The sequence below is a fragment of the Acutalibacter caecimuris genome (assembly GCF_034335085.1).
Classification (GTDB): Bacteria; Bacillota; Clostridia; order Oscillospirales; family Acutalibacteraceae; genus Acutalibacter; species Acutalibacter caecimuris.
Window position 1 is genome coordinate 1 of the sequence record NZ_JAWXXJ010000005.1, and the last position, 57,671, is coordinate 57,671.

General features: G+C 53.9%; 47 protein-coding genes, 1 tRNA gene and 1 pseudogene (1 of these 49 running past the window's edge). 33 read left to right on the forward strand and 16 right to left on the reverse strand.

The genetic code is table 11. From position 1 onward, the window contains the following. Positions 1-306: 306 nt before the first annotated feature. Positions 307-810, reverse strand: a complete 504-nt coding sequence (locus U8U01_RS04230; RefSeq protein WP_322170812.1) for a helix-turn-helix domain-containing protein — start codon at positions 808-810, stop codon at positions 307-309. A gap of 475 nt (positions 811-1,285) precedes the next feature. On the opposite strand from U8U01_RS04230, the gene U8U01_RS04235 reads away from it, so the two are divergent. Genes U8U01_RS04235 through U8U01_RS04260 form a run of 6 tightly spaced genes read left to right on the forward strand, consistent with a single transcriptional unit; the run spans position 1,286 to position 10,573 of the window. After that, a complete protein-coding gene (locus tag U8U01_RS04235; protein ID WP_322170815.1) occupies positions 1,286-1,495 on the forward strand; it encodes a type II toxin-antitoxin system Phd/YefM family antitoxin in 210 nt (69 codons plus the stop codon). 16 nt (positions 1,496-1,511) lie between these two features. Then, on the forward strand, positions 1,512-3,701 hold the full coding sequence (locus U8U01_RS04240) for a class I SAM-dependent DNA methyltransferase (RefSeq protein WP_322170818.1): 2,190 nt from the start codon (positions 1,512-1,514) through the stop codon (positions 3,699-3,701). Next, complete coding sequence (locus tag U8U01_RS04245; RefSeq protein ID WP_322170821.1) at positions 3,698-5,044, forward strand: restriction endonuclease subunit S; 1,347 nt, start codon at positions 3,698-3,700, stop codon at positions 5,042-5,044. The genes U8U01_RS04240 and U8U01_RS04245 overlap by 4 nt, the downstream gene beginning before the upstream one ends. Next, positions 5,034-8,027, forward strand: coding sequence for a type I restriction endonuclease subunit R (locus tag U8U01_RS04250; protein WP_322170824.1), 2,994 nt, complete (start codon positions 5,034-5,036; stop codon positions 8,025-8,027). The genes U8U01_RS04245 and U8U01_RS04250 overlap by 11 nt, the downstream gene beginning before the upstream one ends. A gap of 14 nt (positions 8,028-8,041) precedes the next feature. Continuing rightward, positions 8,042-9,544: an ImmA/IrrE family metallo-endopeptidase gene (locus U8U01_RS04255; protein ID WP_322170827.1), complete on the forward strand. Its 1,503-nt coding sequence runs from the start codon at positions 8,042-8,044 to the stop codon at positions 9,542-9,544. A gap of 42 nt (positions 9,545-9,586) precedes the next feature. Beyond that, positions 9,587-10,573, forward strand: a complete 987-nt coding sequence (locus U8U01_RS04260; protein ID WP_322170830.1) for a restriction endonuclease — start codon at positions 9,587-9,589, stop codon at positions 10,571-10,573. Positions 10,574-10,868: 295 nt separating this feature from the next. On the opposite strand, the gene U8U01_RS04265 is transcribed toward U8U01_RS04260, so the two are convergent. The 3 genes from U8U01_RS04265 to U8U01_RS04275 form a co-directional block, all read right to left on the reverse strand. Continuing rightward, positions 10,869-10,952 (reverse strand) — tRNA-Leu (locus U8U01_RS04265). Positions 10,953-11,041: 89 nt separating this feature from the next. Next, positions 11,042-11,692: a gamma-glutamyl-gamma-aminobutyrate hydrolase family protein gene (locus tag U8U01_RS04270; RefSeq protein ID WP_322170834.1), complete on the reverse strand. Its 651-nt coding sequence runs from the start codon at positions 11,690-11,692 to the stop codon at positions 11,042-11,044. Positions 11,693-12,012: 320 nt separating this feature from the next. Continuing rightward, positions 12,013-12,162 (reverse strand): hypothetical protein, encoded by a 150-nt coding sequence (locus U8U01_RS04275; protein WP_322170837.1) that lies wholly within the window; start codon positions 12,160-12,162, stop codon positions 12,013-12,015. A 62-nt stretch (positions 12,163-12,224) separates the two neighbouring features. On the opposite strand from U8U01_RS04275, the gene U8U01_RS04280 reads away from it, so the two are divergent. From U8U01_RS04280 to U8U01_RS04295, 4 genes and pseudogenes are all read left to right on the forward strand, one after another. Next, a complete protein-coding gene (locus tag U8U01_RS04280; protein WP_322170839.1) occupies positions 12,225-13,142 on the forward strand; it encodes a M15 family metallopeptidase in 918 nt (305 codons plus the stop codon). Between the two features lie 234 nt (positions 13,143-13,376). Then, positions 13,377-14,825: a glutamate--tRNA ligase gene (gene gltX, locus U8U01_RS04285; RefSeq protein WP_322170842.1), complete on the forward strand. Its 1,449-nt coding sequence runs from the start codon at positions 13,377-13,379 to the stop codon at positions 14,823-14,825. After that, positions 14,822-15,238: pseudogene (locus tag U8U01_RS04290) on the forward strand (GNAT family N-acetyltransferase); the annotation flags it as partial. The gene gltX and the pseudogene U8U01_RS04290, both read left to right, overlap by 4 nt. Before the next feature lie 111 nt (positions 15,239-15,349). Beyond that, complete coding sequence (locus U8U01_RS04295) at positions 15,350-17,044, forward strand: glutamine--tRNA ligase/YqeY domain fusion protein (RefSeq protein ID WP_322171223.1); 1,695 nt, start codon at positions 15,350-15,352, stop codon at positions 17,042-17,044. A 112-nt stretch (positions 17,045-17,156) separates the two neighbouring features. Here U8U01_RS04295 and U8U01_RS04300 read toward each other — a convergent pair whose 3' ends face one another. The 3 genes from U8U01_RS04300 to prmA form a co-directional block, all read right to left on the reverse strand. Next, the gene (locus U8U01_RS04300; RefSeq protein ID WP_322170845.1) at positions 17,157-18,215 is read right to left on the reverse strand and encodes a GNAT family N-acetyltransferase; all 1,059 of its coding nucleotides are present in this window, start codon (positions 18,213-18,215) and stop codon (positions 17,157-17,159) included. Next, the gene (locus U8U01_RS04305) at positions 18,212-18,598 is read right to left on the reverse strand and encodes a cupin domain-containing protein (RefSeq protein WP_322170848.1); all 387 of its coding nucleotides are present in this window, start codon (positions 18,596-18,598) and stop codon (positions 18,212-18,214) included. The genes U8U01_RS04300 and U8U01_RS04305 overlap by 4 nt, the downstream gene beginning before the upstream one ends. Positions 18,599-19,408: 810 nt before the next feature. Further along, complete coding sequence (gene prmA, locus U8U01_RS04310; RefSeq protein WP_322170850.1) at positions 19,409-20,338, reverse strand: 50S ribosomal protein L11 methyltransferase; 930 nt, start codon at positions 20,336-20,338, stop codon at positions 19,409-19,411. Between the two features lie 113 nt (positions 20,339-20,451). Here prmA and U8U01_RS04315 point away from each other — a divergent pair, with 113 nt between their 5' ends. The 6 genes from U8U01_RS04315 (at position 20,452) to dnaJ (ending at position 27,408) form a co-directional block, all read left to right on the forward strand. Continuing rightward, positions 20,452-21,960, forward strand: a complete 1,509-nt coding sequence (locus tag U8U01_RS04315; protein WP_322170852.1) for an oligosaccharide flippase family protein — start codon at positions 20,452-20,454, stop codon at positions 21,958-21,960. Positions 21,961-22,324: 364 nt separating this feature from the next. Beyond that, positions 22,325-23,368 carry a heat-inducible transcriptional repressor HrcA gene (gene hrcA, locus U8U01_RS04320; protein WP_322170854.1) on the forward strand — a complete coding sequence of 348 codons (1,044 nt, stop codon included), beginning with the start codon at positions 22,325-22,327 and terminating at the stop codon, positions 23,366-23,368. Between the two features lie 65 nt (positions 23,369-23,433). Beyond that, complete coding sequence (locus U8U01_RS04325) at positions 23,434-23,982, forward strand: nucleotide exchange factor GrpE (protein ID WP_322170857.1); 549 nt, start codon at positions 23,434-23,436, stop codon at positions 23,980-23,982. A gap of 14 nt (positions 23,983-23,996) precedes the next feature. After that, the gene (locus U8U01_RS04330) at positions 23,997-24,227 is read left to right on the forward strand and encodes a hypothetical protein (RefSeq protein WP_322170860.1); all 231 of its coding nucleotides are present in this window, start codon (positions 23,997-23,999) and stop codon (positions 24,225-24,227) included. A gap of 159 nt (positions 24,228-24,386) precedes the next feature. Next, a complete protein-coding gene (gene dnaK, locus U8U01_RS04335) occupies positions 24,387-26,225 on the forward strand; it encodes a molecular chaperone DnaK (RefSeq protein WP_322170863.1) in 1,839 nt (612 codons plus the stop codon). A 31-nt stretch (positions 26,226-26,256) separates the two neighbouring features. Next, complete coding sequence (gene dnaJ / locus U8U01_RS04340; protein ID WP_322170866.1) at positions 26,257-27,408, forward strand: molecular chaperone DnaJ; 1,152 nt, start codon at positions 26,257-26,259, stop codon at positions 27,406-27,408. 177 nt (positions 27,409-27,585) lie between these two features. Here dnaJ and U8U01_RS04345 read toward each other — a convergent pair whose 3' ends face one another. Then, a complete protein-coding gene (locus U8U01_RS04345) occupies positions 27,586-28,974 on the reverse strand; it encodes an MATE family efflux transporter (RefSeq protein WP_322170868.1) in 1,389 nt (462 codons plus the stop codon). A gap of 441 nt (positions 28,975-29,415) precedes the next feature. Here U8U01_RS04345 and U8U01_RS04350 point away from each other — a divergent pair, with 441 nt between their 5' ends. The 4 genes from U8U01_RS04350 (at position 29,416) to U8U01_RS04365 (ending at position 34,035) form a co-directional block, all read left to right on the forward strand. After that, on the forward strand, positions 29,416-29,655 hold the full coding sequence (locus U8U01_RS04350; RefSeq protein ID WP_322170870.1) for a (2Fe-2S) ferredoxin domain-containing protein: 240 nt from the start codon (positions 29,416-29,418) through the stop codon (positions 29,653-29,655). 35 nt (positions 29,656-29,690) lie between these two features. Further along, positions 29,691-31,361, forward strand: coding sequence for a [Fe-Fe] hydrogenase large subunit C-terminal domain-containing protein (locus U8U01_RS04355; protein ID WP_322170873.1), 1,671 nt, complete (start codon positions 29,691-29,693; stop codon positions 31,359-31,361). Continuing rightward, positions 31,354-32,526, forward strand: coding sequence for a SpoIIE family protein phosphatase (locus U8U01_RS04360; protein ID WP_322170876.1), 1,173 nt, complete (start codon positions 31,354-31,356; stop codon positions 32,524-32,526). The genes U8U01_RS04355 and U8U01_RS04360 overlap by 8 nt, the downstream gene beginning before the upstream one ends. A gap of 66 nt (positions 32,527-32,592) precedes the next feature. Then, positions 32,593-34,035, forward strand: a complete 1,443-nt coding sequence (locus U8U01_RS04365) for a 4Fe-4S dicluster domain-containing protein (protein ID WP_437124385.1) — start codon at positions 32,593-32,595, stop codon at positions 34,033-34,035. Positions 34,036-34,145: 110 nt separating this feature from the next. Here the strand turns inward: U8U01_RS04365 and U8U01_RS04370 are convergent, their stop codons facing one another. From U8U01_RS04370 to rpsB, 3 genes are all read right to left on the reverse strand, one after another. Next, complete coding sequence (locus tag U8U01_RS04370) at positions 34,146-34,982, reverse strand: GNAT family N-acetyltransferase (protein WP_322170880.1); 837 nt, start codon at positions 34,980-34,982, stop codon at positions 34,146-34,148. Between the two features lie 70 nt (positions 34,983-35,052). Further along, complete coding sequence (gene tsf / locus U8U01_RS04375; protein WP_322170883.1) at positions 35,053-35,967, reverse strand: translation elongation factor Ts; 915 nt, start codon at positions 35,965-35,967, stop codon at positions 35,053-35,055. Positions 35,968-36,219: 252 nt separating this feature from the next. Further along, positions 36,220-36,975, reverse strand: a complete 756-nt coding sequence (gene rpsB, locus U8U01_RS04380; RefSeq protein WP_322170886.1) for a 30S ribosomal protein S2 — start codon at positions 36,973-36,975, stop codon at positions 36,220-36,222. A 531-nt stretch (positions 36,976-37,506) separates the two neighbouring features. Between rpsB and U8U01_RS04385 the strand changes: the two genes are divergently transcribed. The 10 genes from U8U01_RS04385 (at position 37,507) to U8U01_RS04430 (ending at position 48,680) form a co-directional block, all read left to right on the forward strand. Further along, entirely contained in the window at positions 37,507-38,058 is a 552-nt protein-coding gene (locus U8U01_RS04385) for an SH3 domain-containing protein (protein WP_322170888.1), read from the forward strand. Between the two features lie 59 nt (positions 38,059-38,117). Then, positions 38,118-38,747 carry a potassium channel family protein gene (locus U8U01_RS04390; RefSeq protein ID WP_322170890.1) on the forward strand — a complete coding sequence of 210 codons (630 nt, stop codon included), beginning with the start codon at positions 38,118-38,120 and terminating at the stop codon, positions 38,745-38,747. A gap of 51 nt (positions 38,748-38,798) precedes the next feature. Then, positions 38,799-39,461 (forward strand): potassium channel family protein, encoded by a 663-nt coding sequence (locus tag U8U01_RS04395; protein ID WP_322170893.1) that lies wholly within the window; start codon positions 38,799-38,801, stop codon positions 39,459-39,461. A gap of 408 nt (positions 39,462-39,869) precedes the next feature. Then, positions 39,870-40,802: an ABC transporter permease gene (locus U8U01_RS04400; protein ID WP_322170896.1), complete on the forward strand. Its 933-nt coding sequence runs from the start codon at positions 39,870-39,872 to the stop codon at positions 40,800-40,802. A gap of 12 nt (positions 40,803-40,814) precedes the next feature. Continuing rightward, positions 40,815-41,708, forward strand: coding sequence for a carbohydrate ABC transporter permease (locus U8U01_RS04405; protein ID WP_322170899.1), 894 nt, complete (start codon positions 40,815-40,817; stop codon positions 41,706-41,708). A gap of 146 nt (positions 41,709-41,854) precedes the next feature. Beyond that, the gene (locus U8U01_RS04410) at positions 41,855-43,507 is read left to right on the forward strand and encodes an extracellular solute-binding protein (RefSeq protein WP_322170902.1); all 1,653 of its coding nucleotides are present in this window, start codon (positions 41,855-41,857) and stop codon (positions 43,505-43,507) included. A 56-nt stretch (positions 43,508-43,563) separates the two neighbouring features. Next, positions 43,564-45,702, forward strand: a complete 2,139-nt coding sequence (locus U8U01_RS04415) for a DUF6259 domain-containing protein (protein ID WP_322170905.1) — start codon at positions 43,564-43,566, stop codon at positions 45,700-45,702. A gap of 233 nt (positions 45,703-45,935) precedes the next feature. After that, positions 45,936-46,862, forward strand: a complete 927-nt coding sequence (murQ, locus tag U8U01_RS04420; protein ID WP_322170907.1) for an N-acetylmuramic acid 6-phosphate etherase — start codon at positions 45,936-45,938, stop codon at positions 46,860-46,862. A 20-nt stretch (positions 46,863-46,882) separates the two neighbouring features. Beyond that, complete coding sequence (locus tag U8U01_RS04425; RefSeq protein ID WP_322170910.1) at positions 46,883-47,812, forward strand: BadF/BadG/BcrA/BcrD ATPase family protein; 930 nt, start codon at positions 46,883-46,885, stop codon at positions 47,810-47,812. Between the two features lie 13 nt (positions 47,813-47,825). After that, on the forward strand, positions 47,826-48,680 hold the full coding sequence (locus U8U01_RS04430; protein WP_322170913.1) for a MurR/RpiR family transcriptional regulator: 855 nt from the start codon (positions 47,826-47,828) through the stop codon (positions 48,678-48,680). Between the two features lie 303 nt (positions 48,681-48,983). Here U8U01_RS04430 and U8U01_RS04435 read toward each other — a convergent pair whose 3' ends face one another. The 5 genes from U8U01_RS04435 to U8U01_RS04455 form a co-directional block, all read right to left on the reverse strand. Beyond that, on the reverse strand, positions 48,984-49,769 hold the full coding sequence (locus U8U01_RS04435) for an ABC transporter permease subunit (RefSeq protein ID WP_322170915.1): 786 nt from the start codon (positions 49,767-49,769) through the stop codon (positions 48,984-48,986). After that, complete coding sequence (locus U8U01_RS04440) at positions 49,766-50,647, reverse strand: ABC transporter ATP-binding protein (RefSeq protein WP_322170918.1); 882 nt, start codon at positions 50,645-50,647, stop codon at positions 49,766-49,768. Before U8U01_RS04440 ends, U8U01_RS04435 begins: the two co-directional genes overlap by 4 nt. Then, on the reverse strand, positions 50,586-51,263 hold the full coding sequence (locus U8U01_RS04445; protein WP_322170921.1) for a TetR/AcrR family transcriptional regulator: 678 nt from the start codon (positions 51,261-51,263) through the stop codon (positions 50,586-50,588). Before U8U01_RS04445 ends, U8U01_RS04440 begins: the two co-directional genes overlap by 62 nt. Positions 51,264-52,006: 743 nt before the next feature. Further along, positions 52,007-53,092, reverse strand: coding sequence for an ethanolamine utilization protein EutH (locus U8U01_RS04450; protein WP_322170924.1), 1,086 nt, complete (start codon positions 53,090-53,092; stop codon positions 52,007-52,009). Positions 53,093-53,113: 21 nt separating this feature from the next. Further along, the gene (locus U8U01_RS04455) at positions 53,114-54,373 is read right to left on the reverse strand and encodes an aminopeptidase P N-terminal domain-containing protein (protein ID WP_322170927.1); all 1,260 of its coding nucleotides are present in this window, start codon (positions 54,371-54,373) and stop codon (positions 53,114-53,116) included. An 880-nt stretch (positions 54,374-55,253) separates the two neighbouring features. On the opposite strand from U8U01_RS04455, the gene U8U01_RS04460 reads away from it, so the two are divergent. The 3 genes from U8U01_RS04460 to U8U01_RS04470 form a co-directional block, all read left to right on the forward strand. Beyond that, a complete protein-coding gene (locus tag U8U01_RS04460; RefSeq protein ID WP_322170929.1) occupies positions 55,254-56,216 on the forward strand; it encodes an ABC transporter permease in 963 nt (320 codons plus the stop codon). 15 nt (positions 56,217-56,231) lie between these two features. Beyond that, positions 56,232-57,137 carry a carbohydrate ABC transporter permease gene (locus U8U01_RS04465; RefSeq protein ID WP_322170932.1) on the forward strand — a complete coding sequence of 302 codons (906 nt, stop codon included), beginning with the start codon at positions 56,232-56,234 and terminating at the stop codon, positions 57,135-57,137. Positions 57,138-57,256: 119 nt separating this feature from the next. Next, positions 57,257-57,671 carry the beginning of an extracellular solute-binding protein gene (locus tag U8U01_RS04470; protein WP_322170935.1) on the forward strand. 1,307 nt of this gene lie beyond the right edge of the window, so only the first 415 of its 1,722 coding nucleotides appear in the window; its start codon is at positions 57,257-57,259; its stop codon lies off the right edge, out of view.

Sequence of the window (57,671 nt, forward strand, 5' to 3'; positions counted from 1 at the left end):
GTTCGATGTCCCCGCGGTAGGGGGAGCAGATAAAAACTTGCTGCATATCGGTTATCCTTTCGAGTCATTCGGGTGCATCCCGTGGTGTTGATGGTTGCTGCCGCCACCCGGTCGGGCGGGCGGTGGCTGTATGAGTGGCCACCTCATGGCCCTAATAATATCCGTCCAGACTCCGTTTGCCCCGGATGTTGAAAACCCGGAATCAAGCTGATTTTCAAGGCTTGGAGCGGAGTATAATTTTGAAAACCAGCCTATTTCAAGGGACAAGCAGCCGGACTTTGAAAACCCGGTCACTCGAAACCTTTTTTATTTCTCCTTTGCCAGCGGGAGAACTCCAGTGTTGCGGAGCAGTGCGTTGCAGTCGTAAATGCTGCTCCCTGTCATGGTGGAGAGGATCGTCAGATAGGCGATGTCGCTTGGTTCACCAGCAAAGGTGTGCCCGGCCTTATGTACCAAATCGAGGCTGAACGGCAGAGGAAGCTGAAGACCCACGCACAGCGCGACAACGGTCTGAAGGTTGGGTTTCGACTTATTGGAGCCGTTTCGATACTTGCGGATTGTGTCCTCGTTGATGAGGCACAGGTTGGCCAGGGCCTCGTTGGTCAGCCGGAGTTTGTCCATGTGGTAGGCCAGGGTCGCCCCGAACTTACCCGGCAGCTCGTCCATGATGGCGGCGGTCTCCTCCACGTAGGTCTTAAACTCAGGCGTGTGGGCAAGAACGTTGCTGACCGCCTTATTGAATGTGGTATCTTGGTAAGTGGCCTTGACTACCGGATTGGTCTTGGCGGTAGTTTTTCCTGATTTCTTCATTTTGGTGTCCTTTCCGCCTGGGTAGCAGGGCGGGGACACAAAAATGGCCGGAGCGTATCAGCCCCGGACCATGCACAACCAAAATGGGCGCACAGGATCAAGGGTGCTGATAACGCCTCTCCCGGTAGGGAGGGTCGGCGGTTATAGCATCCTCGCCCATGTGCGCACACAGGCTGCGATATTCTTTCGCAACGGTCGATATGTAATTGACCGTTGGCGGAGGAGTTGCACATTCCTCTCGAATAAGAATATCTGGAGGGGAATTTCTTGTCATATCAATGAAAGATACAAGTTTAGGTATGAAAAACGGGTGATTTTTCCTCTATTCATCCATATAGGATGAGGAACAATCGCCCGTTTTATATCTTTGAGAGATAGAAACTTTTTGAGAGTGTAATGAATTTTATCATTGAAATTGTAATTACTTTGTGGCATAATGTAAGAATGAATGTAGGACATGGAGGAGGATGTGCTGATGTCACAGCTTCAAAAGGGTAAGATCCCAATGAATCATTACAATATGTCTGATTTACTACGCGGACAAGCATCCAAAATTATCACAGCAATATCGGAAAACGACACAGCAGGATTTATATTGAAAAACGGAAAGCCATTAGCTGTGATTATTTCCAATGACCGATATGAACGGCTACTAAAAGCCGGTATTGATATCAATGAAATATAGACGGAGGACTACAGACATGGAAAAAACGAAAATTACTCAAGTCATGATGGATGATTCCACCCTGAATGTGAATAAAGAAGTTGACATGGTTTTTTCCATTGCCAACACCCTGCGTGGTCCCTATAAAGCGGACAAGTATAAAGACATCATCATTCCGATGATTATAATCAGACGTCTTGAGTGTGCTCTCGCCACAAAGGATACAAGCGGCAAAACCCGCAAGCAGAAAGTTACCGAAACGTATAAAAAAAACCCGAAAACGCCCCAGCAGGTCTTGGAACGTCTCGCTGGATATCCGTTTTACAACACATCAGACTTTGATCTTGCAGGATTGTTGAACGAAGCTCCTGCTATCGTAGAGAACTTTCATTTCTATCTGGAGTCCTTCTCTCCGAACATCAAGGATATGTTGATTACCCGGCTGAAGTTTAAGGAGAAGATTTCCGACCTTGATAAAAATAACCGTCTGCTCGGTGTGGTAAAGAAATTTTCTGAACTGGACTTGAATCCCGAAACGATTGATGGGCACAAGATGGGCTATATGTTTGAGGAAATCATACGCAGGTTTTCTGAAAATGCAGAGGCTGGCGATCACTATACGCCCCGCGAGGTCATTCGTGCTCTTTCGAGTATTCTTCTTGCCGAGGGATGCGATGATGTGTTCAGCGAAGGAAAGGAAATTACAGTACTGGATATGGCCTGCGGCACAGGCGGGATGCTTTCCACCACGCACGATTTCATTAAGCGCATGAATCCCGACGCCACTATTCGGCTATTCGGTCAGGAGAACAATCCCGAATCCTACGCCATCTGCCTTGCGGATATGCTCATTAAGGGACAGAAGGCCGACAATATTCGCTTTGCCGATACGATGAAGGAGGACTGCTTCGAAAAAGTTCCGATGCGGTTCGTCATTGCAAATCCGCCATTCGGTCTTTCCTGGGGAGGAAAGGACGCAGGTGATGGCGTAGAGAAAGCCGTCCGTGCCGAGGCTAAGAAAGGCAAGAACGGTCGATTCGGAGCTGGATTACCCGCTACAGGCGATATGCAGTTGCTGTTTATGCAACACGCCATTGCCAAGATGAATCGCAAGAATGGTCGCGCTGCCATCATTTCCAACGGCTCCCCGCTGTTTTCCGGTAATACCACGAGCGGGGAAAGTCAGATCAGGCGATTTATGCTGGAGAAAGATCTGATCGAGGCTATCATCGCGCTCCCGTCTCAGCTTTTCTATAACACGGACATCGGCATTTATGCCTTTATTCTATCGAAAAACAAGCGTAAGGAACGAAAAAACAAGATACAGCTTATCAACGCTGTGGATATGTGGGAGCCGCTGAAGCGATCTCTTGGAAAGAAACGCCGTGAAATCTCCAAGGATCAGATAGACCTGATTACCGAGGTGTATACCACATTTGCTCCCGGTGCGAAAACGCTGTACAGTGAGAAGCGGAAAACCGACTGCAAGATTGAGTGCCGCATCTTTAACCGGGATGAATTCCTTTATAAGGAATGGGCAGTATACCAGCCCCTTCAGCGACGCGGCGTCATCAATGCCGAGTCCATTGAGGCTTTACGTACCAGCGCATACTTCACCTCCAATTCCAATCTCTATAATGAGTCTGAACTTGCGGAGTTGGAGGAGACGAATCCTCGCGATGCTAAAGCAGAAAAGAAATATCAGAAATATAAGCGTGGCAAGGTCTTTATTGATGCCGTCCTCGCTGCCCTGGAAGCACATCAGTCGGACACGGTGTATACAGATTTTTCGCTGTTTCAAGCGGCCATCAAAGACATCATCAAAGATGTGGAGGGATACACCGATTCACGTCTGAACAGTATCGTTATGGAGATGAGCGTCATTGACAAGACTGCCGTGGTGCAAAAAGACCGCAAGGGTAACACACTCATTGACCCGACAACCAAAGACACAGAGATCATCCGTTTGAATCAGGATGTTCAGGAATACTTTGATGCGGAAGTCCTGCCCCATGTGCCTGACGCTATCTGGGTTTATGAGTTTGACCCCAAGAAGGCAGTCAATGCACAAAACCGAGAGCGACTTGGAGCGGAGTTTCCGTTTACACGCTACTTTTACGAATATAAAGCCCCAGAGGAAGCGGACTTGCTCTTAGAACAATTCATGAAATTGGAAGAAACGGTGTCTGCCCAAATAGCAGCTTTGAAGAAGGTGGGGAAAAATTGACGCTAAAAAAAAGTGCAATAAAAAATGTATTCATTCCGAATGATTGGGATGAAGTTAAATTTCGTCAGGTTTTTTGGTTTGGAAAAGGTTTAAGTATAACAAAAGATGACCTCGTAGAAGAAGGAATTCCCGTTGTTAGCTATGGTCAAATACACGCCAAAGCAAACTCTGGAACAGGGCTGACAGACGACCTGTATAGATATGTCCCCGAAAAATATCTACGAACTGGAAAGAACTGTATTGTCAAGAGGAATGACTTTGTTTTCGCTGACACCTCCGAGGATTATGCAGGTATTGGTAACTGCGTATTTATTGATAGAGATGACTTAATATTTGCTGGTTATCATTCGATAATTGCAAGACCGATTCGGCAGGATATCTATCCGAAGTATTTTGCATACCTGTTTTTGTCAAATTGCTGGAGGGATCAGATACGCGCAAATGTTATGGGAATCAAGGTCTTTAGCATTACACAAAAGTTGCTGCGTGATACTTATGTAATTATCCCCCCCTTAGATGAGCAACGGGCCATAGCTACTTTCTTAGATGCTGAGTGCGCCAAGATCGATAGCATTATTGATGACTTAGAGAAACAACTTGAGGTGCTGAAAAAACTCAAGAAATCCATAATTACACAAGCTGTCATAAAGGGGATAAATACTGCGGTTTCTATGAAAGATAGCGGCGTGGAATGGATTGGCCAAATACCGAGGCATTGGGCCATAAGTAGATTGAAATACTGTTGCAAAGTTAAAACAGGTCCCTTTGGCACACAACTGTCGGCAGATGAGTATACAGACGGCGGCACTCCAATCATCAATGTAAAAAACATTGGATATGGTACAGTAAACGAGGATGATTTAGACAGGATTCCGGACTCTGTAAAAATGCGGTTGTCTACGCACATTCTGCGTAAAGGAGATATTGTGTTTGGTAGGAAAGGAGCAGTTGATAAACACGCAATTATCGATAGCGAGCATGACGGTTGGGTACAAGGATCCGACTGCATACGAATCAGGGTTGAAAGGGAAATAGAATCAAGTTTTCTGAATTACTATTTTGAATCATCTGGATATGGTGACTACGTGGTAGTGAATTCAGTAGGATCAACGATGGCTTCTATCAACTCAGATATACTTAACAACTCTGTGGTAGTTTTCCCTGATATGCAAGAGCAGCTAAATATTGTGGAATATCTTAATGAAAGAACAAAATTAGTGAATAGTCTTATTGCTGGAAAAGAAAAGCAACTTGTTCAAATAAGAAATCACAGAAAAGCTCTGATTTACGAATATGTCACGGGAAAGAAACGAGTAATGGAGGTCACAAGTCATGCCAATTAGAGCAGACCAGTTGAGAGAAAAAGAGGATTACCAGAAATTAATTCTGGAGCATCTGCGTGATGATGACGGTTATCGCATCCGCCCTGCCGACAGCTTTTCTCGCGGTCTGGCGATGGACACTGAGATGCTGCTTGAATTCCTCGAAAGTACCCAAGCTGACACAATGGCCAGTCTCCGCGCTATCTACAAAGATCACACCGAGGAAACCATCATTAACTACATCAACGCTGAAATCAACAAACCGAGCCGTGGGCTGATTGATGTCATTAAGCACGGTGTGGAATTTGACAGTGGCTACGAATTGAAACTAATGTACCGCAAACCGGACAGTACAAAAAATCCCGTTGCAGTCGGAAACTACAACAGAAATATTTTCTCCGTCATGGAGGAGGTCTATCACAAAGAAGATGAGCGTATCGACCTTGTCCTGTTTTTAAACGGCCTTGCCATCTTTGCTGTGGAACTGAAGTGCAACACCTCCGGGCAAAACTACGAGGACGCCATCAAGCAGTACAAGAACGAGCGCGACTGCACAACTCGTCTCTTGAAAGAGAAGGTCGGCGTGTTTGCAGCGTTTGCTATGGATCTGAACGAGGCGTATTTCTGCACCAAATTGATTGGAAAGGACTCCTTCTTCAATCCTTTTAACATCGGATATGAGTTTGGAAAAGGAAATCCGCACAACAAACAGTCTGGCGTCAATGTATCCTATATGTGGGAGGACATCTGGACAAAGGACAAGATTCTGTTCCTCATTGAGCGGTTTATCTATATCAAGACAAAAGAAAGTAAGAACTCCGATACGGGCAAAGTGCGCCGGACGAAAGAACTTATTTTCCCTCGTTTTCATCAACTCCGTGCTGTAGAAAAGGTCATGAACGATGTCATTCTCAACCACTCATCCTGCAATTATCTGATTGAACATTCTGCAGGCAGTGGTAAGACTGAGACAATTTCATGGCTTGCCCATATTCTGTCCACGGTTCATGATGCGGAGAACAACAATGTATTTGATACTGTGTTGGTCATCACCGACCGTATCGTTGTCGACCGCCAACTGCAGGAAGCCATCATGGGCATGGAGCATAAGAGCGGACAAGTCAAGGTTATGGACGATAAGTGCGACTCGAACGACCTGGCGGATGCCCTGCGTGGAAATACGAAGATTGTCGTTACGACCATTCATAAATTTTATTACATCCTCGATAACAAGTTGCTCACCAATCTGAAGGATAAGACCTTTGCTGTTCTGATTGACGAGGCACACTCATCCACAGAAGGGACCTTTATGCAGTCCGTTACTACGGTACTCACCAACGATGATTCCGACGGGGAGAAAACCGAAGAAGATAAAATGCGAGAGGAAATCAAAAAAAGCGGCAAACAGCCGAATGTTTCTATGATTGCCTTTACTGCTACTCCCAAGCCGGATACCATCCAGCTTTTCGGAACTCTGAATTCTGAAGGACGGAAGGAGTCCTTTGACCTGTACTCCATGAAACAAGCCATCGAAGAAGGTTACATCCTCAACGTCCTTGACAACTATGTGACTTGGAAAACCTACTGCCACATCAACAAAGCTATCGAGGATGACCCGGAGCTGAAGACGATTGCAGCCAAGAGAAAGATGGCGCGCTTTATCGATCTGCACACCACAAACATTGCACAGAAAGTTGAAATTATCATCGAACACTTCCGAGCAAATGTTGCCCATCTGCTCGGAGGCACTGCGAAGGCAATGGTCGTTACTTCCTCCATTCAAGCGGCTGTTGAATATAAACAGGCTTTCGCGAAATATATCCATGACCACGGGTATACCGATATTAAGGCTCTTGTGGCGTTCTCCGGCAAGGTTAAAATCAAAGGTGTGGAATACTCCGAATACGGTATGAACCAGATCAAGGAAGAAGAACTGCGCTATGAGTTTGACCGTAGCTGCTATCAGGTACTGATTGTAGCGAATAAATACCAGACGGGATTTGACCAGCCGAAACTGGTGGCGATGTATGTGGACAAGAAGCTGAAAGGCGTGGCTGCTGTGCAGACGCTCTCTCGTTTGAACCGTATCTATCCGCCGTATGACAAAACCACCTTCGTACTGGACTTCAAGAACGATTATGAGGAGATCAAAAAAGCGTTTGCGCCCTATTATAAGGATACCATCCTTTTTGAGACTATCTCTCCGTCCGATATTCGCGATCTCGACCGTGAACTGGATGTATACGATTTCCTTGATGTGGACGATATTGATGAATTTAATGGGTATCTGTATCAGGCAAAGCGGACGGCACGGGATAAGGAGCGTATGTGGAATCTGCTTGATGTCGCTGTAAAGAAGGTTGAAAAGAAATCTGAGACCGATCAAGAAGCGATTGTCAAAACAATTCGCCGATTCCTCAAGGGTTACTGTTTCCTCATTCAAGCTACGGCATATGAAAACCTTGAACTGCACAAACGCTACAACTTCCTGAGTTATCTCATCAAGGAGATCAATGTCGGAGGCGGTGGAAACAATTTTGACATTGCAGACAAAATAACCGTCAGCGAATTCCGACAGGAGCAGACCGGCGAACATAAAAAGCCGGAAATCGAAGCACAGCCGGAAGTAAAGATCAAGAAGCCGAAACCGGCAAGCGTTGAAGAAGAACAGAAAAAGCGCCTTTCCCAGATCATTGACGAGGTGAATGCTCTTTATGATAAAAAGTACGGCACAGACTTCGCAACAAAATCCGCCATGCAGATAAGGGATCTGCTCTTGCAGAATCCCGAATTTAAGGAGCGGCTCACCAAGAGCGCAAAAAATAACTCCCTTGATGATTTTAAATTTACTTATGACGATTGCATCCAGGATGCCCTTGTTGAAGGCTATGACCAGAACGCAGATTTTTACACTCTGCTACTGAACAACGAAGAAATCCGTACAAGGATTGCAAGCGTATTCATGAGTGAGATTTATCGTATTCTGCGCGGAGAAGATAAGTAGGAGGAAAACTGCCCATGCAGAATAACAAAAATCCATTCATGCCTTTTGTTGAGGACTTCGAGGCGGAGGCAGAAACCTTTCTACGGAAATATTGCAAAGAAGTCCTCGACAGTCCGCAGGCAACACCCATAAGGGATATTGCACAAAAGCAAATGAATCTCGATATTGTGGATACCGAAAGTCTTTCTCCAGATGACAGCATACAGGGAGCGATTGCTTTTTCCGCAGGCATCATCGAGGTGTATGACTGGTCATCCGGGGAATACATTGGCTATGAGGTTTCACATCCTACAGTATTTCTTGATGCCGATATTATCAATCCTGGCCGCACCAACAACACACTTGCGCATGAATGCTATCATTGGTACAAGCACAGAGCATATTTCCGGTATCAGGGTACCCATAATCTCGGAGCAGAATTTGCCTTTCGATGTCTGACCGCTGGACAGCGTAGCCGTAACGAGCAGTGGTCAGATATCGAAAAGATGGAGTGGCAAGCACGAACCATTGCACCGAAAATTCTTATGCCACGTTGCACTGTGCGGATGCTTCTTTCTGAGCGGTTAGGTGTCGCACAAAGCAGCAATGTTAATGTCCCCGCACTGAAAGCCGTTATTGAGGAGATTGCGGAAACCTATAAAGTTTCAAGACAGTCTGCGGCAATCCGTGTGTCTGAACTGGGCTACCCGGAAGCTATCGAATTATATAATAATGAAACTGTTATTATCGACCGTCAACATCGCAGAAGTTCTACAGCAGCCAAATTCCATCAGCAGCCCATTGACGAGATTGCGGCATTCCGACTATATATAAGCAATGAGTTTCTAAAAGCCACACTCGACACAGGTGCCTTCTGCTATGCCGAAGGATACTTTGTCTTGCGGGATGAGAAATATGTGCTGCCGGGTGAGGATGCGCTGTTTTTGACAGAATATGCAAGGTCGCATCTATCGGAATGTACTCTTGATTTTTCCTATAAACTGGTTTGCAGCCAAACAAACATCCGTGATGCCCAGTATATGTTCCGTGCTGATACGGAATACAAAAAGTTGCCGTCCTATGATTCCAACACACAGAACATGGACGAGTACAACAAGGCTCTGGCTAAGGCTTTGGAGGATGCCAACTCTGAATTTCAAGAACAATTAAAGCGCAATCGCTTGGTTAAGGAGACTACCTCTCAACGTATGTGCAAATATATGGATGCAGCGCATTGGAACACAAGCATCTTTCAGAACAGGACGCACCTTGCGCCAATGGACTATACTCGCGTTTACCAAAACCATAAGTTCAAAGTGCCGTCTTACACTGCGATGGCGGTTGGCTTGGAACTAACTCTTCATGAGACAGAGGATGCTCTCCGTCTCTCTGGCTTGGGCTATGATAATAGTGATCCAGCGGACTGTGCTTATATGTACATACTATCCGCATTCCACGGCTGTTCGATTGATGAATGTAATACGGTGCTTGAAAAATTAAATGTAAGGTCGCTTGGCACTAAGTCGAAAAACAAATAGTGAATTTTCCAAGCACGAAATCTGAGAAAAGAGACGATGTTTATGGCAGAAATTGAGAGAAGGCTATGGGGCATCCATACACAGGATGATTCCCTGTTTTTGAAGGATAACACCATAGCCATTGGGTGGGGAGCTTTTGGAGACCTCACCAACATGGAAAATGACCGTGAGGCATTCAAGAAGAAGTACGTTGAAGTCTACCCACAGGACAAAAAAGGGGCCATCGCTTTGGCTGCCGGAATGCTATATCGCTTTCGGTATGAAGTGCAGATCGGGGATTATGTGGTTTTCCCATCAAAAAGCAACCGGGAAATCAATATCGGAATCGTGGATGGAGAATACCAATATGAGGGGTCGGCGCAGGAGTATGTCAATCGGCGCAAAGTAAAGTGGATGAAGCATTTACCCAGAACCGCCTTTTCGCAAGGCGCTTTATACGAATCCGGGTCGGCTATGTCTTTGTTTACGATTAAGAATTATGCTGATGAGTTTCTTGCGGCTCTGGATACCGGGTTTAAGAAATCGGCGATGGAGGACGAGGATGACAGCGTTGGCGCCACCGCCGAAGAGATAAAACAGAGTACCAAGGATTTTGTTCTCAAAGAACTCAGCCGGAATCTGAAAGGTTATGCTCTGGAAAGTTTCGTGGCTGATCTGCTGAATGCAATGGGGTACCGTACACAGCTTTCTCCACAGGGGGGCGACAGTGGCATAGACATAACCGCATATAAAGATGAACTGCCGCCTCGTATCCTGGTTCAGGTGAAAAGCCAGGATGGAGATATTCGGGAAACTACGATTCAATCACTGAAGGGTGCCATGCGGGAAGGCGATTATGGGCTGTTCATTTCACTGTCAGGCTACACCAAAAATGCGAGGAAGTATTTGGACAGCACACCCATCATCCGGGGCATTGATGGAGATGAGCTTGTAACGCTGGTTCTCAAATACTATGAGAACCTCAGTCCAAAGTACAAGAAAATTATCCCACTGGAAAGGGTGTATATTCCCGTTCCCGCAGATGAATGAGCGCTGCCGGAGCCGGTTGAGAACAATTCAACGCCTTGCTAAAGATTCAACGGGTTTTCTGCTTTGTCTTGTCTCCAACCTCAAAAGTTTAACACCTTACGCAAGATTTCAACGCATACAAGAGCCAAAAAGCCAGAGAAAAGAAAAAAAGCACCGCCGCTGACCGGGATTTTACCCCAGACAACAGCGGCGCTTGCTTTCAAAATGTGCGAAAAACTACCGCTTTTAACGGTTTTGAGCAAAAAGTAGGGACGGAGATTCTGATACCCATTGTATCAAAATCTCCGTCCCTACATGGTGCGCGAGACGGGACTTGAACCCGTACGCCAAAGGCACACGCACCTCAAACGTGCCTGTCTGCCAGTTCCAGCACTCGCGCAATTAACGTAGTTATTATACCACCGGCAGTAGCGGTTGTCAATTAGAAAATGAAATATTTCTGCTTTTTTTGCATACCGGCTGGAAGGCTTAAGAGATCAAGCCCACAAAAAACTGAAAAACAGGCAAACCGTCCACCGTGTCGTTCCGGGATAGGCGTAATGCCATACGCTCCGGGTGGAACTGCACAGCATAAATATACCTCTCCGGGCAGCACAGTGCCTCAATGGTACCGTCCTCAGCCCGGGCCGCAATCTGAAAGCCCGGTGCCACGCACCCAACCCCCTGGTGATGGGCGCTGTTGACCGGGAACCGCGCCCCGTACAGCCGGTAGAGGAAACTCTCCGGCGGGGCGGTGATGGGGTGCTGCTTGTCGCCGGTCGATTCCTCCCAGCAGTGGGCCCCGGCGGCAGGCAGATGCTGGAGCAGGTCGCCGCCAAAGGCCACATTCAGCACCTGCAGCCCCCGGCAGATGCCCAGAATAGGCTTTCCGCTGGCGGCAAATCCATGGGCCAAGGCCAGTTCCGTGTGATCCAGAGCCCGGTCGATGCCACGGCTGGCGGTGTTTTCCGCGCCATAAAAGGCCGGGTCCATGTCCGCGCCCCCGGGGAGCAGCAGGCCCCCGCAGCCGGCGCTGTCCTGGGGGGAGAGGGAAACCACCGCCTGTACGCCACAGGCCTCTAAGGCGGCTATGTAGTTAGCGCGCTTTTCCCGGTCTCCGTAAAGAAAGATTTTTTTCATCCTATCACACTCCTTATCGCAGTAGCCGACCTTGGGCAGGCAGGGCCCGCATTTTCCTGCCTTTGGCCATAAAAGCAGGGAACTACCGGCAAATTGTCGGAAACGGGCGATTTAGGGCGAGCGAAAAACCGGCGCTGGCAAAAAGTTTACAAGCGCCCGGTTGACTTCAAGGGCGTTCCCCTTTATAATAATATGGATGGCAAAATATAAATATTCTGTAAACAAAACGGAAACAGCCTTTCCTTCCGGGTGGCGCCGCCGTCTAATGGGCAAAGCGCGGCGCAGGGCTGTGTCTATTCTACTGCCTACAGCGTCCCCTGTCAAGAGAGGGGACGGCGGGGCCGCGCCCAACCGGCGGTGTTGTCCGCGTATTCTCCGGGCATAGCGGGGGCGTCTGCAAATTTCTTCAGGCGCTCCCCGGCGGGCAGGGGCAGAAACTTTACCTGCCCCTGTAGCCCCGCTTTTGCCAAAAGGCCGCGTGGGCCGCTTACACCGTACAGGTTCTTAATTTTTCCCGGAAAGGGTGAACGCGATGACAGGCGACAGGCAGAATTATGATGAACAAAGACGCTCCCGTGTCCGGCAGGCGCGGGAGCGGAGAACGGAAACAACGGCCAGGGAGCCCCGGCGCCGTTCCCAGCGGAATGACCGGCGAAGGAAAGAAAACGTGGCGGCCATGGCTGTTATCGCGGCCATGCTGGTGTGCCTGGCTGTGGTGGCCCTTGCTATATGGAATATGGGCAACCCGGTAGGGCCAAACGCGGTACAGGCCGACGGCGAGCCGGTGCCGCCGGAAGTAAACGGGGCCGGCATCCGGGCAGCCGCGGCCCAGGGGGAAGAGGGCACGTCCGGCGGAACAGGCGCGGGCCAGGGCTTTCAGCAACTTTCCGACCCTTTCCTGGTGCTGGTAAATAACGAAGTCCCCCTGCCGGACGGCTGGCAGGTAACGCCCAATTTTATTGGGGAAGAAACCGTGGATATGCGTATTTACAATGATTTGAACAATATGTTCCTGGCAGCCCAGGAGGACGGCATCACCCTGTGGGTGGCGTCGGGCTACCGTAGCGTGGAAGATCAGGAACGCATCCTGGACAGGGAGATCAAGGCCCATATGCGGGATGACGGCATGACCGAGGAAGAGGCCAGGGAGTACTCTCTGCGAACCATCAACCCGCCGGGCTACAGTGAGCACCATACGGGCTTTGTGGTAGATTTGAATGACGTTAGCGATGACTTTGAGGAAACGGAAGCCTACCGCTGGCTATGCGAACACGCGGCGGAATACGGGTTTGTGCAGCGGTACCGCTCGGATAAGGTGGAATATACCGGCATTGATAACGAAAGCTGGCACTACCGCTATGTGGGCCCGGAAAATGCCCAGCAAATGCAGCAGTTGGATATGTGCCTGGAAGAGTATGTGCAGTATTTAAAGGACCGGGGCATACGGTAAATGGTATAGCAAAAGGCCGTCTTGTGGGTGTGATCTCCTGGGGCGGCTGTTTTTGCCGGGCAACCGGGGCACACCCCGTGGAATCCTGTATCCAAAAAGGCCCGCCGTGCTATAATTTCCCTTGCCAAGTGCGCCGAAATGTAGTAATATATAGGGTAAGTCCTGTTTGCAGAGGGGGCCGCCCCTTTGCGTGCTATGTCGCGTATATTGAGCAGGAGGAAAGAGGGAACACGGATGAGTACAGTCAGAACACGATATGCCCCCAGCCCTACGGGGTTTATGCATGTGGGCAACCTGCGCACCGCGCTATATGAGTACCTGGTGGCCAAAAGCCAGGGGGGCACGTTTGTCCTCCGCCTGGAGGACACGGATCAGGAACGCTATGTAGAAGGCGCGGTGGATGTCATTTACCGCACGCTGGGGCAAGTGGGCCTTAAGCACGACGAGGGCCCGGACGTAGGCGGCGGGTACGGCCCCTACATCCAAAGCCAGCGGCTGGATACCTATAAGCCCTATGCAGAGCAGTTGGTGCGGGAGGGCAAGGCCTATTATTGTTTTTGCACCAAAGAACGGCTGGAAGGCCTGAAGGCGCAGGGCAGCTTTGGCGGGTACGACCGCCACTGCCGGGACTTGCCCGCCGAGGAGGTGCAGCGCCTGCTGGACGCGGGTACGCCCTACGTCATCCGGCAAAAAGTGCCCCTTTCCGGTTCTACCAGCTTTACGGACCAGGTCTTTGGGGAGATCACCATTGAGAATAAGGAGATCGAAGACCAGGTGCTCCTGAAGGCCGACGGATACCCCACCTATAACTTTGCCAACGTCATTGACGACCACCTGATGCACATCACCCATGTGGTGCGGGGCTGCGAGTACCTGACCTCTACCCCCAAGTACCAGCTTTTGTATGCGGCCTTGGGCTGGGAGCAGCCAACCTATATCCACCTACCCCTGATTATGGGCAAAAACGAGGACGGCTCTACCTCCAAGCTGTCCAAGCGCCACGGCTCCACCAGCTTTGAGGGCCTGGTGCAGGACGGCTACCTGCCGGAGGTCATCACCAACTATATCGCCCTGCTGGGCTGGGCCCCCAAGGATAACCAGGAGATTTTCAGCCTGCCGGAACTGGTGGAAAGTTTCTCCGTGGACCGCATCAGCAAATCCCCGGCAGTGTTTGACTACGACAAACTCAACTGGTTTAACGGGGAATATATCAAGGCCATGGGGGAGGATGACTTCCGTACCCACGCCATGCCATACTATCAGGAAGTGTTCGGCCAGGCGGACAAGCCTTGGCAGGTACTGGATGCCATCCTGCGGGCCAGGCTGACGAAGTTTAACGAGATCCCCGGCCTGCTGGCCTTCTTTAAGGAGCTGCCCGATTATCCGGCGGATTATTTCATCAATAAAAAGTCAAAAACCAATTTGGAGAATGCCCCCCAGATGCTACAGGCAGCCCTGGAGGTGCTGGAACAGTTGCCCGTCTGGGCGTTGGAGCCCATCCACGACGCCCTGATGGATCTGGCGCAACGTTTGGGGGTAAAGAACGGCACCCTGCTGTGGCCGGTGCGCATTGCCGCCGCCGGTACGCTGGTAACACCCGGCGGGGCCATGGAGATACTGGCCCTGTTGGGCCGGCAGGAGGCCCTGCGCCGCCTAAAGGCCGGGCTGGAGAAAACCCTATGAGGATCATCCGGACAAAGCGCCTGGAACTGCGGCCCCTGTCCGCCGCCGACCGGGACGCGGTGGTAGGAATTTTGCGGGACGGCACGGTAAAGCAAACCTATATGGTGCCGGACGACATCGGCGAGGAGATGGGGGACAGGCTCTTCCGGCGGCTACAGGAGTGCTGCGCGGCGGAGGGCCACTATGGTACGGGGGCCTTTTTCCAGGGCGAGCTGGCCGGATTTTTGCACGATGTGGAGATTGCCGGCGGCAGGGTGGAAATGGGCTACGCCTTCCATCCCCGCTGGTATGGGCGGGGGTTCGCCACAGAGGCGTTTGAGGCGGTGGTAAACGAGCTGCTGGCCCAAGGGGTGGAGGAGGTATTGGCGGGCGCGTTTGACACAAACCTGGCCAGCATCCGGGTGATGGAAAAATGCGGCATGGTCCGGCTGAACCAAGAAGAGGATATCGACTACCGGGGCAAGACGCACCGCTGCGTGTATTATGGCAAACGTGCGCGGCCGAAAGCAAGGGAGGCTTTTGCGATGAGTGAAGAAAACAAGCTGGACATCTCACAGGTAGCCAGCACCAATTTTATCGACGAGTTTGTAAAGGAGGACATGGCCCCCGGCGGCCGTACCGAGGGCCTACAGGTACACACCCGTTTCCCGCCGGAGCCCAACGGCTACCTGCATATTGGCCATGCCAAGGCCATTTATGTGGATTTTGGCACTGCCGAACGTTTCGGGGGTATCTGCAACCTGCGCATGGATGACACCAACCCCACCAAAGAGGACGTAGAGTATGTCAACGCCATCAAGGAGGATATCCACTGGTTGGGGTATGACTGGGGCGACCGTTTCTACTATGGCTCCGACTTTTTTGAGGAGATGTACCAGGGCGCTGAGGAGCTGATCTGCAAGGGCCTGGCCTATGTGTGCGAGCTCACCCAGGAGCAGATGCGGGAAATGCGGGGCGACCTGAGCACCCCCGCCAAAAGCCCTTACCGGGACCGCCCCATTGAGGAGAGCCTGGACCTGTTCCGCCGGATGCGGGCCGGGGAGTTCGAGGACGGCCGTATGACCCTGCGGGCGAAGATCGACCTGGCCAGCGGCAACTTCAATATGCGGGACCCGGTGATCTACCGCATCAACCACACCGCCCACCACCGCACCGGGGATAAGTGGTGTATTTACCCCATGTATGACTACGCCCATCCCTTTGAAGACGCCATGGAGCACATTACCCACTCCCTGTGCAGCCTGGAGTTTGAGGACCACCGGCCCTTCTATAACTGGGTGATCGAGAACGTGACCTTGCCCTCCAAACCCCGGCAGATCGAATTCGCCCGGCTGGGCATCGACCACACCGTGATGAGCAAACGCAAGCTGCGGGCCCTGGTAGAGGGCGGCTATGTGGACGGCTGGGATGACCCCCGTATGCCCACCCTCTGCGGCCTGCGCCGGCGGGGCTATACCCCCCAGGCCATCCGCAATTTCTCCATGCGCAACGGTGTGTCTAAGGCCGCCTCCACCGTGGAGTATGCCTTTTTGGAGTACTGCCTGCGGGAGGACCTGAACGAAACCGCCCGCCGTGCCATGGCCGTACTGCACCCGGTAAAACTGGTGATCACCAATTACCCCGCGGGCCAGTCTGAAAGCTTTATGGTAGAGAACAACCCCAACTGTCCCAAAGACGGGGAGCGGGCGGTCAGCTTTTCCAGGGAAATATGGGTGGAGGCCGAAGACTTCTTGCCGGAGGCCGCCCCCAAGTTCAAGCGCCTGTACCCCGGCGGGCCGGAGTGCCGGCTAAAGGGCGCCTACCTGATCAAGTGCACAGGCTATGAAACAGACGAAACGGGCCGTGTAACAGAGATTGCCGCCGAGTACGATCCGGACAGCCGGGGCGGCGACCCTGCCGACGGCCGGAAGGTCAAGGGGGCCACCCTCCACTGGGTAGACGCCAAAACAGCGGTAGATGCCCAGGTGCGCATCTATGACAACCTGTTCACCGTCGAAAACCCGGAGGAAGGCAACTTCCTGGATTATCTGGACCCCCACTCCCTGGAGGTGCTGGAGGGCTGCAAGGTAGAGGCAGCGCTGGCCGGCGCCCGGCCGGGGGAGAGCTGGCAGTTTATGCGCCAGGGCTACTTCTGCGCCGACAGCAAGGACAGCAAGCCCGGCAATTTGGTGTTCAACCGCTCGGTCAAGCTGAAGGATAGCTTTAAACCGGGGAAATAAGCACATTCCGCCATTGGAAAACAAAAAAGCCGGAGGCTCATTGCCCCCGGCTTTTTTATGCCCTTTTATTTTTTATGCCCTTTTATATTTTTATACTTTTATACTTTTATAGTTAAACCGTGATCCAGTATCGCCGCAGCCCGTCCACCACATTTTCCAGCCGGCCGCCACAATCCTCAATGGTATGGGCAGAGGCCAGGTTGGTTTCATCGCAGCAAACCAAAACCCTGTCGATCCCCTTATCCTTGGCTTTTTCTATGCCCAGGCCCAGCATATAGGGGGCAAAATGGTTCCCCCGCAGGCTGGGCCGTATGCCGTAGCCGATATGCCCCCCGCCGCTGCGCAGGCGTTCGGTCAGGTAGTGGCGCAAATCCAAAGCGCCTGCCGGGCCATTTTCGTTGGTAAGGATGTACAGGGTGGATTTGGCATAGGTAGGTGTTGGCACTACCGTGCGCCATGCCACGGTACGCTCCATCCAGCGCGCAAAGGGCATATCTTTGGGGTCTAGCCCAAAGGGGGTCACATCGCCCTTGTCCCCCTCCACAAATTCTTTCTGCATGGTTTCCAGCAGCGGCTGGTCCACATCCTCCGGCAAAGCCAGGGAGAACCCGGCCTCCTTGGCCCGCATGGCCCAGTATTCCCAGGCCCGCAGGGAGTAGCAACACAAGTCCCTTTCCTCGCCGTTATAGATGGCGCTGCCGGTACGCAGGGTGCCTTCGTATACAAAGCCCAGTTTCTCGATAACCCGCCGGGAGCGCTGGTTGATGGTATAGTGGGTAATGGTCAGCAGCCGCAGTTTCATGGTCTGAAAGGCGTAGTCTACCACAGACCGGGCGGCCTCGGTCATCAGGCCCTGGCCCCAGTAGTCCTTGCCCAGTACATAGCCCAGGCTTTTGCAGTTCTCAATCTTGGGCCGGTGGCCGTCGCTCATTATGCCAATGGAGCCGATTACCCGCCCGGTGGCCTTGTGTTCTATGGCAATCTCAAAGCCGTCCTCCTTGCCTGCAACCCAGCGGGTGAGGATCTCACGGGACTCCTCCAGGCTCTCATGGGGTTTCCAGCCGGCCCAGGGGCCCACGTCCGGGTTTTTGGCGTAGGCGTAAAAGTCCTCCAGGTCCTCCATGCGCCAGGGCCGCAGCCGCAGGCGTCCTGTGTCGATCATCATGTTCATAACTCTCTCCTCTTTTCTGTGGGCTGTTTGTCCTGATAAGCATATCCAAAGTGGATGGGTGGCGCGGTGACGGACAGGTACACAAAGGGTTCCCCGCCGTTTTGCAGCCCGTGCACGTCCCCTTCGGCAAACCGTACCACGTCCCCTGCGTCAAAGGCCCGTTCCTGCCCACCGGCCAAAAGCAGCCTGCCGCTGCCCTGTAGGGCATACCAGACCTGCTCCGAACCGGCGTGGCTGTGCCGGGGCTGGCAAGCGCCGGGCTCCAGATGGACTTCTGTCAGAGTGACCCGCTGGCTCTGGGCGTTATCCGGGGTCAGCAGTTGGCGGGAGGACACGCCGGGATTGGCAAAAGCAGTGATGCTGGATTTTGGGATAAATTCCATGTAGATACTCCTTTCGGCTTGGGCATTTTGGGTGATGGGTGGGGCGGGCTTGCCCGGCCGTGGTGTAAAACCAGCCCCTGCTGCCGGCGCCCCTCTCGCACAGCGAAAAGAGGCGATTCCCAAGTTAAAGCAAATAGCAGGACGTAAAAGGGCTGGCAGGGGAGGGGGGACATCCCCATCCCCACAACGGCCTAAAACCTCAAAGCGCCGCCTTTTCCACCTCAAACAGGCATCTTCTGTGTCAAATACTCCACTGCGTATAAGCCCTTCGCACAGCGAAAAGCCGCCCATTTCCTGCCGTGGTAGCGCGAACCCTTGACCAGAGCGGCAGCGCCCGCCGCCCCGCACCACAGCGGCTCAATGCCCGTTTTAAACCTCAAAACGCCACCTTGCCCGGCAACACCGGGTATCTGCCCCATAATATACACGCACAACCTACCGCCTTTTCCATGGCGTCGTCCCGCTTTGGGTCTGCTGGCAAACGCAAGTCCAAGAACAAAAAACGAAACTGCAAAATAAGGCCATCACAAATGGGGAACATCCTGTTGGCCCATATCCTTTGTGGGTTTTGCTGATGGTGCCCTGTATCGGAAACGTTGCCGACAGGCCCGCTTTTCGTCAAAAACCGCCTATACCCCTGGCCCCAAAACAGACCCATGGGGCCTGTGGCCACACCAAAACTTTTACAGGGCCCGCAGGCAGCGCTGCGGGCAAGGGGTCAGGCCTGGGCCTTCAGGGCCATTGCCACCCAGCCCCGTTCCTCCCGGCGCTCTATCACTGTGTACTGGCCGCAGCGCTGCGGGCAAGGGGTCAACCGGCTTGGGCCTTCAGGGCCATTGCCACCCAACCCCGTTCCTCCCGGCGCTCTATCACCGTGTACTGGCCGCTGATGGCTGCCAGCACGTCATCCTCCCGGCTGTCAATGATCCCGCTGATAATATACACCCCGTCCGGCGTCAGGAATTTGGGCACGCTCTTGGTCAATTCAATCACAACGTCCGCCACAATGTTGGCAACAACCACCTGATATCGCCCGCTAACCCGGTCAGAAAGGTTGCCACATATGCCGGTAAACCCCGCAGCAACCCCATTGAAACGGGCGTTTTCCACGGCCGTTTTCACAGCCAGAGGGTCAATATCTACCCCTACCGCCGTGCTACCCCCCAGCAGTAGTGCCGCCACAGAGAGGATGCCGCTACCGCAGCCCATGTCCAGCATATTACAGCCTGGGGTCAGGTATTTTTCTAGTAACTCTAGGCACAGCCGGGTGGTTTCATGGGTGCCGGTCCCAAAAGCCAGGCCCGGCTCCAGGCTCAGCACAACCCGGCCCTGCGGGTCAAAATCCTCCTCCCAAATAGGCCTTATCAGTAGCCTTTCGCCTACCGGGATAGGTTTAAAATACTTTTTCCAGTTATTTAACCAGTCGTCCATCTGGCAACCGGCCTGCTCAATGGCATATGGGATAGAACAGGCCCGCAGCCGTTCCTCCAAAAAGGAAACCGCCTCAGCGGGGTTGTCTTCGGGGCTGATGTATATGTGGATGACCGCGTGCTCCCGGTCTTTTTCCAGCAACTCCTGGTCGATCAGATCAATATGGGCAATTTCCATAGCCTCTTCTTCTAAATTGGAATAGTCCTCAATATAGATACCATGAGGGACAGTCATGTTGGCGATGTCCCCGGCGGTTTCTGCCTGTGCGGCAGGCACAGTTACTTTAATCTCAGTCCAGTTTTCGCTCATTGTTATTCTCCTGACGGGTGTTTTTAGCTATTATAACCCCGCGCAAGGTGTTTTGTCAATCTTTTCGCCCAAATCTCTGGTTTTTCCCTGATTACATAAAAAGGAGTTGCCCTATGACAAAGAAAAAGTTCTTCTTCCAGGGTGCGGTGCTGACGCTGGTTTCCCTGTTTCTGCGCATTACCAATATGGGGTACCGCTCGTACCTTTCCCAACAGATCGGCGCAGAGGGCATGGGGCTTTACCAACTAATTTTTTCCATCTTTATGCTCACCGTGACCCTCTCCACCTCAGGTATCAGCCTGGCAGTTACACGCTTGGTAACAGCAGCCATAGCCGGTGGCAGGCGGCAGACGGTACGCTCGGTGGTGGCCCGATGCTTTGGGTTCTGCCTTACCATCAGTCTGTGTATTGCGCTGTGCCTATTCTTGCTGGCTGATTTTGCTGCCGTTACCTTTCTGGGCGATCCCCAAGCGGCGCCCTGCTTGCGTATACTGGGGGTCGGCTTGCCCTTTATGGCCCTGTGCACCTGCATGAAGGGCTACTTCCTGGCTGTAGACGAGTCCCTTAGTACAGCCGCCTCAGACGCCCTGGAACAGGTCTTGACCATTGCCGCCACGGTGTGTTTCTTCTGGTATTTTGCCCCCCAGAGCATTCAAGCGGCCTGTCTTGCGGCTATGGCGGCGTCTACCTTGGGGGAGGCTGTTTCCTGCGCGGCCAGTTGGTGTGCCTACCGCAAAAGCCTAAAAAAGAATACTCCCGCTGAAAAGGAGAAAAGCCGGGGTGTGCTGCGCAGCCTGCGGCATATCGCCCTGCCCTGCACCCTTAGCAGCGCGGCCCGTAGCGCCTTAAATACAGGTGAAAACCTGCTTATTCCAAGGGAGTTACAGCGTTTTGGGTTAGGTTACTCCCAGTCACTCTCTCAGTACGGTTTGTTGCAGGGCATGGCCATGCCGATGCTGTACTTCCCTTCGTCTTTCCTTACCTCTTTTGCATCGCTGCTTATCCCTAAAATTGCCCGGGAGAGGGAGTTAAGCCACGAGAAGGCAGTGGCATACATCTCCGGCCGGGCCGTACAAGCGGCGTTATGTTTTGGTATGTTCTTTTCCGCTTTGTTTTTGGCTTTTGGAGATAGCTGGGGCCGGGCTTTCTACCATAGCGAAAGCGCTGGCGCTTACCTGCGGGTGCTGGCACCCTTAGTGCCATTGACCTACCTGGATGTAGTGGTAGATAGCCTGCTGAAGGGCTTGGACGAACAATTTAACTCCATGAAGTATAACTTTGCTGATTCCCTGATTCGGGTGATTTTGGTGCTTTGCCTCCTACAGTTTTTTGGCATGGAAAGTTATGTGGCAATTCTATTTTTTAGTACGATCTTCAATGCCTCCCTGAGTTTGCACCGGCTAATGAAGGTGAGCCACCTACATATCTCGTTACCGGAGCATATTTTATTGCCGATGGCTTGCGCGGCCGGGTCGGTGGGGGTGAGCAGGATGCTGTTGGATGGGTTGGCGGCTGGTGGTTTTCTTTTGGTGCTGATGCAGACTGCCCTGTCAGCGGCACTGTTTGCAGGGGGCTACCTTAGTATAATGAAATGGATGGGGAAGAAAACAGCCCGAACCTAATGGAGAACTTTGTACAGATGCCCAGAGGGCAATGACCCTTGACAGAATCTCCAACAGGCGAAGTGAAACTGTACGCAGACAGAACGGACGTAGGCCACAGCTATAGGTCTTTGCCAAACAGGACATCCAGCCCCGGCAACAGATAGGGGCTGGATGTCCTGTTTGGGTTTGTTCGTGCTTATCACCCGGGCGGCGGCCTGTGTACTGCCGGTCAGTTGGCTTGCCTGCAAGCGGGTTCATAAAGTTTTTACAAATAACTTATTGACTTTTTCTGACCATAGTGGTACATTATAGATACAGTTTAGCACTCAATGAACCTGAGTGCTAAAATAAGCCTGCCAGGGCGGAAAGGAAGGTCTCTCCCATGGAACTTACCATGCGGAAAGAGAAAATATTGGCCGCGGTAATCACTGGCTTTATCCGCAACGGAGAGCCCGTGGGCAGCAAGGCGATCGCGGAAGAGATCGGCGTATCTTCGGCCACGGTGCGCAACGAGATGGCCAGCCTTACCGAACTAGGGCTTTTAGAGCAGCCTTATACCTCAGCCGGGCGGGTGCCTTCTCAAAAAGGGTACCGGGAGTATGTGGACCGCTTGATGGAGGTGCCTGAGCTGGAACCCCAACAGCGCTGGTGGATTGACGCCCATCTGGCGCCAGGGATGGATGACCCGGAGCAGTTGCTATCCAGGGTGGTGCAGTTGGCGGCGGGAGTAGGGCAGTGCGCTGCGCTGGTTACTACCCCCGGTGGCCCAGGGGCCAGGGTAAAGGCTGTGCAGTTGGTGCAGACCAGCCGCCGTACGGCCATGCTCTTGCTTATCAGTTCTGCCGGTACTATGAAGAGCCGGGTGTTCCGTTGCGACTATGACTTGACCACAGATATCCTCCGGGTGTTCTTCCGGGTATTCAATGAGAGGGTAACGGGCCGCACGGTAGAGGAGATCACACCTGCTTTCCTGCAAAGCCTAGGGGCCTCGCTGGGGGAGATGTACGCACTGGCAGGGGCGCCTTTGCGGGCCCTATTAGAGGTGGCGGCGGATACAGCCCACACCGAAACCCTGCTGGGCGGGCAGATGAACCTGCTGCTCTACCCGGAATTAGGGGCACTGGGTGTGCGCCGGGTGTTGGACTTCCTGGAGCAGGAAGAAAAACTGCCGGAACTGTTGGGGCGCAGGCAAACAGGGCGCCCCAAGGCCGGGCAGGTCATGGTACGCATTGGCCGGGAGTGTGGTTGCCCGGAACTGGAAGAGGCCACCTTGTTGATGTCCCAGTATAGTGTGGATGCCCAGGAGGCGGGTACATTGGGGCTTATCGGCCCGGTACGGGTAGATTACCCCCGCCTGACCGCCCTGTTGCGCTACCTGGCCGAACAGGTAAGCAGCTACCTTACCACATTGGCCCGGGAGGAGTAGGTACGCAAGGCATTAAAGTGGAAAGACAGCTTTATTTATATAGTTAAGGAAAGGAGCCATAAGGGATGAAGAGCAAGGAAGAGAAAAAACCGAAAACTAGCGAGCCTCCGGAAACGGAAACGACCCATGAGGCAGCGGAACCCACCCAGCCCCCGCAGGAGCCGGACGTGGCCGCCCAGTTGGAAAAACTTCAGGCAGAGATGGAGGAGCAGCATCAGCAGCATCTGCGCGTATTGGCAGAGTATGACAATTTCCGTAAGCGCACGGCAGCGGAAAAGACGGCGATCTACAACAACGCTGTGTCCGACACTGTGCAGGCGATTTTGTCCATTGCCGACAATATTGGCCTGGCGCTGAGCCAGGAGAACGCCTCAGCGGAGGATATGCGAAAGGGCGTGGAGATGATTGAGGCACAGATCCGGGCGGCCTTTGAAAAGCTGGGTATTGCCGAATCGGGCCAGGTGGGGGAGGTATTTGACCCCAAGTTGCACAATGCGGTGGCCCACATTGAGGACGAAAGCCTGGGTGAAAACGTGATCTCCGCCGTGTTCCAAAAGGGCTACACCCTGAGCGGCCGGGTAGTCCGCCATGCGATGGTACAGGTGGCGAATTGAGGGGAGAAGGCTTCATGGGCAAAACGTTTGCCGAAATGCAGAATATGTATCGTGACATTGTACGCCGCTTTCGTGAGATCGAGGGAAAGCCGTGGCAGGCACAAGGCGCGATGATTGAACTGACGAAACAGGTAGGTGAACTGGCCAAGCAGGTTATGCTAAAAGAGAACGATTACGCCTGGGCCGGGGAAGAGGCAGAGGTGGATCGGCGGCTGGGCATTGAGATGGCTGGCGTGATTGCCTAAGTTATGTGGCTGGCAGATCATTACCAGATTGACTTGGGGCAGGCGTTTATTGAGGCCAGAGAGGATGAGGACGCCTATCTCAGATCCAGAGGCGTATAGACTGATTGTGTCAAGCAATAAAAAATTAAAATAAATAAAATACAAGAGAGGTAATTGAACATGGCAAAAACGATTGGTATCGATTTAGGTACTACAAATTCCTGTGTAGCGGTAATTGAGGGCGGCGAGCCCGTTGTTATCGCCAATGCCGAGGGCGCCCGTACGACCCCCTCTGTGGTTGCTTTCAGCAAAACCGGCGAGCGCATGGTGGGCCAGGTGGCTAAGCGTCAGGCTATCACCAACCCGGATCGTACGATTTCCTCTATTAAGCGGGAGATGGGCAGCGCCTACAAGGTCAGCATAGACAACAAGAGTTATACACCCCAGCAGATCAGTGCCATGATCCTGCAAAAGCTGAAGGCAGACGCCGAAGCCTACTTGGGTGAGCCCGTCACCAGCGCGGTAATCACTGTGCCCGCCTACTTTACCGATGCCCAGCGCCAGGCTACCAAAGACGCTGGCACCATTGCCGGGCTGGAGGTCAAGCGTATCATCAACGAGCCCACTGCCGCAGCCCTGTCCTACGGTGTGGATAAGGATAATGACCAGAAGGTCATGGTCTATGACCTGGGCGGCGGAACCTTTGACGTGTCCATTATTGAGATGGGTGACGGTGTGCAGGAGGTACTGGCCACGGCCGGTAACAACCGTCTGGGTGGCGACGACTTTGACCAGAGGGTGATTGATTGGATCGTAGGCAGCTTTAAGGTAGAGCAGGGCGTTGATCTGGCCGGGGACAAAATGGCGATGCAGCGCATTAAAGAGGCGGCTGAAAAGGCAAAGATTGAACTTTCCGGCGTTACGACTGCGGCTATCAACCTGCCCTTTATTTCCGCTGACGCCTCTGGCCCCAAGCACCTGGACATGACCTTGAGCCGGGCTAAGTTTAACGAGCTGACTGCCGATCTGGTGGAAAAAACTATGGGGCCTGTGCGCCAGGCCTTGCAGGATAGCGGCCTGTCCATTGGGGAGATTACAAAGGTATTGCTGGTAGGCGGTTCTTCCCGTATTCCGGCTGTGCAAGAGGCAGTAAAGAACTTTATTGGCAAGGATCCCTTTAAGGGGATCAACCCTGACGAGTGCGTGGCGATCGGCGCGGCTATCCAGGCGGGCGTACTGGGCGGCGAGGTACAGGGCCTGCTGCTGTTGGACGTAACCCCCCTGAGCCTGGGCGTAGAAACGATGGGCGGCGTTATGACCCGCATTATTGAGCGCAACACCACCATTCCTACCAAGAAGAGCCAGGTGTTTTCTACTGCGGCTGATGGCCAGACCCAGGTAGAGGTTCATGTGCTCCAGGGTGAGCGTGACTTTGCCAAAGATAACAAATCCCTGGGCGAGTTCCGGCTGGATGGTATCGCTCCTGCACCCCGGGGCATCCCTCAGATCGAAGTTACTTTTGACATTGACGCCAACGGTATCGTAAACGTTTCCGCCAAAGACCTGGGCACCGGTAAAGAGCAGCATATTACCATCACCTCCAGCTCCAATATGAGCAAGGATGATATTGACAAGGCTGTAAAAGAGGCCGAGCAGTTTGCCGAGGCAGACAAAAAGCGCAGGGAAGAGGTAGACACCAAAAACAATGCCGAGAACCTCTGCTATTCTGCGGAGAAGATGATTGCCGACAGCGGCGACAAGCTGCCTGAGGCGGAGAAGAACGAGGTAAACGTAAAGGTAGCCGCCCTGCGGGACAAACTGCAAACCGGTTCTGTGGAGGAACTGAAGGCCGGCATGGACGACCTGCAAAAGGCTATCTATGCTGCCAGTGAAAAACTCTACCAGCAGGCAGCGCCTCAGGGAGGCCAGGGTGGCCCCCAGGGCCCGGTAGGCGGGGATCCCAGCGCTCCCGGCAACGATGGTAATGTCTACGACGCGGACTTTAAAGACGTAAACTAAGGCCCGGCTGGGTGCGCAGGAGTTGATTTGAGTGGCAGAAAAAAGAGATTACTATGAGGTGCTGGGCATCCAGAAGTCAGCCTCGGAGGACGAAATAAAGAAAGCCTACCGCCAGCTTGCCAAAAAGTACCACCCGGATTTGAACCCCGGTGACAAAGGGGCCGAGGGGAAATTCAAGGAGGTCAACGAGGCCTACGAGGTGCTGTCAGACAGTGGCAAGCGGGCCCGGTACGACCAGTTTGGCCATGCAGGTGTTGACCCCAACTTCGGGGGCGGCGCAGGGGGCGGGAACCCCTTCCAAGGTGCGGGCTTTGACATCAGTGATATTTTTGATAGCTTTTTCGGCGGTGGTTTTGGCGGCGGAGGCCGGCGGGGTAATCCCAATGCTCCCCGCCAGGGTGGCGATGTGCAGGCCAACCTTGCTATCAGTTTTGAGGAGGCCGCCAAGGGCTGCAAAAAGAATGTAGAGTACCAGCAGATAGAGAATTGCGCGGACTGCCATGGAACCGGTGCAGCAGAGGGCACCAGCCCCAAGACCTGCCCCAACTGTAACGGTAGCGGCCAGGTGCGGGTAAGCCAGCGTACACCTTTTGGGGTAATGCAGTCCAGCCAGACTTGTGACCGCTGTCGGGGGACAGGGAAGATTATCGAAAAGCCCTGCCCCACCTGTGACGGCAAGGGTAAGGTGCGCCGCCGCAAAACGATAGAGGTTTCGGTGCCGGCCGGCATTGCTGACGAACAGATTTTAAATGTGAGCGGTAAGGGCAATGCAGGCAGCAATGGTGGCCCCAACGGCGACTTGCACGTGTATGTGTCGGTACGGCCCCATCCCATCTTTCAGCGCCGTGGTAATGATGTGTGGTGTGAGATGCCCATCACATTTACCCAGGCAGCCCTGGGGGCGGATGTAGAAGTGCCCACCCTGGACGGCAAAGTAAGTTACCACGTGCATGAGGGTACCCAGCCTGGCGATGTTTTCCGTTTGAAAGGGAAAGGCATCCAAAACTTGCACAATGCCCGGTTCCGAGGGGATCAATACGTGCAGGTAACGGTCGAAATCCCTAAAAACCTGAATAAGCGCCAGAAAGAAATTCTGGCTGAACTGGATAAGAATACGGACGACAAGAATTATCAGAAGAGAAAAAGTTTTTTCTCCAAGCTGAAGAGTATGTTTGAAGATTAAGCAAAAGCCCTGTTGGCAGGCTGTTAAAGCATCTGCTAACAGGGCTTTTTTGTGATAGGGAGTGCCCGCTGGCGGCCTAACCGCCCAAAGCCAGCGTTACACGGGTAATACCAAGAGGATCCAGAGATTTAATGTATCCTGCGGCTGAGAATTCTTTTGGGCCCTTGTGGGGCAAATTTACAGCTTGATTTTCGTCCAGTTTCCCTTCCTGAAACGGATAAACGTTAGCACAAACCGAAGTGCTTGGTCACAGAAGGTGCCAAGCCAGGCGCCGATCAGGCCAATCCCCAACGGGTAACATAGCAGCCAACTGATACCAGGCCGGATGCAAGTAACACTCACCAGCGAAACCAGTGCCGTAAACCGGGTATCCCCGGCTCCGCGCAAAGCCCCGAACAGTGTGACCTGCTCGATCTGGAAAATAAGCGTGATACTTAACAACCGCATGATCACTGTGCCATACTCTAAGATTGGTGCCTCTTGCGAGAAAAGCATGAAAATCTGTTTGCCACATACAAAGTAAAGTATCGATACCGCCGCGGCACACAGCAGCCCCAGCTTTTGACATACATTGCCGTAAATTTTCGCCATATCCGCCCGTCCCCGGCCCAGGCTCTGGCCAATCAATGTAACCGATGCCACCGAGAGCCCGTCACCAAAGGAGAAAGACATACTCATCAGGTTCATGCCAATCTGATGGGCGGCCATTTCCGTGGTACCCAGATGGGCTACTGTCATGGCAAACAGCAAAAAGCCTACCCGTAGGCAAAGCTGTTCTACCAGTGCGCTGGAGCCCACGTTCAGCAGCGAGTGGACGCTCACCCGATCGGCAATCCACCCCTTTACCGCGCGGAGGTTGATAAATCCATCTTTGCGCAGCACAGAGGCAATACTCAGCGTGCAGGCGCAAACCGTGCCGATTACCGTAGCCAAAGCGGCCCCCCGGATGCCCAATGCCGGAAAGCCAAACTTCCCCCCAATCAACAGGTAATTGAAGATAACGTTTACCGTGTTGGAAATGATGTTGGTCAGCATGGCGATGCGGGTGTTCCCGGCACCCCGCTGCGCAGCGTTCAGCATCAGCGAAATGGTGGAGAACCCCAGCCCTCCCATAATAATCTGTAAGTACTGTACGGCATATTCATGGGTGTCAGCCTGCGACCCCACCATCCGTACAATCGGGCTGGCAAACACCATAAAGAGCGCGCTGATTACGGCAGTGAGGGCAACTGTAATCAGCAGCGCCATGCGTACAATGCGGTTGGCGCTTTCCCGGTCGCCCGCTCCTTTGCGCCGGGCAACCAGCGCGGATACCGCCACGTTCAAGGACAGGAAGAAAGCCAGGCCCAAAAACTTGGGCTGGGTGGTCAAACCAACCGCTGCAATAGCATAGGAACCCAGCGAACCTACCATGATGGTGTCTACCATGCCTGCCAAACATACGAAAAAAGATTCCAGCACCGACGGCCAGGCCACGTCCAACGCGTCACGGATGATCCGCCGGTTAGGAGGGATTTCCCCTATATCCATGCCCTTACAGATTTTCTGGGCGTTAATCAGTTGCAATTTTCCCACACTCCCATAAAATAGTTGTTTATGCAATTATTATAAACCTTTCTTATGAGAATTGCAAGCCCTTACACTGTCCCCAACAGAGCGCCTTTCAAAGCCACATAATATCCTTGTGCACGGGCTGTTTTTAGACTTGGAAAAGTAATAAGTTATTTAGGAAATAAACAGACAAGTAAAAGCATAGAGATAAAGGGAAACAGGGATATAAAGGGAAGGTGGGAAAACCTGTTAAGGGTTAGGCGCTCTTTATTGAAGAGTGGTTTCTTTACAAAGGCTGTCTTAGTCAGAATAGACGATTTTCTTATTGAAATTATCGATAAATAGTTATCGATAACGATTGTGCGGATATATAAATTTTCCATTTGCAAATTTGGACGAAAAATGCTAGAATAATGACAGAGTTTCCACTATAAACACAATTTGGAGGTCAAGATCATGAAAGTAACTGTATGCATCGGCAGCTCCTGCCATATCAAAGGCTCCCGTCAGGTGGTAGAGCAGCTCCAGCAGCTTATTGCGGACAACGGCTTAAAGGACAAGGTGGACCTGGCCGGCACCTTCTGCATGGGCAAATGCCAGCAGGGCGTCTGCGTTACGGTAGATGACGAGTTCCACTCCGTGTCCCCCGAAACCGCCGAAACATTTTTTGAGACCCACATCAAGGCAAAGGTCTGAGCCCTGAAGGCAAATAACGAAAGGAGACTGGGACTATGCCGGACTGTTTGCGGCTGAAGAAATCGAACTGTAAGAATTGCTACAAGTGCATTCGCCACTGTCCCGTCAAGGCCATCCGTTTTTCGGGCAGCCAGGCACATATCATCAGCGACGAGTGCATCCTGTGTGGGCAATGTTTCGTGGTATGCCCGCAAAATGCCAAAGAGATCGTGGATGAAACCGAAAAGGCCAAAGTGCTGCTGCAAAGCGGCGAGCCGGTAATTGTCAGCCTTGCCCCTTCTTTTGTGGCCAATTATCCGGGGGTGGGCATTGGCTCTATGCGCAAGGCCCTTAAACAACTGGGCTTTTTCGATGCCGAAGAAACTGCCCTGGGTGCCACAATGGTCAAAACCGAGTATGAGCGGATGCTTAAAGAGGACAAGCGGGATGTGCTTATCAGTTCCTGCTGCCACTCAATCAACCTGCTCATCCAAAAGCACTTCCCGGCAGCGCTGGAGTTTTTGGCTGATATAGACTCCCCTATGATGGCCCACTGTAAGGATATCAAACGGCGCATCCCCCATGCAAAAACCGTATTTGTAGGCCCTTGCGTAGCCAAAAAGGATGAGGCTGGCCGTTATGAGGGCGTTGTAGACGCAGTACTTACCTTTGAGGAACTCTCCCAGTGGCTGGAGTCTGCCGGCGTAAAGCTGGAGAAGGAAATGGATGCCGAAGAGTGCAGCCGGGCCCGTTTCTTCCCCACCACCGGCGGTATCCTCAAGACTATGAAGCTGGATGCCCCTGGTTATGCGTACCTGGCCCTGGATGGGGCCGAGAACTGTATTGCTGCCCTACGGGACGTTGTAGACGGTAAGCTGCATAACTGCTTTATTGAGATGTCCATTTGTGCCGGCAGTTGTGTAGGTGGTCCGGTGATGGAAGACCGTTCTCCGGTGCGGGACTATGTGGCTGTTTCTAACTTTGCGGGGGAGAGGGATTTCGAGGTCAAGCAGCCTGAGCCCCGTTCCATGCGTAAGACTTTCCCCTATCTGGAAATGCAGAACCAGCAGCCCAGCGAGGTGGAGATCAACACCGTGCTGCGGCAGATGGGCAAGTTCAAGCCCTCCCAGGAGTTGAACTGTGGTTCTTGTGGCTACAATACCTGCCGGGAAAAGGCCATTGCCGTGTGCCAGGGCAAGGCAGAGATCAGTATGTGCCTGCCCTTCCTGAAGGATAAGGCCGAGAGTTTCTCCGACGCCATTGTCAACAACACCCCCAACGGCCTCATCGTGCTCAACGAGGAGTTGGAGGTACAGCAGATCAATAACACCGCCCGGAAGATCATGAACATCCGCGCGGCCTCCGATGTACTGGGTGAACCCGTGGTACGTATTCTGGATCCTACTGTGTTCCTGAATGTGTTGAATACCAAGCGGGATATCCACGACCAGCGGGTGTACTTGGCTGAGTATAAATGTTATGTAGAGCAGTCCGTGGTCTATGACCGGGACCTGCACATTCTAATTGGTGTCATGCGGGACATCACGGATGAGCAGTTGGAGCGCGAGAAGAAAGAGGATATCAGCCGCCAGACTGTGGAGGTGGCCGACAAGGTAGTGGATAAGCAGATGCGTATTGTCCAGGAGATCGCAAGCCTTCTGGGTGAAACTGCCGCTGAAACCAAAATTGCGCTGACCAAGCTGAAGGAGTCGATCACCGATGAATGATTTGTGTGCTGATATCGGATACAAAAGCATCAACCATTACGGCGAGCAACTCTGCGGTGACCATGTGGATGTGATCGAGCAGGGGGATTCCTCCACAGTGGTGGTGCTGGCCGACGGCCTGGGTAGCGGTGTAAAGGCAAGCATCCTCTCTACGCTGACCTCCAAAATCATCTCTACTATGATGGCCGAGGGGATGCCCCTGGAGGAGTGTGTTTCTGCCGTGGCTGCTACCCTGCCGGTAAGTTCCGAGCACGGGGTGGCCTACTCCACCTTTACCATCCTCCACTTACAGAATAACCAGGTAGCAGAGATCATCCAATACGACAACCCCCATGTGATTTTGCTGCGGGATGGCACCAATTATGACTACCCTAAGACCGAGATGAACATAGGCGGTAAGCAGATTTTTAAGTCCAGCATTCCTTTGCGGGAGAATGACGTGTTTATCGCTATGAGCGACGGCTGCCCGCACGCGGGTATTGGTATTGAGTACAACTTTGGCTGGGCCATTGAGGATATCACCAGCTTTATGGAAACCATTGTGCTGGCCGGTTATACGGCAAAAACCCTCTCTACCATGCTGGTTGACGAGTGTTATAAGCTGTATGGGGGAGAGCCGAAAGATGACGTGACCTCCTGCGTAGTGAAGATACGCAAGCGGGAGCCCATGAACCTGCTCTTCGGTCCCCCCTCCAACCGGGACGACTGCGACCGGATGATGAGCCTGTTCTTCTCCAAAGAGGGCAAGCATATTGTCTGTGGTGGTACTACTTCCACCATTGCCTCCAAGTTCTTGCGTAAGCCCCTAAAGCCCAGCTTGAACTTTGAAGGTTCTGACTTGCCGCCTACCGCAGAGTTGGAGGGCTGCGACCTGGTCACAGAAGGCGTTATCACCATTGCCAGGGTGTTGGAGTATGCCAAAGACTACTTAAAGGATAACGACCGCTACGAGGATTGGGGCATGAAACGGGATGGCGCTGCCATGATCAGCCGGTTCCTGTTCGAAGAGGCCACGGATATCAACTTCTATGTGGGCAGGGCAATTAACCCCGCCCACCAGAACCCGGATCTGCCCATCACCTTCAGCATTAAAATGAGCTTGGCCGAGGAGTTGGTGGACTGCCTGCGGCAGATGGGCAAGCGTGTAAAGGTGAGTTATTTCTAGTAAGGTAATGGGGAAGGGCGTGGGTCTTTCCCCAAAGCCTATGCTGCAATTTAAGGAGGGCGACAAGTGAGCCAAGTGAATCAACTAAGGCGCTTTGATACCAAAGTGCAGTATTTGAAATACAAGGTGCTGCGGGAAACCGCGCGCCTGGCCTGGCAGGATAAGCTGCTGGAGAATATGATGGACATCCCCAAGACCATTGTGCCGGGCAAGGAGCCGACTATGCGCTGCTGCGTGTACAAGGAGCGGGCAATTCTGGCCGAGCGGGTAAAAATGGCTATGGGCGGCCACGCTGACAACCCCAACATCATTGAGGTTATCGACATAGCCTGCGATGAGTGCCCAGCCGCAGGGTATGAGGTAACAGATTCCTGCCGGGGCTGCCTTGCCCACCGCTGCGAGGATGTGTGCCGCCGGGGGGCTATCTCTTTTGACCATAACCATGTGGCCCATATTGATAAGAGCAAGTGTGTGGAGTGCGGCCAGTGTGCAAAGGTGTGCCCTTACTCTGCCATTGTAGACCGCAAACGTCCCTGCCAGGTAGCCTGCAAGGTTAAGGCGATTACCATCAACGAGGATAAGGCTGCGGCTATTGACGACGGCAAGTGCACCCAGTGTGGGGCCTGTGTGTATATGTGCCCCTTCGGCGCGGTGACGGACAAGTCTTTTATGCTCAATGTCATCGATATGCTGAAAAAGAGCGAGGGAAACAAGAACTATAAGGTGTATGCGGTGGTGGCGCCGTCTATTTCCAGCCAGTTTACCTACGCCAACTTGGGGCAGGTGATCACGGGGCTGAAGGAGATGGGATTCTTCACCGTGATTGAAGCCGCCTTGGGTGCTGACATGGTGGCCATGAGCGAATCCCGTGAACTGGCGGAGAAGGGCTTTTTGACCAGCTCCTGCTGCCCGGCCTTTGTGTCCTATGTCAAGTCCGCTTTCCCTGAGTTAAAGGAGCATATCTCTCATAACCTGTCGCCTATGGCTGCCTTGGCAGAGTACTTGAAGAAGACAGATCCCACGGGCAAAGTGGTGTTTATCGGGCCCTGTACCGCCAAAAAGGCCGAAGCACGACAGGAGCGGGTACGCCCTCTTATTGACGCGGTATTGACCTTTGAGGAGCTGCAGGCCCTCTTTGACAGCCTGGATATGGATATTACCACCTTGCCGGAGGACGTGCTGGACAATGCCTCTTACTATGGGCGCATCTTCGCCCGCTCCGGCGGCGTGTCTGATGCCGTGGCCCAGGCTATGAAGGAGCAGGGTATTGAGTTCGACCTAAAGGCTGTACCCTGTGATGGCATCGAGGCCTGCCGCATGGCCTTGCTGAAAAAATCCAAGAACGCCTTGGCCGGCAACTTTATTGAGGGCATGGCCTGTGTGGGCGGCTGTATCGGTGGTGCCGGCTGCCTGACCCATGGAGAAAAGAATAAGGCTGAGGTAGATAAGTACGGCAAAGAGGCTATGGAGAAGTCCATCAATGATGCGATAGGTTTCCTGGATATGTAAGCGTTACGAGTGGTAAGTATCTAGATAGCTAAAGCCATATATGCATATGCATAACAAAAACGGTATGGGGGAGCCCCCCCATACCGTTTTACTATGCTGGTTTTAACCGGCTACGCAGTCAGGGATTTTTCGCCCATCCATTGCCGTGCGACGGTTTGAAAACCTAGTTTCTTGTACCAATTTTCCAGCCAAACGTACCGCAGTTCGATCAGGGTGCAACCCTGTTCCTTCAGCCACTGGATGCCCTGGGCGACCATGTCCATGCCAATGCCACGCTCGCGCATGGCGGGTACAACGCCCACACAACCTACGCAGCCTACCTGTTGGCCGGGCCGCAGGAACCGTCCGCCGTTTGAGGCGAGAACCTCGAACCCGGCAATTTTCCCGTCCAAAACCGCCAGAAAAATGGGATCCACACAGGTCTTAAAAATATCAGGCCAGTTGGGTTCTGCAGCCTCTACAGCAGCCAGTAACTCCGGCATATCGGCGGCGGTGGCCATGCGGTAGCTGAGCCTCTCCGGCGCGGGAGGGATGTTCAAAGCGCTGATGTCAAACTTATCCAGGTGGAGTTCCATATTGACGCTGGTCCAGCCGGCGGTGTAGCCCCGTTTCTCAAAGAAATAAACAGTATTACCTACATCCGGCACACCCTGCAACAGATAGTGGGGACCGCAGCCCAAAGTGATTTTTTCTTTCCCCAGGCAGCGGATGTACTCTTCCGATGCTGCAAGCAACCGGGAGCCGGTTCCTTGCCGGCGGTGTTCTTCCGCCACGCACAGTATCGGGATCGACCCACCATGGATCATGGCATACCCGGCCAATTCGCCCCGGGCGTACTCTGCAATAATATGGGCCTCTTCAGGCTTGAGTAGTTCGGCAAACAACTTCCGGGTGGTCTGGTATTCCGGGAAACAGCGGAGAAACAAAGCAAAAAGTTGATCTGTCATTGGCGACCCCTTTCAAAACAAAAAGGGAAATACCCATTGTTATCTCCCTAAAACCTACAGAATTGTAAGTTTATTTTACCATGCTGGCGATTTCTTCAGCAAAGTTGTCCTCCCGTTTCTCCAGACCTTCGCCTTTTTCAAAGCGGGTAAACGCGGCAATCTTAATGCTGCCGCCCAGTTCCTTGCCAACGCTGTCCACGTACTGCTGTACGCTCATGCTGCCATCCTGCACATAGGCCTGATCCACCAGGCAAATTTCCTTGAAGAATTTGCCCAATCGCCCGGTTACAATCTTCTCGGCGATGTTGGCAGGCTTACCCTCGTCCACGATTTGCTGAGTGAGGATTTCCTTCTCCTTCTCTACCCGCCCAGCAGGTACGCTGGCCTCGTCCAGGTATTCGGGGTTCAAGGCAGCAATCTGCATGGCCACATTGTGGGCGCAGGCTTTGAAAGCGTCTGTAGCGGCAATGGCATCGTCTACATCAAACTTTACGATTACGCCAATACGGCCCCCGGCGTGTACATAGGAGGTAACAGCCCCTTCAAATCGGGCAAAACGGCGCACCTTAATGTTCTCACCGATGGTCAAGATCTTGTCCTTCAGCAGGGCGTCTACAGTCATGTCGCTGCCGTGGGCCGTGCAGGCCAGCAGGGCGTCCACATCGGCAGGGTTTTCATAGATCACCGTGTCAGCACAGGTGTCGACAAAAACCTGGAACTCCGCGTTTTTCGCCACAAAGTCCGTTTCGGCATTTACTTCGATAGCTACGGCAACCTTGCCGCACTCGCTAGTTTTCGCCATAGCTACGCCCTCGGCGGCAATACGCCCGGCCTTTTTCACAGAGGCAGCCAGACCCTTTTCCCGCAGCAGGTCAACGGCCTTGTCCATATTGCCTTCAGCCTCGGTCAGGGCTTTCTTACAATCCATCATGCCACAGCCGGTCTTTTCACGAAGAGCGGCTACGTCTTTGGCAGTAAAATTCATGGGTACTTCATCCTTTCGCTTACCAGTATTTATAAATCCTCGTTATAGGATTAGGTTCATGATATAAAAATATAGAAAATTCTTCTGATGCAATCGGCACACCGCCCCTCTCCACGTGGTTAAGGCTATAAAGGGGTGAAAGCCTGTTGCCCAATAAGGTTGTCCATCTTGTTTTCCGGGCCGACGAGGACTAAAACGCCCAATGATGGCTGTGATGGAAAAACTTCCATATCAACCACCAGGCTAGGAGAATTATGCCTCGTTCTCCTCCGCCGGGGCCTCAGCCTCCTCAGCGGGTTCTGCATCGCGGGCGGCTGCGCCCATCTGGCCCTCACGGCCTTCGATGACCGCGTCGGCCATTGCGCTGGCAATCAGCTTAACAGCACGAATGGCGTCGTCGTTGCCGGGGATCACGTAGTCGATCTCATCGGGATCACAGTTGGTGTCCACAATAGCCACAATGGGGATGTGCAGCTTACGGGCCTCAGAAACGGCAATGCGCTCCTTGCGGGGATCCACAATAAACAGGGCGCCGGGGTAGGATTTCATATCTTTGATGCCGCCCAGGTATTTTTCCAGCTTTTCAATCTCCAGTTGCAGTTTCGTAACTTCCTTTTTGGGCAGCAACTCAAAGGTGCCGTCCTCTTCCATTTTGCGCAACTGGGCCAGGCGCTGAATGCGGGTGCGGATGGTGGAGAAGTTGGTGAGCATACCGCCCAGCCAACGGGCATTTACATAGTAAGCGCCGGCACGGACAGCCTCTTCCTTCACACTCTCCTGGGCCTGCTTTTTGGTGCCCACAAACAGGATATTCTTGCCCTGGGTGGCAAGGTCACGGACGAAGTTATACGCCTCTTCCAGCTTGCGCACGGTTTTCTGCAAGTCAATGATGTAGATACCGTTGCGCTCGGTGAAAATGTAGGGCGCCATTTTGGGGTTCCAGCGGCGGGTCTGGTGGCCAAAGTGCACACCAGCCTCTAAAAGCTGTTTCATAGATACTACTGCCATGTTGTATACCTCCTGGTTTTTTCCTCCGCCGAAGGCACTTTTGCGGGCCGACCAGGGTAGGCGGGTACCTTGGGGTACTTGCCCACCGGGGACCAGAGCCGCATCTCCGGCGTGTGTTTTGAAGTATGGCCTCTCTACAAGGCCATTTTGTATTATAGCATACGTTGGGGTGATAATCAAGCTTTTTTTACAGCTCTAGCCAAAAAATTGTGGTGTACGCTACCTGGTTAGGACATATGTGGGGGATAGGGCTTATGTGTGTATGGAATGGAAATATATTTTACGAAAATTTTGAAATACCAGTAGACTTTTCCGCGAATTATGTTAAAATAGTAAGTAGCTATAGTTGCGAACAAGGTGGGCGCCTGTCAAATTTTAAGCCGGTAAGGCCTATGGCCAGCTTACCTTGTGGGGCAAATGCCAGTCTAATTGGTAGTTAAGAAGGGCTTTGCCCCTTGTTGGCAGAATTTAAGTAAAAAAACATATGCTAAAATAAAAATTTGGGAGAATCCGGAAAGGCGGCAGACGACGATGAAAAAGAACGGCAGAAACTCTGGAAGAGAAAGCAGGCTCACCATAAAAACCGTGGGGAGGGGGCTGGCAGCGCTCATGGCCGGCTGCCTGCTGGCAGGTGCCCTGTCGGCCTGTGGCGGGGATAATAAAGATAACAGTTCTGGAACTGGCTCAGGGCTGGCATCTATTGCCCCCATTGCCACAGCAGCCCCCACCCCGGCAGCTACCGCCAAAGCGGCTAAAGTTACCGCTGATGTGCTCAATGTACGCGAAAGCCCTTCTACGGACGGCGAGTGGTTGGGCTCAGTGGAAGAGGGAGACCGGCTCGCTTTGCTTGCTGACAGCCCCCAGAACGGCTGGTATAACGTGCAGTTTGAAGGGGTACCCGCTTATGTTTCCGCTGAGTTTGTAGAGGTAGTAGAGATCACTGTTGAGCAGTACCAACAGTTGATGGCTACCCCTGCGCCTACAGCTACCCCTGCCCCAGAAACCGGCACATCCCCTGCTCCCGGTGATAGCCCTTCGCCTGCGGCTACCCCTATCCCCGGTAGTGAGGAAGACGGCGAATAAGTTTGCGGCAGACTGTTTTTCCTTTGCTTGAATGCCCATCCAACGCAATACAAGGAGGTGTGCCGTACATGAATGTGCTGATTATAGGTGGCGGCTTGCTGGGCCGCAAGACCGCCCAGACGCTGGACAAGCTGGGCCATGGGGTTATGTTGGTAGATGAAAGCGCCGAGAATTTGAGCCAACTCTCCCCTGAATTTGGCGGCGTGACCTTTGTAGGTTTTCCTATGGATTTAAATGTGCTGCGCCAGGCAGGTATTGAGAGTTGTGACGCGGTGGCAGTGACTACCAGCGACGATAACCTGAACATTGCCGTGGGGCAGATTGCCAAAAAGTATTTCAAAGTAGAACGGGTGGCAGCCCGAATCTCCGACCCGGCGCGGGAAGATATTTTTGACGGCGCAGGCCTGCTTACAGTCTGCCCGACCAATATGGCCGGAGAAAAGCTGGTGGCCGAGCTGGTCAGCCCCTTTGAGAGCCGCCAGGTGACATTTGGGACAGCTACGGTTGCTTTGGAGGTAATCCCCACGGATCGCCGCTATATAGGCCGTACCACCGGTGACATCGACCTACCTGGTTGTGGTATTTTTGGTGTGGTGCGGGCTGATGGTCGGTTTTTGCTGAAGGAAACCGCCGGCAATATCGCCCTTGCCGAGGGGGATTCACTGGTAATCAGCAGGCGGATCGACTGACGGAGGATCAACGGCCTTGCTAATTGAGATGAAGGAGGCGGCCATAGCCATATGCGCATGATTATTATAGGGGGCGGACAGACCGGCAAAAGCCTGGCCCGCCTGTTGCTGGAACGCCGGCATGAAGTCAGCCTGATAGAGAAAAGCCATGCCCGTTGTACATTGCTTGCCAACGAGTTGAATGCTGCTGTCTACCCTGGCGACGGCACCAATGTAGCGGTGCTGGAAAGCGCTGGTGCCAGAAAGGCCGGCTGTGTGATGGCAGTTACCGGGGTGGATCAGGATAACCTGGTGGCAGCCCAACTGGCGCAAGGGCATTTTGGGGCAAAAAAGGTAATAGCCCGGGTAAACGACCCCCGCAATGCCGAAACATTCCGGGCGCTTGGCATCCGCAATGTGGTCAGCAGTACAGACTTGGTGGTACAGCTTATTGAGCAGGAGGCCGACAGTGCCCATACCCACCTGATCGCCAGCCTAGAGGAGGGCAAAGGGGAGATTAGCTCGATGACACTGCCCTACGATACCGCTTGGGAGGGGATAGCCTTAAAGAATGTGGCTTTCCCAAAGGGCACGCTGGTCATTGCGTTGATCCGGGAGGGGGAGTTGACGATCCCCAATGGTTCTACAGTACTGCATACTGGTGATGAACTGGTGGCAGTGGCAGAGGAGCGCAGCCGTAAGGGTTTGCGTAAAACGCTTACAGCAACAAAATAGATGCGGATACCCGATTGAGGGGGCCGGAGTGGATAACCACTCCGGCTTTTTTGATGGTGAAATCCGGCATGGCGATTGTTTTAGTGGAAGTTATGGATGTAGATTTTATATGTATCCATATTTTGCAAATTGGAATTTCATTTCAAGAAATAAAAAGGGGATAGTACCTTCTAGTTCTCATTAATTGGCGGTATTCACTGCATATTCTGAGGGATTAAAGAGAGATAATGAACAATATATCTCAAGCGCTACGAGTAACCAGAAAATTTTTTTAGAAAAGTATCGAAAAAGGTTGACTTTTTATTCCGTAAGTATTATAATACACATGAAATAAAGTTCCGAAACGGGGGTTTCGGCGCGGTATATGCCGTGAACCATGAGGATGAAAAAGGGAAAGGTGGTAGCTTGGTGAAAGAAAAAGCGATGAACAACAAATCTGGCAGGCTATGGAAAGGGATAGCAAAAAACTGGCAGCTTTACCTGATGTTCGTGCCAGTGCTGGCCTACTTCATAATCTTTTGCTATGTGCCTATGTACGGTGTGCAGATCGCCTTTAAAGATTTTGCCGGCTCGCTGGGCATATGGGGCAGCCCCTGGGTGGGGTTTAAGCATTTTATCCGGTTCTTTAACGGCAGCAACTGCGGTATGATCATCTGGAACACCATTACCATCAGTCTGTATTCCCTGGCAGTGGGGTTCCCGGTGCCTATCCTGCTGGCACTCATGCTCAACGAGGTGCGTAATAAGCACTTTAAAAAGACCGTGCAGACCGTTACCTATGCGCCCTACTTCATTTCCATGGTGGTTATGGCCGGCATGATCATGCTGTTCCTGTCCCCCTCTTCAGGCATCATCAACACCGCCCGCAAGGCAATGGGGTTGGAAGTAGTCAACTTTATGTACGAGAGCAAATACTTCAAAACCATTTATGTGCTTACAGGTGTCTGGCAGAATGCGGGATGGGGCTCCATCATCTATCTTTCAGCCCTGGCCGGTATCGATCCCGCACTCCATGAAGCGGCGGTCATCGACGGCGCCTCCCGGATGCAGCGGATCTGGCACATCAACATACCGGGTATCCTGCCCACCGTGTGTATTATGCTGATCATGAACTGCGGCTCCCTGATGAGCGTAGGCTTTGAGAAGGTGTTTTTGCTGATGAACGACCTAAACCGTTCTTCGGCAGAGGTGATTTCCACGTACGTCTACAAGGTGGGGCTTACCCAAAGCCAGTATTCCTTCTCTACGGCGATCAACCTGTTCAACTCCGTAATCAACTTCATCACGCTGCTTACGGTAAATACCATTGTAAAAAAGCTGGATCAGACCAGCCTGTTCTGAGGAAGGGGGAGAATGCGTGTGAAAATCAAGCAAAGCAGGGGCGACCTGGCATTCGATATCATCAACACGGTTCTTTTGGTGTTGATCATGCTGGTGATTCTCTACCCGCTCTATTTTATCGTGATCGCTTCTTTGAGTGACCCCCTGGAAGTGTTGGCAGGCAAGGTGATCCTTTATCCAAAAAACTTCAGTGTAGATGCCTATGGCATGGTGTTTAAAGACGGCAATATCATGACCGGCTACCGCAATACGCTGTTCTATACGGTGTTTGGCACAGCCATCAATATCGCGCTGTCGGTACTGGCGGCATACCCGCTCTCACGCAGGGACTTTGTAGGCAAGAAGTTCTTTACCATGGTATTGACCATTACCATGTTCTTCAGCGGCGGTATGATCCCCCTGTACCTGACCGTATCCTCTCTGGGGCTGCTGGATACTATCTGGGCCATCCTGCTCCCTGGCGCTATCTCTGTGTGGAACGTGGTGATTATCCGTACCTACTTCCAAACCAGCATCCCCTTTGAATTGACAGAGGCCGCTATGGTGGACGGCGCGACCAACTTCCAACTGCTGTTCCGGGTGATCCTGCCCCTGTCTACACCGGTTATCGCGGTAATGGTGCTGTTCTATGGCGTGGCGCACTGGAACGCTTTCTTTAACGCCCTGATCTATATCAGCAGTAAGCAGCTTTACCCGCTGCAACTGGTGCTACGCTCTATTTTGATTCAGAACACCCCCTCGGATGAGATGATGGCAGACCTGGACAACGCAGCAAGCAGGCAACTCCTGGCCGAAACCATTAAGTACGCGCTGATCGTGGTGGCCACTGCCCCCATTATAGCGGTGTACCCCTTCTTACAAAAATACTTTGTAAAGGGCATTATGGTAGGGGCTGTAAAGGGATAACGAATATAACCGCCGGGGCTACAGCCACTGTAGGGCTGATGCCGCTCCGGGGAGCAAGGCGTAGGAAAGGAGGGTAAAGTGAGCAAGGCGAAAACCAGAAACCCAAAGACTTGAACGGAAACTACATGAGCGAGGAGGCTCACACAATGAAAAAGCAAATCAAGAAAATGTTGGCGATCCTGCTGGCTGGCGCTATGGTAGCGTCCCTGGCAGCCTGTGGCGGCGATTCCGGTACTTCTTCTGGCACAGGCAGTTCCAGCAGCACCTCGCAGGCCAGTTCCGGCAGTTCCGCATCCTCTGGGGACACTGCCTCCGAAGAAGGCGGAGATACTCCAGCGGTTATCGAGCTGACCGGCTTTGCCTGGGATGGTACAGGCAGTTCCAAAGTGGAATTTGGCGAGCGGGCGATCTTTGACCTGGCTGAAGAGGCTACCGGCGTGCGGGTAAACTTTGAAGTGGCCCCCACCGAGTCCTTCCAGGAAAAACTGTCCCTGAAGTTTGCCTCCAACCAGATCCCGGACGTGTTCTTTAAGTGTAATATGCAGCAGGCAGACATTACCAAGTACACGGCTGAAGGCACCTTTGTGGCTATGGATGATTACATGGACGCTGTCCCCAACTTTAAAAGTTACCTGGACAATGACCCCTCCATCGCCAAGAGCATCCGCCAGAGTGACGGCAAGATTTATGGGTTCCCCTACCTGGTCACTGCATCCCCTTCCCGTATTTCCCCCAAAATGTTTATCAACCAGAAGTGGATGGATGCCCAGAAACTGGAAATGCCCACCACGCTGGACGAGTTCTATGAACTGCTGAAAAAGATGAAGGAGTTTGACTTCAACGGTAACGGCGAGGCCGACGAGATCCCCCTTACAGCCAGCAGCTACCTGGATCCTATTACCGCATTGGCGGGTAGCTTTGGCCTGCTGAACCGGGGCACCGCCCAGCAGATTTGGGATATTGACCCCAAGACCAATGAACTGCGCTGCGTACGTACTGCCCCTGAGTATAAGGCAGAGCTGGAGTACCTGAACAAGCTGTATACCGAAAAGCTGCTGGATCAGGAGTACTTTACCAACGATATAGCGGCCATAACCGCCAAGTCGGCACAGAATATACTGGGCGTAGTTTTCTGCCACAACAACAACTATATGGGCGACTATGCCGATGATTACACCAACTTTGCCGCCCCGCTGGAGGGCCCCAACGGCGACAAGATGTTTAGTGCCCGCACCAACCCTGTAGCCGGCCAGAACTCCTTTGTCACAAAGAACAACCCCTATCCTACCGAAACCTTCCGTTGGATCGACTGGTTCTACTCAGACGAGGGTATCGCCCACTATTTTATGGGCATTGAGGGCGAAACCTTTGAAGATGATAGCAACGGCGAGCCCAAGTTTACCGATTTGGTCACCAATAACCCTGATGGCAAGAGTCAGGAAGAAGTTCTAGCTGAGTACACTGTGTGGGGCGGCGGTGCCAACCCCTCGGTGGCAGATGACCTGCACTTTGGTAACCACCTGATCCCCGAAATCACCGTGAACGCGGCACAGGCCATGATGGACTACACCCCCGAGGAAATTTGGGGCACCTTTAACTACTCCGTGGAGGACTCCGCCCGCCTGTCTGAGCTAAAGACGGACATTGATGCCTACATTGACGAGATGGCTGCCAAGTTCATTACCGGCGAAACCAGCTTTGACCAGTGGGATGACTACTGCGCCCGCATTGAGAGCATGGGCCTGGGTGAGTATCGTGAAATCGTGCAGCGTGCGCTGGACAACTACGAAAACAACTAAACTGGCGGGGTAGCCCCCTGTAGGGAGTGCGTATGTATTATAAAAGCAGATACCACATGACCAACGGCTTTCTGTCCCTGTCTTTTGACAGTTCCACCGGCGAACTGCTGGAATTCAACTGGGCCAGGACCGGCGAGAACCTTATCAAGAACCATTCTTACACCCTTCCACAGCCTTTTGCCATCCTGACCGGTGACGGTAGAACCCTGCGCCCTGGCGACGCTGACGCGATCTCCCGGTATCCTAAGCTGCGGGCACAGGTCGAGATAGGAGAGGAAGGTCGCTCTGCCCGGATCACTTACGGCTACCTTTGGGACGGCGCCCGCCCCTGTGCGGTAGAGGCCCAATATACGGTAGAGTTGCCGGAGGGTCAGGCGGACAGCGTTTGGAAACTGTCCCTGAAAAACAGTTCGCCTGCGGTGCTACAGGACGTGCGTTTCCCGTGCATCAACGGCGTTTACCTGGGGGAAACCTGGGAGGATGATACCCTGGTATACCCCTATGTGGCTGGCGTAAAGGTAAAAGACCCTGTTACGGCATTCTCCCGCAAACAAAAGGTGCTTTGCTGGAGGTGGCAGGACTATAAGTATATCTATACCCAGGAATCACTGGGTGGCCAGTTGCCCGGCGAGGAGGGCTTGTATGGAGTGGAAAACAACTACTCCGGCCTGCTCTCCATGAAGTGGCTGGACTACTACGGCAGTGGCTTTGGCCTCTACTTCGCCTGCCACGACCCGGCATTCGGCATATGCAACCTGCGGGCCGACACCCTGGGCGCGGACAGGCCGGGCATGAATTTCTCCTTTCGGCATCCTCTAAACCTGAAGATGGGGGAGGTCTGGCAGTCCCCCGCCACAGTGGCGGCCCTGCATGAGGGCGACTGGCACCAGGGCGCGGAGCGCTACCGGGCCTTCCACCGGACGGTATTGCCTGCCGGGAATAAGATGCCCGAATGGTTCAGAACCAGCCCAGGGCTGATGGCCCATTATGACTTCAAATACCAGAACGGCGGGGTAGTCCACCGCTTTGAGGATATCAACCGGCTACTGGACGAGGCACGGGAACTGGGCATTAACCATCTGCTGATGGCCGGCTGGCACCACGACGGGTTCGACCATGGTTTCCCGGAGTATTACCCTGCAGAGGATGTGGGCACCAGGGAAGAACTGAAAAAGCAGGTGACGGAACTTATTGAGCGGGGCGGGCATATTTGTTTCTACATCAACGCCCGGCTGGCCAACCTGAAGTATGAGCATCTGCGGGATTTCATCGCCAAAAACGGTATCCGTCTGGCAGACGGTTCCATTATGACCGAGCAGTACGGTACCGGCGACCTGTGCTTTGCCGCCATGTGTATCGGTAGCAAGGGCTGGCAGGATAAAATGGCGGATACGGTGCGCTATGTGACCGGGGATGACATCGGCATTGACGGTGTGTACCTGGACCAGTTGGCTATGGGTGCTGCCGGGTGGTGTACCAACCCGGACCATGACCACAGCTTTGGCCAGTGGAATGTAGGCTATCAAAAGCTGCTGAACCGCTTGCATACCCAACGTGAGCAAGACGGCAAGGGTGTGATCTCCACCATCCATGAGGGCTGCTCTGACTCTTACGGGCCCCTGGTATCCGGGCAACTGGTGTCAACTTTCTCCTATCACCACAACGGGGCTTTCCCGGAGATGTACCGCTATACCTTCCCGGAGCAGCGGCTGGTGGATATGCTCTACCCCGGCCAGAACCTGGCTATGCGGCCCGTCCACGTGGCCCAGGCCTCCCGCGCCATTATGGACCGGGCTTTCCGACTGGGTATGTACTACTGGATTTACGACCTGGTGGATGACAATACCTTTACACGGGATCCAGAGGGCTACCGCTATCTGCAAAAGATGATTGCGTTGCGGAAGTTCTGGCTGGAAACCTACGGCCAGGGCGAGTATCGGGATGTGGAAGGCCTCGGCCTGCCGGAGGGGATCCAGGCCGCCCGCTATCAGATGAAAGACGGCATTTTGATCGCCTGTGCCAACAGCACGGGTAAGCCCGCTATACTGGGGCTGGCAGGGCAAAACGCCCAAACGGCGGTATGCCATACCGTAGACGCCCTGGAAGGCGCGCCTGCCGGGATTAGCCAGACGGCGGAAGGCATAGCCATTCAGGTGCCTGAGGCGCCCTTGTCATTGATCTACTTGAAAGCTTAAAACCGGGGTGGGCGATAGCCCTATCCTGGCTCCAGAGCCAGGCCCTTATCGCCGGTTTCAGTATGGGAAACGGCTTGAATTAAGATCAAAGGGTACGCCATCAGGTGCTTTAGAGGCCCTTTGAGTATAAAAGGTGTGTAAACAGATCGCGTGCGGAGGCGGGCGGGTGTAGATGCCCCCGCCCGGCTTTGGCACGGCGCCGCCTTTAAACCAGTCTTTAGGGAGAGGATAGCATGGATTACGCGAATATGATAACCGAGCAGGCAAACCCTGATACGGCCGATATAGACCTGTGCAGTACACAAGAGATTTTAGAGCTTATCCACAAGGAAGACTGTAAGGTGGCTATGGCTGTGGGCAAGATCCTTCCGCAGATTGCCAAAGTGGTGGATGCGGCCGCGGACGGTATGCGCAAAGGCGGCCGGTTGATCTACGTGGGCGCTGGCACCAGCGGCAGGCTGGGGATTCTGGATGCTTCGGAATGTCCGCCAACCTTTGGTACAAGGCCTGAGCAGGTAGTGGGGATCATTGCCGGGGGCGATATTGCCATGCGCAATGCCATTGAAGGGGCGGAGGACAACGGCCAGATGGGTGCCGCAGACATTGAACGGATGAATGTGTGTGAGCATGATACGGTGGTAGGCATCACCGCCAGCGGCAGCGCCCGCTATGTGTTGGGCGCGTTAGAGGCTGCTAAAGCCCGTGGGGCAGTTACAGGGGCGGTATGCAATACCTTCCCTGGTGTGGTGGCATCGGCTGCGGATATTGCCATCATCCCGGTAACAGGCCCGGAGGCCATTATGGGCAGTACCCGTATGAAGGCCGGTACAGCCCAGAAAATGGTGTTGAACATGATCTCAACCGCTACGATGGTGCGTTTGGGTAAGGTGTACCATAATCTAATGGTAGATCTTGCGCCCAGTAATGCAAAGCTGCGGGATCGCTCCATCCGTATTGTGATGCAGGCCACGGATGTGTCCCGCCAGGAGGCGGAAGAGGCTTTGAAAAAGGCCCAGGGATATCCAAAGTTGGCCATACTGCAACTGCTTTGCGGCTGTGATATACAGACTGCCAGGGAATTGCTGGAAAACGAAAGCACGCTGCGCAAAGCGGTTAAGAATTATGAAAAAAGTGGCTGCGGGACACGCTCCGCGGTGTAAATAGGGAGAATACTATAAACATGGGATATGTCATTGGAATAGACGGGGGCGCAACCAAGACCCGCTGTGCCGCCTTTGACCATGAAATGCGGTTGTTGGCAGAGATGTTTGGCAAAAGCTCCAATCTGACCAGCCTTTCCCAGGAGGAGGTTCAGCGCAATCTGAAGGATTTGCTGGACCTTTTCTTCTTAAAAAGCGGCCTTCCGCCGCAGGGCTGCGTCTGTATCTGCCTGGGCTCTGCCGGGGCAGGCCGGGCAAGTGCCCGGGAAGTGCTGGAGGGAATTTTACAGAGAATACTGCCCCACAGCTTTGTCCTGGTTACGGACGATGCCATTTCCGCCCTAACCGGCGGGACCGGGGGCGGGCCGGGCATCTTGCTGATTTCCGGGACAGGTTCCATCTGTCTGGGACGGGACAGCCGTGGACAGGTTTGCCGAGCCGGGGGCTGGGGCCATGTAATGGGTGACGAGGGCAGCGGTTATGATATAGCCTGCCGGATGCTGCGGGCCATTGTCTGCGCCCATGACGGCCGGGAGGCCCCTACCTTGCTAACGGAAATGGTCTTTGACCACTGGGGCGTCCGTGATGTGGATCAGCTAACTGACCTGGTTTACCGCAGCGGGAAAGGAAAAAGTGAGATTGCATCTATTGCGTTTTTATGTGATTTAGGGTATGATAGAGAGGATAAAGCCGCCCGGCGTATTGTAGAAGAGTGTGCCCAGGAATTGGCGGCAATGGCACAGGCTGTGGCCCGGAGGCTGGCCTTGCCAGGGGAAGGGATGCCCTGCCTGGGGGCCGGCAGTGTATTGGAAAAATCCGCCTGCCTGCAGGAGCGCTTGCAGGCCCGGCTGGATGCCGGCGGGATGGGCTTGCGGCTGGCGGATTGCCGGCATGATGCTGCTTGGGGCTGCGCAAGGCTTGCCTGGGATCAGGTAGAGGGCACAAAATAATAAGGAGGTAGTTATGACCGGGGTGATGCTGCGGTTAAGCCAGAGAGTACATGACTTGTCGCCCTCTGAAAGCAAGGTGGCAAAGCACATTTTAGAGCAACCGGAGGGTGTTGTAGGGCTTTCGGTAGAGGAACTGGCCAGCCAAAGCGGTTCCAGCAAGGCGGCGGTTATGCGGCTGTGCAAGTCGCTGGGATGCAAGGGCTACCGGGATTTTTCCATTGGGCTAGCGACAGAGTTGGCTGTAAACCACAGCAATGGCAGCGCAGACGGATATACGGACATCAATGTGGGCGACACCGTGGAAACGATTGCCCGCAACGTAACCGCCCGCAACGGCAAGGCGCTGGAAAACTCCCTTTCACTGGTGGAGCCGGAGGCCTTACAGTTGGCGGCCGGTTGGCTGTATAACGCCCAGCGCATTGATTTCTACGGTGTGGGTGAGTCGGCTATTGTGGCGATGGATGCCCAGTACAAATTCATGCGTATCAACAAAAACTGTACAGCCTATGGGGATCCCCATATCCAGTTGACATCGGCCGCTAATTTGGGGGAAAAGGGGGTAGCGGTAGCCATCTCCTGGTCCGGTGAAACCAAAGAGGTAGTAGAAACCGCCCAAATGGCCCGGCAGAGCGGGGCAAAGGTGATCTCCCTTACCCGCTTTGGGCAGACATCTCTGGCCAAAAATTCGGACATCTGTTTTGGACTTAGCGCGCCGGAGGTGGCCATCCGTTGTGGGGCCATGAGTTCCCGCATTGCCCAGATGAATATGGTGGACATCATCTTTTCCTGCGTGGTCAGCCAGAACTACCATGAGGTGAAGGACTACCTGGAACGTACCCGGCTGGAACTGAAGAAGAAAAGGTCATAACGCCTGCCTGGGTAGGCGTTGCCTCCCCCTCAGATGCAAACTGTGAAAACTTTCTTACGTAAATGCCTCCTCATGCTACAGCCTGTTTGGGGGATCAATAAAAAGCCGTCCCTTTGGGGGCGGCTTTTTCGTGCCATAGGCGGGGTTCCACTATGACAGAGCGTTTGGGGGGCCTGCCCGTTGGCGGTCAATCACAGGTGCCGGACGTTATAGCCTGGCACCTATTTTGTTTTCCCGCAACCGGCGGGTAAAGCCGGTGGGAGGATTGTAAAGGCATTCCCTTTGCAAAACAGGCGGTTGCCTCTACCGGAGATCCTTTCCGCAATACTTAAGGTAGGCAACGGCAATACCCGCCAGCCCGATTGTGGCGCCGGCCACAGCAAAGGCCCCGTGCAGGTGGCCGTTAGCCACTATGTAGGAGCCGTCACAGTAACTGAAAGGCGTGATATACCGCAGGAAAGCGGCCGGCTCAGCGATGTTGGCAATCAGGTTGAAAAAGTATAAGATCGTGGCGATACCCAAGCCGGCCCCGGCAGCACCCTTCCGCAAAAATGCGGAGATGCCGAAACAGACGGAGGCTATTTCCAGTTGCAGCAAATAGTAGGCGCAGTGGAGCAGGGCCAATTCTTTCCAGGGGATGTCCTCGCCGGTTGTGGCAATAGAGCCTATGGAAAGGGCGAAGAGGAGCAGATTCATGGCGGTGATCTCCAGGAAGGCTGCCGTTAGCTTTTCCGTAAGCACCCGGGCCCGGCTGACCGGGTGGGCAAACAGGAACTCCGCAGTCCCTGTGGCCTCCTCTTTGCTAAGGGCACCCACCCCACACAAGGCTGCGTAAAACGCCCCGCCAAGCCCTAAAATATTGCCGCATTCGATGGCGTAGAAACCAATCAGCGTGCCAAAACCCAGCTTATCCATGCCAAAAGCAGCAGTAAATGCCCCCATAGAGGAAAACATATCGCTGAGGCCGTCCATCTCCGGTTTCATCTCAGGGAATAGGAAGATGCAGACAGCCAGCAGCGCCCCAATGGAGGCCGTCCAGATGCAGAAGGAGGCTAGCCCCTGTTTCAATTCATGCCGTACCAGCGTCATTGTTTGCCACCATCCTTTTCGTAGTAGTGGAGGAATACTTCCTCCAAATCCGGCTCAGACACAGTGAGGTCGGTAATATCCCCGGCGGCCAGCCTTTGCAGCAGTGCCCCCATTTCCCCATTATAGAGGAAACTTACCGCCCCATCGGCCTCCACCATATCCCGTATACCAGAAAGGCCTTGCAGGGCGGCGCTGCCGCGCAGGGCCACACGCCGGGCATTGGCTTTGGAAAGGGTTTCTATCCGGTCGCAGGCAATGACCCTGCCCTCGCGGATAATGGCCGCCCGGCCGCAGTGGTGCTGTATTTCTGACAGCACATGGCTGGACAGGAATATGGTAGCCCCTTCCTGGTTCCGCTCCTTCAAAATTTGGAAGAATTCCCGCTGCATAAGCGGGTCCAGGCCACTGGTGGGTTCGTCCAGTATCAGTAGCCGTGGCCTGCTTTGCAGCGCGCAGGCAATGGCCACTTTCTTCCGGTTGCCAAAGGACAACTCGTCTACTTTGCGGGCAGGGTCTAGCTGTAGGCGCTCACAGAGCCGGGATTGCTCGCCCGCACAGTCCATTTTCCGCAGCCCGGCCGAGAGCCGCAGTACCTCGCCGACCCTCATGCCGGGGTAAAACGTGGCCTCCGCAGGGAGGTAGCCCACCTCGCGCAAGATCTCCCGTTTACTGGTAACGATGTCTTTTCCGAAAATGGACGCACGGCCGCCGGTGGGGGAAATAAGCCCCAGCAGGGTGCGTATGGTGGTGGATTTGCCGGCGCCATTGGGGCCGATAAAGCCAAAAAACTCGCCCTCTGCCACCGAAAGGTCCAGGTCAATGATCCCCCGGACTTTCCCGTAGCGTTTTGTCAGTTGTACTGCCTTGATGATTTCCATCCGTTTCCTCCTTGCGAAGATATACGCTCCTCCAAAATTCCATCAGCCGGGTAAAGTCTTTTTCCATACGCCCCATATCCAAAGGGCCCCGCTGCACCATTTCCCACAGATACCCCTCCGTGGCCCAGTACATTTCTTGGTACATCATGGGGATATCCAGGCCCGGTACAAACTGGGCGGGGTCAAAATTCAGCCGGGCCTTGTCCGCCTTAAAATGGAAGTGCTTGTGGTAGCTTTGTTGCACAGCGGCACGGATAGTGGGGTCTGTTTCGTAAAAGGCTTTTATGGTAAAAGCGGCCATGTCCGGGTACAGCCGGATAAGCGCCATTTTGGCCCGCATACCCCGCTCCATGGCCTCAAACAGGCTATGCTGGCCATAGCAGTCCAGTTTGGCCAGAAAATCAATGGTGGTTTGGGCGCAGTGCTCCCATAGGAAGAGGTATAGCTCTTTTTTGTTGTGAAAGTAGTGGAAGAGCAGGGATTTGCTGATCCTGGCACAGCCTGCAATTTCGCTCATAGGGCTGTTTTTGTAGGAGTTTTGGGAAAATACCCGGTACCCGGCCCGGATGATGGCCTGCTGTTTTTCCTCCGGAAGGGAAAAGAATTTCTCGTTCATGGCAAACCTCCTGTTAACTGGCTGTCCCATCCTTTATTATACTCCGTTGACCGTTTTTGTGAAGGGGCCCCTGTGGAAAATGTGCGTGGCGCGAGCCAGGGGGGCGATGTATGGCGTATTCATACGCAGATAGGGGGCGGGTCTTAAGGGGGTATGGTGGGGATAATAGCAGGAAAGCACACCCATTCTGTGCAGGTATTGGCAGGGTGTGCTTTCTTATAATTGTATTATGTGCGGTATTTGTGTATAAAAATGCATCTGGGGGGCTTGGGGCGCAAGTATAGGGCGGGTATGTGGCTGGTAAAGCGGGGGTGGGTGGAAGGATGGTGCGGGGGGAATTGGTAGGCGGCGTGGTGTGGGTGTGGGGAGGAAGGCCGGAGGCTTTACAGGTGGGGAGAGGTTGTCCGGCGGGGGTGCGGTGGGGTGGTTGGCAGCGTGGGGATGGGAGGAAGGGTTGTGCGGGGAAAATGGTGGGGGTGTGGTGTGGGTGTGGGGAGGAAGGCCGGAGGCTTTACAGGTGGGGGGATTGTCCAGCGGGGGTGCGGTGGGGCAGTTGGCAGAGTGGGGATGCGTGGAAGGGTTGTGCGAAGAAAATGATGGGGGCGTGGTATGGGTGTGGGGAGGAAAGCCGGAGGCTTTACAGGTGGGGGGATTGTCCAGCGGGGGTGCGGTGGGGCAGTTGGCAGGGTGGGGATGGGAGGAAGGGTTGTGCGGGGAGATTGGTGGGTGGTATGGGTGGAAGGTTAGGGCTTTACAGGCGGGGAGGAGTTGCCCGGCGGGAGCCATAGGGCGAGCAGCACGGCCGCGAAGGCCCCGCTAAGCTTGGCGGCGATGAGGGGGCCCAGGAAGGCCGGCTCGGTGCTGGCCACGAAGGCCATATGCGCGGCCAGCAGGCTGGTGCCGCTGACCAGGAAGGCCCCTGCGGCTACCTTGCCCCGGCTGTCCATATCTTTGTACAGGGAGAGGGTGGGGAGGGCGCTGACTAGGGCCAGCAGGATGCCGGTAAGGCTTTGGGGCTTGAGGCCCAGCTTTTCCCCCAGCCAGGCAAAGGGGCGGGTGAGGGCCCGGCGGATCAACTCTGCCATAGGGAGGCTGCCCAGCAGGACCACGCCGATGGAGGCTACGGTGGCCATTGCCTCGCTGAGGGGGGCCATGCCGGGGACAGGGTTCCAGCCGGTCAGGGACTCTACCGCGGCCAGCACCAGGCCGATTGTGACCAGCCAGCGGATGCCCTCGGAAAGGAGGCAGAAACCTTTCACCATCTGCCGGGGGATGAGCCGGAGGCCCACAAACAGCAGCAGGGCCAGCAGGAATACCGGCAGGTTCTGCCACAGGCAGGCCGGAAGGGACAGGCCGCAGAGCAGCCCGCCGGTGGTGAGGCCCACGGGCATGGCGGCCAGCCCCAGCATGATCCCCCGTGCAAAGGCGGGGCGGTCCTCACGCAGGATGACCCCCATGCCCACGGGGACGGTGAACACCACCGTGCAGCCGAAAATGGCGGACACCACCAGCCCCGCGTAGCTGCCCATGCGGGGCTGGACGGCCAACTCCTGGGCAAGCTGGTAGCCGCCCATATCAATGGCCAGCAGGCTGCCGAACATGGCGGGATCCACGCCCATCAGCCGGTACAGGGGGACGATGGCCCGGCCCAGCCAATGGGCCAGGACCGGGGACAGGCAGATCATGCCCGCCATAGACAGGGCCATGGGGCCCAGCAGCATGAACCCGGTTTCGAATTTATCGCCATAGCCCCATTTGTTGCCCCGGAGGCGGTCTAGCCCGCCCAGGACAGCCCCCAGGGCCATGACGGCCATGAGTACTTCGTTCATGGTATTTTCCCCCTGGCAGCGCTAAAACCCGGTGAAGTTTTGGCGCATGGTGTCTTCGATCTCACGGACGGTGCGGGGGGTGGCGGCGGAGAGGTTTTCACAGCCGGTTTCTGTGACCAGGCAGTTGTCCTCCAGGCGGAAACCGATCCCCCATTCCTCGTGGTAGATGCCTACATCCACACAAAATACCATGTTGGGGGCAATGGTTTCGGGGGTTTCTACCACGTCGTGGACGTCAAAGCCCACGTGGTGGGCCCCGCCGTGCCACATATATTTGCCCACGTCCGCCACATCGGCCAGAACCCCGGCCTCTTTCAACTGTAGGGCATTATAGCGGCGGATCTCGCCGTCCACGTCCTTCATGGCCATGCCGGGGCGGATGATGCGGAACATATGGTCGGAGGTGGCCAGGGCGCATTCGTAAAGGAGCCGCTGCCGTTGGGAGAACCGGCCGTTGCAGGGCCAGCCCCGTGAAACGTCGGTCATCAGGCCGTCGTGCCAGGCGCCCACGTCGTTGAGGACCATGTCGCCGTCCTGGGCCTGGCCGCGGTAGGCGTAGTAGTGGATGCAGAAGTTGTTTTTGCCAGCCGAGATGATGGAGGGGAATCCGGGGCCGTGGGGGCCGTACTGGCCCAGGGTGTAGTCGAACACGGCCTTGTACTGGTACTCGTACATACCGGGCCGGGAGGCCTGCATCATGGCGGTAATGCCCGCGGTGGTGATGGCCTCGGCCTGGCGCATGGCGGCCAGCTCGCAGGGCTGCTTTAGGGTGCGCAGGCGGCGGATGGGGGCATTGGCGTCCTCGACCCGCAGGTGGGGATAGCTGCCGGCGGCACGTTTGAGCAGCAGGTGGGCGGGCGTGTCCCGATCGGTGGGGGCCACCCGGAACAGGTCCAGGTACAGATAGCGGAACCGGCCGCTGAAGGCCAGCCGGTGGAAGTCTTCCTGGAACCCGGCGGCGAAGGCGATGGTTTCGATGCCGGAAACCTCCGCGGCCTGGGCGGGCTGGATGCGCTCGCCGGTCCAGCGCTCGGCCATAAGGTCTGGGGGGAGCAGGTAGAGGGTTTCGGTTATCTGGCCGGCGCTGTCTTTCTGGACGAGGAGGGCCAACTCTTTCTGGTCCAGGCCGGTGAGGTAGAGGAAGTTGCGGTTGGTGTAAAAGGGGTAGAACTCGTCATTGGTCTTGCGGACCTCCAGGCCGGAGAACAGGGCCAGCAGGGAGCCGGGCTGCATCTGGCTGTAGAGCCGGGCACGGTTTTGGGTGAAGAATTCTTTTGTCATGGGAACCTCCCGTTTTTGTGGTTTATCTTACACTATATTAGCGAAAAAAGGGGAAAGCGTCAAGGGGGGCTTTTAAGGTCGTGGGGCGCTGCCCCACACCCCGCTTAAGAGGCTTTTTGGAAAAAGCCCCTTAAGGATCCGCAAAAACTTTTGTGGAGGGGGCTTTTAAGGTCGTGGGGCGTTGCCCCACACCCCGCTTAAGAGGCTTTTTGAAAAAAGCCTCTTAAGGATCCGCAAAAACTTTTGAGGAGGGGGGCGCGATGTGTTTCGTGGGCTTTGTTGTGAAATGTAGCAAAGCGCGTATACGCGTATATTAATTTTTATTTTGAATGGAAGTTGTGAAATGGAAAGGTTCTATTCACTTTTTTCAAGAGGGGATAGGGGTGGGGGGGAGCGTTGTGTAATATAAAGGGAAAGTGGGAATGGGGGGCGTTCAAACGGGAGCGCATGGAAGTTTTGTCCACTTTTTCAAAAGTGGTGGGGTTCTTAGGTGGCGATTTCCCGTCGCCGGCCGAGGCGGCAGCCGAGAATCAAAGCCCAAGAGTTGGCGTAGCCAACTCTCCGCCGCCGGAGGCAGCAGGAGGACAGCAGCGGAGGTAAGGGGTGGGAAGGTTGACAATAGACAATGTCATACGTTGTTATGCGTGGCGGGAGGGGAGGGGGGATTGGGGCGGGTTTGGCGGGTTGCTCAAAGTCGGGGGAGGCGGGTTGGTCATATTGAACGTGGGATTGTTATTTTGTATAAAGAAAAATAACGCTTTTTTTTTTTTTTGTGCTTATTGACAAAGTTATTTTTACGTGATATAATCAATCTCGACATAGATTATTAACATCTTGCCCCAAGCTGCTATGGGGCAGGTGGCAAGGAGGGAGCTCCCCAATGGCTGCAAAAGTAAAGACCGGCCCGCCCGCCACGCCTACCGACAAACAGAAAAAGCGCGGCGAAACCCTGAAACTGATGAGGAGAAACTATGAACTGTATATCTTCCTCATACCGGCCGTGGTGTTTGTTATACTGTTTATGTATATGCCGCTGTACGGCCTGCAGATCGCCTTTAAAAACTACCGGCCCGGCACCGGCATTTGGGAAAGCGCCTGGGTGGGGCTGAAGTGGTTTAAGCAGTTCTTCGCCACGCCACGCTGCTGGGAGATCATTAGCAACACCCTGACCATCAGCATTTACAGCCTGGTGGCGGGGTTCCCCTTCCCGATCATCCTGGCGATTATTTTGAACTATGTAAAAAACCTGAAGTTTAAGAAATTTGCCCAGACCGTGACCTATATGCCCTACTTCATCTCCACCGTGGTACTGGTGGCCATGATGCAACTGTTCTTCTCGCCCAGCAGCGGTTTTGTTAACACCATCATCAAAGCGTTTGGGGGCGAGGCCATTTACTTTATGGGCATTTCCAACTTGTTCCCCCATATGTATGTGTGGTCGGGCATCTGGCAGAGCATGGGGTACAGTTCCATTATCTACATAGCGGCCCTTTCCGGGGTGAGCCCGGAACTGCATGAATCGGCGGTGATTGACGGGGCCAACATCTTACAACGCATCTGGCATATTGACATACCCACCATTTTGCCCACCATGATTATCCTGTTGATTATGAGCCTGGGCAATGTGATGAATGTGGGCTACGAGAAGGTATTCCTGATGCAGAACGACCTGATTGCGGATGTGTCGGAGATCATTTCTACCTATGTGTACAAGATCGGCCTTGTAAGTAACCAGTTCAGCTTTTCCACTGCCATTGGCCTGATGAACAACCTGATCAACTTCACCATCCTGGTTGCCGCCAATAAGATCTCCAACAAGATCTTTGGCTCCGGCCTGTGGTAAGGAGGGAAACATACTATGGCGAGAAACCCTAACGCGATCAAAGAACCTGCCTTTGACCGGGCCTTTTATATGATCACCTTTATTTTGCTGCTGCTGCTGCTGGTGGTCATTATCTACCCCCTGTGGTTTGTGCTGATGGCCTCCTTCTCGGACGCCCAGTATGTGAACAACGGTACCATTTTGCTGTACCCCCGTGGCTTTACCTGGCTGGGCTATGAACGTACCCTACAGGACCCGAAAATCTGGATGGGCTACGGCAATACCATCCTTTACACGGTGGGCGGTACGGTGATCGGCACTTTTTGCACGGTGCTGGCGGGCTATGCCCTTTCCCGGAATGACCTGCCGGGAGCTGGGATTATTATGAAAGCCTTTGTGTTTACCATGTACTTCCAGGGCGGCATGATCCCCTTCTATATCATTATCAACAACCTGCACTTATATAATACCCGGTTCCTGATGGTGATCATCAGTTGTATTTCGGTGTATAACATTATATTGGTGCGCTCTTACTGCGCCTCTACGCTGCCGAAAGACCTGTTTGAGGCGGCCTCCATTGATGGCTGCGGCAACACGCGGTTTATGTTCCAGATCGTATTCCCGCTTTCCAAAGCCATTGTGGCGGTGATTGCCCTGTACATAGCGGTGGGCTACTGGAACTCCTACTTCTATCCTATGATCTTCCTGAGCGACTACAACAAGTTGCCGTTGCAGAACGTGCTGCGGGAGATCCTGCTGGTAGCCAACATGAACACGGCGGATACGGGCACAGACCCTATGGCCGCCCAGCGGCTGGCCCAGATGAGCAGCGTGATCAAGTACTCGGCGATTGTGATCTCGACGGTGCCTATCATCTGCGTGTACCCGTTTATCCAGAAGTACTTTGTGCAGGGCGTTATGATCGGCTCTATCAAGGGCTGACGGGCCGCCCGGCCCCCTATGGCCGTTAAGCCGCGCCGGGCTGCCCCGGCGGAGGCTGTCGGATAAACACGTCTTGCAAAAGACGAAAACCAAAATTCTCTGTATCAAGGAGGAAAACCATGAAAAAAATTCTTGCACTGCTGCTGTGCCTGGCCCTGATGGCCACGGTACTGGCAGCCTGCGGCGGGGACAGCGGGTCTTCCAGCTCGTCCGCGGCGCCTGAGTCTTCATCCCAGACGGAAAGCTCTGAGGCAGGCGACGACGCCAGCGAGCCGGAGAGCAGCGACGCCGGGGAGCCCTCTGGCGAAGCGGTGAACGGGACCAACCCCGGTACGGCTCTGCCTATTGTCAACGAGCCTGTGACGCTGAAGATCGCCAAAGAGCGGCATATGCTGGACACCACCAAGAGCTACAACGAGAAGGCCAGCTTTAAGAACATTACCGAGGAAACCGGCCTGACCTTGGAGTTTGTGGAACTGGCTGCCGGTACTGCCGCTGAGAAAGTGCCCCTGATGCTGGCCGGCGGCGATATGC

Bases quoted from the DNA above. Each gene is read 5' to 3' on its own strand.
- U8U01_RS04230 (WP_322170812.1), bottom strand. From the start codon at position 810: ATGAAGAAATCAGGAAAAACTACCGCCAAGACCAATCCGGTAGTCAAG.
- U8U01_RS04235 (WP_322170815.1), top strand. From the start codon at position 1,286: ATGTCACAGCTTCAAAAGGGTAAGATCCCAATGAATCATTACAATATG.
- U8U01_RS04240 (WP_322170818.1), top strand. From the start codon at position 1,512: ATGGAAAAAACGAAAATTACTCAAGTCATGATGGATGATTCCACCCTG.
- U8U01_RS04250 (WP_322170824.1), top strand. From the start codon at position 5,034: ATGCCAATTAGAGCAGACCAGTTGAGAGAAAAAGAGGATTACCAGAAA.
- U8U01_RS04255 (WP_322170827.1), top strand. From the start codon at position 8,042: ATGCAGAATAACAAAAATCCATTCATGCCTTTTGTTGAGGACTTCGAG.
- U8U01_RS04260 (WP_322170830.1), top strand. From the start codon at position 9,587: ATGGCAGAAATTGAGAGAAGGCTATGGGGCATCCATACACAGGATGAT.
- U8U01_RS04270 (WP_322170834.1), bottom strand. From the start codon at position 11,692: ATGAAAAAAATCTTTCTTTACGGAGACCGGGAAAAGCGCGCTAACTAC.
- U8U01_RS04280 (WP_322170839.1), top strand. From the start codon at position 12,225: ATGACAGGCGACAGGCAGAATTATGATGAACAAAGACGCTCCCGTGTC.
- gltX (WP_322170842.1), top strand. From the start codon at position 13,377: ATGAGTACAGTCAGAACACGATATGCCCCCAGCCCTACGGGGTTTATG.
- U8U01_RS04295 (WP_322171223.1), top strand. From the start codon at position 15,350: ATGAGTGAAGAAAACAAGCTGGACATCTCACAGGTAGCCAGCACCAAT.
- U8U01_RS04300 (WP_322170845.1), bottom strand. From the start codon at position 18,215: ATGAACATGATGATCGACACAGGACGCCTGCGGCTGCGGCCCTGGCGC.
- U8U01_RS04305 (WP_322170848.1), bottom strand. From the start codon at position 18,598: ATGGAATTTATCCCAAAATCCAGCATCACTGCTTTTGCCAATCCCGGC.
- prmA (WP_322170850.1), bottom strand. From the start codon at position 20,338: ATGAGCGAAAACTGGACTGAGATTAAAGTAACTGTGCCTGCCGCACAG.
- U8U01_RS04315 (WP_322170852.1), top strand. From the start codon at position 20,452: ATGACAAAGAAAAAGTTCTTCTTCCAGGGTGCGGTGCTGACGCTGGTT.
- hrcA (WP_322170854.1), top strand. From the start codon at position 22,325: ATGGAACTTACCATGCGGAAAGAGAAAATATTGGCCGCGGTAATCACT.
- U8U01_RS04325 (WP_322170857.1), top strand. From the start codon at position 23,434: ATGAAGAGCAAGGAAGAGAAAAAACCGAAAACTAGCGAGCCTCCGGAA.
- U8U01_RS04330 (WP_322170860.1), top strand. From the start codon at position 23,997: ATGGGCAAAACGTTTGCCGAAATGCAGAATATGTATCGTGACATTGTA.
- dnaK (WP_322170863.1), top strand. From the start codon at position 24,387: ATGGCAAAAACGATTGGTATCGATTTAGGTACTACAAATTCCTGTGTA.
- U8U01_RS04350 (WP_322170870.1), top strand. From the start codon at position 29,416: ATGAAAGTAACTGTATGCATCGGCAGCTCCTGCCATATCAAAGGCTCC.
- U8U01_RS04355 (WP_322170873.1), top strand. From the start codon at position 29,691: ATGCCGGACTGTTTGCGGCTGAAGAAATCGAACTGTAAGAATTGCTAC.
- U8U01_RS04360 (WP_322170876.1), top strand. From the start codon at position 31,354: ATGAATGATTTGTGTGCTGATATCGGATACAAAAGCATCAACCATTAC.
- U8U01_RS04370 (WP_322170880.1), bottom strand. From the start codon at position 34,982: ATGACAGATCAACTTTTTGCTTTGTTTCTCCGCTGTTTCCCGGAATAC.
- tsf (WP_322170883.1), bottom strand. From the start codon at position 35,967: ATGAATTTTACTGCCAAAGACGTAGCCGCTCTTCGTGAAAAGACCGGC.
- rpsB (WP_322170886.1), bottom strand. From the start codon at position 36,975: ATGGCAGTAGTATCTATGAAACAGCTTTTAGAGGCTGGTGTGCACTTT.
- U8U01_RS04385 (WP_322170888.1), top strand. From the start codon at position 37,507: ATGAAAAAGAACGGCAGAAACTCTGGAAGAGAAAGCAGGCTCACCATA.
- U8U01_RS04395 (WP_322170893.1), top strand. From the start codon at position 38,799: ATGCGCATGATTATTATAGGGGGCGGACAGACCGGCAAAAGCCTGGCC.
- U8U01_RS04405 (WP_322170899.1), top strand. From the start codon at position 40,815: ATGCGTGTGAAAATCAAGCAAAGCAGGGGCGACCTGGCATTCGATATC.
- U8U01_RS04410 (WP_322170902.1), top strand. From the start codon at position 41,855: ATGAAAAAGCAAATCAAGAAAATGTTGGCGATCCTGCTGGCTGGCGCT.
- U8U01_RS04415 (WP_322170905.1), top strand. From the start codon at position 43,564: ATGACCAACGGCTTTCTGTCCCTGTCTTTTGACAGTTCCACCGGCGAA.
- murQ (WP_322170907.1), top strand. From the start codon at position 45,936: ATGGATTACGCGAATATGATAACCGAGCAGGCAAACCCTGATACGGCC.
- U8U01_RS04425 (WP_322170910.1), top strand. From the start codon at position 46,883: ATGGGATATGTCATTGGAATAGACGGGGGCGCAACCAAGACCCGCTGT.
- U8U01_RS04430 (WP_322170913.1), top strand. From the start codon at position 47,826: ATGACCGGGGTGATGCTGCGGTTAAGCCAGAGAGTACATGACTTGTCG.
- U8U01_RS04435 (WP_322170915.1), bottom strand. From the start codon at position 49,769: ATGACGCTGGTACGGCATGAATTGAAACAGGGGCTAGCCTCCTTCTGC.
- U8U01_RS04440 (WP_322170918.1), bottom strand. From the start codon at position 50,647: ATGGAAATCATCAAGGCAGTACAACTGACAAAACGCTACGGGAAAGTC.
- U8U01_RS04445 (WP_322170921.1), bottom strand. From the start codon at position 51,263: ATGAACGAGAAATTCTTTTCCCTTCCGGAGGAAAAACAGCAGGCCATC.
- U8U01_RS04450 (WP_322170924.1), bottom strand. From the start codon at position 53,092: ATGAACGAAGTACTCATGGCCGTCATGGCCCTGGGGGCTGTCCTGGGC.
- U8U01_RS04455 (WP_322170927.1), bottom strand. From the start codon at position 54,373: ATGACAAAAGAATTCTTCACCCAAAACCGTGCCCGGCTCTACAGCCAG.
- U8U01_RS04460 (WP_322170929.1), top strand. From the start codon at position 55,254: ATGGCTGCAAAAGTAAAGACCGGCCCGCCCGCCACGCCTACCGACAAA.
- U8U01_RS04465 (WP_322170932.1), top strand. From the start codon at position 56,232: ATGGCGAGAAACCCTAACGCGATCAAAGAACCTGCCTTTGACCGGGCC.